The organism is Microcoleus sp. S28C3 (genome assembly GCF_036700785.1).
GTDB lineage: Bacteria > Cyanobacteriota > Cyanobacteriia > Cyanobacteriales > Microcoleaceae > Microcoleus > Microcoleus asticus.
Genome location: NZ_JAUBPO010000006.1, coordinates 1 through 57,671, shown reverse-complemented (window position 1 = coordinate 57,671; position 57,671 = coordinate 1). Strand labels below are relative to the sequence as shown.

Here is a 57,671-nt window from a genome sequence, read left to right as displayed (position 1 = left end):
CGTTGACAAAACTACAGAAGAAGCTTTTTTGGGCTTCGTCGGCGCCGGTCAGCCCTTTGAACTCGTTGCTCAGTCTCCGTTTACTCTCCAAGCTTACGCCCACGCCGATCAAACTCACGTAGTGTGGATGTACTGGCACGACTTAGATAATTGGCCTCACTTCCGCAGGGAAATTTTGGATGCGTTTCGCTACCAACACCAGCGGAAACTTCTCTGGCTGAGCACTTTGGGACAGCGCCGGACGATCGACCGACTGCTGGGATTTCTCACTTTGTTGATCGAAGAGTTCGGCGAACCTTACGTAGGTGACGGCGAACCGGATGTGGTTCGGGGCTACCGGCTGCCTTGGGCCTTGACTCACGCTCAAATTGGCAGCGCGATCGGCTCGACGCGGGTGACAGTGACGCGGCTGATGGGTAAGTTGCGATCGAAAGGTTTGATTAATACTGAGGATGATAATTTAATCTGTTTGCCGGCTAAGTCTAACCCCCAAAAGACAAAAAACCAAAAGCAGGAGTTAGAAGATTCCCTGGAAGATTCTCTGGAAGATTCCCTGGAAGATGAAGATTCTCTGGAAGATTCCCTGGAAGATGAAGATTCTCAGGAAGAATCTGCATAAAATCCTGCGGACGATTGCCAAAACACTGCGCGCAGCTATTAGTTTTTGGCTGTCGGGGTGTCTGTCGCTCGACAGTGTACGAGAAATTGTGTAAACTTTTCCAGTTCTCTCTCTTGTGCAACTGACAATGACCAAAAATTTCTTGATGGTACCCGCCACGTAATTTATCCGTGGAATCAATCCAAAATCTCAAATCTAAAATCCTCAAGCCCCCGAATTTATCCGTGGGGTCAATCCAAAATCCAAAATCTCAAATCTAAAATCGAATGACCGATGACAAGCAAAAATCTTCAATCCCGAACAATCAGCAACGGGTGGTATTCTGCGACTTTGACGGCACGATAACTGTTGAAGAAACTTTTGTGGCAATGCTCAAGCATTTCGCACCGGAACTGTCGTCTCAACTGATGCCTGAAATATACGCTAGAAGGCTGAGTTTGCGATCGGGAGTGCGACAGTTACTAGAGTCTATTCCCTCGGAATGTTACGGGGAAATTGTGGAATTTTCTAGGGGAAGGCTGATGCGGCCGGGATTGTTGGAATTGCTGGATTTTTTGGACGAGAAAAAGGTGGATTTTGCGATCGTGTCCGGCGGTCTTCGCGTCATGGTAGAGACGGTAATGGGCGATTTGGTACACCGGGCGAGCGTTATTTACGCTGTGGATGTGGACGCTAGCGGCCCTCGCTTGCAAGTCAATTCTGAGTTTGAAGGAGATACGGAATTGGTGTCTAAGGTGCGGGTTATGGGCCAGCACCCGGCCCAGGAACAGGTGGCGATAGGAGATTCGCTGACGGATTTTAATATGGCTTTGCAGGCTTCGTCGGTGTTTGCGCGCGATCGGCTTGCCGAGTATCTAGACGAACAGCAAAAGCCTTATACTAAATGGGATAATTTTTTTGACGTGTTGGAAAGTTTGTCCCAGAAATGGAAGTGAAACTAAACTAAGAATTGCGCAAAAAAAATCGCACTATGCGGTATGTGTATTTAGTAAGTTGCTTGTGGCGCACCCTACGTTTAGAGCTATATGTATTGGTAAGCTTTGCACGCATCACCCTACTGTTAGATAGGGCAGGGCAATTCCTATTAACGTAAAAAGTAGATTAAAAGCTGAGGATTTGTAAAGAATGAGTGGCGATTTAAGATCGGATTTAATTGCAGCAGCCAAACATTTTTACGATCGCGGTTGGATGGTTGGGACTGCTGGCAATCTTTCAGCCCGCTTACCAGATGGCACTTTCTGGATTACTGCTAGCGGCCGCGCGAAAGGGCAGTTAACTGAAGAAGATTTTATCCGAATGAACTCAGACGGCGCAATTGTCGAGCAACCTGTTCCCCACAGCCGCCCTTCGGCCGAAACCAGCATTCATTTAGCCGTTTACAATTGTTTTCCAGACGCTAAAGCTTGCTATCACGTTCACTCGATCGAGGCAAATTTAGTTTCTCGGCTAACAGCAGGAGATGCAGTGCCTTTACCCGCGATCGAAATGCTGAAAGGTTTGGGGGTATGGGAGGAAAACCCGCAGGTGGCGATACCCCTATTTGCAAATTATTTGGAAGTCCCTAAAATAGCCAAGGCAATTTGCGAATTCTTTGCCATTTGTGCGCCGTCTGTACCAGCTTTGTTAATTCGCGATCACGGCATCACAGTCTGGGCAGACTCGCCAGCCGCCGCCTACAATTACGTAGAAATTGTAGAATACATTTTTCGCTATACGATCGCAGCCCGCCAATTAAATTTAGATTTGAGATGGGATAGCTGAGATTGAGCGGTGCATGAATTCGGAGGCTTGGGAATTTGAGATTAGGAAACCAGCAAACATCGAAAATAGGCAACAATGATGGCTAAATATACCAGAATTTTATCCATAGATGGAGGGGGAATTAGAGGGATTATACCCGCGCAAGTTTTAGTTAGCATTGAGTCAAAGCTGCAACAAAAAAGCGGCAACCCAGATGCGAGAATAGCTGACTATTTTGATTTAATCGCCGGCACGAGTGCGGGAGGAATTTTAACTTGCATCTATTTGTGTCCCGATGCCAAAAATCCCACCAGGCCTCGGTGGTCGGCTGAAGACGCTCTTAATTTTTCAATTAAGAGCGGCCGCGACGTTTTTAAGAGTTCATTTTGGCAAAAACTCAAATCTATAGACGGTTTGATAGATGAGAAATATCCCAGCGATCGCTTAGAACAATTCTTTTTGGAAAACTTTAGAGATTGCAAACTCAGCGAACTGCTGAAACCTTGTTTAATTTGCAGTTACGACATCGAAAGAAGAAAAGCTCACTTTTTCGATAAAATAGATGCTCTACAATATCCAGCAGAAGACTATTTTATTAGAGATATCGCCAGAGCCACATCGGCAGCTCCCTCTTACTTTGAAGTTACCAAAATCTACTCTTTAACAAACGAGTCCTACGCTTTAATTGACGGGGGAGTTTTCGCAAACAATCCCGCGCTTTGTGCCTATGCTGAAGTTAGAAATAAATTCAGAATTCCTGACGATCGCCCCGACAAAGGGCCGACAGCAAAAGATATGGTAATTTTATCCTTGGGGACGGGAGAAGCTCAGAAAAAATTCCCCTACGAAGATGTAAAAAATTGGGGTCAAGTAGAGTGGGTTGAGCCTTTAATTAATATCATGATGACCGGAGTTGCGGAAACTGTAAATTATCAAATAATTCAAATTTATGATGCGGTTGAAAGACCGAATCAATATTTGAGAATTAGTCCAGATTTGAGCCACGAACAACCGCTGCCGATTGATGATGCCTCGGAAGGGAAGATATCGGAACTGTTGAGAATTGGCAAAGATCAAGCCGAAAAATATAATGAACAGTTGGATAAGTTTATCGACTTGTTGCTTGCCGAGTAGTCATAGGATTTGAGATTTGAGATTTTAGAATTGAATAATTGGAAATGACTGATGATTACCGCATAATCAACCAGTCCCAATGTCAAACCTAAAATCTAAAATGGTATAACCCACCAACGCCAGGGCAGGCAGACTGAAAAAATATGTTGACAAATCGTGCAATAATTGCTGTAGGATTGCCGAAAATCTCTATGTGGCAGTGCTTCGCCCTGTTTGCAATTAATCGCGAGCCATCAGTCATTGGTTAAAAAATGCCAAGAAAAGCGCGATCGACATTTAGATGAAACCTTCAATAGCAGGTGGTTTCAGCGGTTTTTAGTGACGCTGTTCCTGGGTGGCCAAGTGCTGCTGCGGATATTCCAAGGCAAAATTGACCGCCGCCAAATCATGGAACATTTAGTAACAGTAGGCCTAGATTCCTTCCGCTCCGTGCTGCTAATAGCCTTTTTTGGCGGCATGATTTTTACCTTTCAATCCGCCAGAGAATTGGTTCGCTTTGGCGCGGTTGGAGCGGTGGGAGGTGCTTTTGCTCTGGCATTTTGCGGCGAATTAGCACCACTTTTAACGGCGGGCGTGGTGGCGGGACAAGTAGGTTCGGCCTTTGCCGCGGAGATAGGAGAAATGCAGGTGACGGAACAAATAGACGCCCTGTATATGTTGAGAACCAATCCGGTTGATTATTTAGTAGTGCCGAGGGTGATAGCTTGCTGCATCATGCTGCCAGTGTTAACAATTTTTTCGGTAGCGGTGGGAATTTTGGGCGGGCTGTTTGTGGCCGTTAATTTTTACGAGTTGGAACCGTCGGTATTTTTGGAATCGGTGCGGACTTTTTTGGGGCCTTGGGATTTAGTGACTGTGGCGATTAAGAGTTTTATTTTTGGGTTAATAATTGCCCTTGTCGGTTGCGGTTGGGGGTTGACGACGACGGGCGGAGGGAAAGGAGTAGGCCAAGCTGCAACGGCGGCGGTGGTGACTTCGTGGGTGTTTATTTTTGTGGCTGATTTGTTTTTATCGCTGTTGATGTTTCACGAGTTGGGGATTATGAGAAACGGAGGTTAATCGAGAGTTGCACGGGCTAGAGAACAAAAGTTATATCATGCCTTTGTTAATAACTCTTTGATAATACTCGGCGGTTCAAACTGCTCATACACAAACTTTCGCTCCTTTCTAAGAAACTAAGAAATACAGCAAAGACCGATGTTATGAGGTACAGTAGCAGCAATTAGCTTTCCCACTTTCTTAAATGTTAATAATTCATGTTTGTTAACGGCAACTGCAATTATTTGATCGATCGTGAACGTTTAGTTGGAGCGAATCTCCGCAAAAAATATTTGAGTTGTGAAAACCCTTGTTCAAGGGGATTAAAATAGGCGAGAGTATGGAGATAAATAAATAACACTCGCACCTACAGATTCAATCATTCGCACAATTGAGGCTAGTTTAGGGGCGGTAAATTATCCATCACCACTACAGATACTGTCCATAATTGATGACATAAAAACTGCTCAATAAATACGACAAATGCCGCTCGATCAGTTGAATCTTTCACTGTCATTAATCCCAGCAATTTATTAATACTAATTGCGCCAGAGGCTGTAAATTAGTGCCCCTCGATAAAATGGCTTTAGGTTGGATACTCTTCTCCCTAGCTGTGAACGGGCATGAGTTCTGGTCGCACTCAGTAGAATCCCGGTTTCCTCGAAAAATATGCTTGTTTTGTGCCTCCATATCTTTGATCTTGTCCCAATACTCCACTCTTAATTTTTGGACTCTTTCTGTCGCGGCTTGCCTACTGTACCAGGTTTTTTTTACGATGTAGTCCTAATTTCTGCCGCGCAGCGACACATTGCCGTCCGACTCACCCAATTTCCGGTCTTAATAGCAAATAATTCAGATAAATCCACCAAAGTGGTATCAAGATGAGCTGTTAGCAGTGCTTTGACCAATGCTTCCGCATTGGTCAGATGACTGAATTGCGGTTTTCCTCTCTGTTTCGGCTGTAAATTTCCCTCGGTTTGTTGTGGCTCGTGGCTGTTGTTAGACGAGACTTTTAGGCTCCCTAAAATCTGGTGGCTACTTTTCTAATTGACATTTTTTCTGCCAAATGTGCTGTCACTATTTTTTCTCGGAGAGCGAGGGAATATGCTTTGATTAACTTTGACTAACCAAGGATATTTTATTTTTATTTATTGTACCGCATAACAGGGGTTCCCCCTGTATTAGTTTTTGTTATATTTAGATTTGTTAAAGTTCAAAAAATATTGAAAAACCTTAGATTATACTTGTTTGTAGTGCATTTAAAGATTTTTGTAATTTTGTCATAAATATCAGTATACCTACTGAGATATACCTACTGAAATATCCTCGGCTCTTCAATTTATAATCAGTGAAATTACACACATGAACCCTAGCTTTTTCGGTTACAACCTAAGCGAAGCTATTTACGAAAGTGTCAATACTATTATTTATCGCGCCACAAGACACGTTGATAGAACCTCCGCGATTATCAAAACCTTCAAGACCGAGCATCCGACAATCGAAGAAATTTCCCGCTTAAGACACGAACATAAAATCCTCAGACATTTAGACAGTGAAGGAATAGTTAAGCCCATAGCCTTAGAAAACTATCATAACGGCTTAGCGCTGATAGTAGAAAATTTTAGCGGTCAATCTTTAAAAGATTTTCTCAAAAATCAATCCTTGGCTATAAACGCATTTCTCAAAATCGGCATTCAGTTAGCAAACACTCTGGGAGAGATCCATCATAGTAATGTGATCCATAAAGATATTAAACCCCAAAATATCCTAATTAACCCAGAGACAAAGGAAGTAAAAATCATTGATTTTAGCATTGCTTCTCTCTTAGACCGAGAAAATCAAACCGTCACCAATCCCAACTTATTAGAAGGAACTCTAGCTTATATGTCGCCGGAACAAACCGGCAGAATGAACCGATCGGTGGACTACCGCACCGACTTTTACTCCCTTGGTGTTACATTTTATGAAATGCTGACGGGTAAGCTACCTTTTTCGGCAAAAGACCCTCTAGAATTCGTTCACTGCCATATAGCTAAAGCACCAATACCACCGAAAGAACTGAATTCAGAAATCCCGGATGCAGTTTCTGACATCGTAATGAAATTATTATCTAAAACCGCTGAAGATAGATATCAAAGTGCTTTGGGACTAAAAGTTGACTTGGAAACCTGCCAGCAGATGCTTTCTTCAGGAGAGATTTCCCACTTTATTATAGGTAAACTAGATTCCTACAGCCAATTTCTGATTCCGCAAAAACTCTATGGACGGGAAAGAGAAGTTGCTAGTTTACTAGAAGCCTTCACTCGCGTCAGTGCTGGGACAACGGAAATGATGCTAGTTTCCGGTTATTCAGGTATCGGCAAATCTTCCTTGGTTAACGAAGTTGATAAACCTATAGTCGGAGCACGAGGGTATTTTATTTCTGGTAAATTTGACCAGTTTAAACGAAATATTCCTTATGCTTCTTTAATTCAAGCATTTCAAGGATTGATGCGGCAACTGCTCACGGAAAATTCAGAGAAAATAGCAATTTGGAAATCTAAAATTATCGAAGCACTTGGTACCAGTGGCCAGGTTATTATTGATGTTATTCCCGAAGTAGAAAAGATTATTGACCCACAGCCTGCGGTGCCAACCTTGGGGTCAGCGGAATCCCAAAACCGATTTAATCGAGTCTTTCAAAAATTTATACAGGTGTTTAGTAAACCCGAACACCCCCTAGTTGTATTTTTAGATGATTTGCAGTGGGCAGATTCCGCTTCCCTGAAACTCATCCAGCTAATTATGACCGATCCCGATAGTAAATATCTGCTATTAATTGGGGCCTACCGGGATAATGAAGTCAGTCCTACTCATCCCTTAATTTATACCTTAGAGCAAATTCAAAAGAGCAATGCGGTAGTCAATAATATTATCCTCCAAGCTTTAGAAATATCTCATGTCAACCAGTTAGTCAGCGAAACCCTGCGCAGTCAAATTTCCGAAGTTTTGCCCCTGGCTGAGTTAGTGTTTAAGAAAACCCAGGGTAATCCTTTCTTTTTAACTCAACTTCTCAAATCCCTTTATCAAGACAAACTTCTATCCTTTGATTTCGATCGAGTTGGCTGGCAGTGGGATATTCAACAGCTTCAAGGCATTGAGATCAGCAATAATGTAGTCGAATTGATGGTCAGCCAGATTCAAAAGCTATCGTCCCAGACGCAGAAAGTCTTAAAATTAGCTGCTTGTATTGGAGATAAATTCAGTTTAGACGTTTTGGCAATTGCTAATAAAAAATCCCAGTCAGAGACGGCAATAGATTTATGGGAAGCGCTACAAACTGGTTTCGTTTTGCCACTAAATAATTCCTACAAAATCCCTTTACTATTTGACCCGAAAACATCCACAGAAAAGTCAACCGAACAGTTTAATGTCACCTACAAGTTTTTGCACGACCGAGTGCAACAGGCATCTTATTCTCTAATTCCCGACGAGCATAAAAAAGAAACTCACCTAAAAATCGGTCAACTACTGCTACATTCCACAACGCCTGAAGAACAAAAAGAAAATATTTTTATACTGGTTAACCAACTAAATTACGGCACCGATTTACTCACTTTAGAGTGGGAAAAATATGAATTGTCAGAACTCAATCTGATCGCCGGACAGAAAGCTAAAGCAGCAACAGCTTATGAATCCGCTGTCAAATATTTGAATGTGGGTTTGGGACTCCTCGCTGCTGATAGCTGGGAGAGTCAATACGAGCTGACTTTGAACCTCTATTTAGAAGCAGCAGAAGCAGAATTTATCACCACCAACTTTGAGCGATCGCAACAGTTGTCTGCTGTGATTATCAAAAAAGCAAAAACCATCCTAGAAAAAATCAAAGTTTATGAACTAAAAATTCAGTTTGATATGGCTGAAAACCGCACCCAATCAGCTATAGATACTGGCATTAGCGTTCTGGAAATGTTTGGCATTTCTCTGGAGCAAGAACCCCCTCAAACATTAATCATTGAGGATTTAGCCAGTCTGCCACCAATGACAGATGTTGATAAACTTGCGACCATGCGGATATTAACGAGCATCGTCATCGCGGCTTATCTTGGCAATGGAGCTATGCTGCCACTAATTATATATACGATGATCGATTTGTCGATAAAGTATGGCAACTCGCCCGAATCTGCTTACGCCTACGTTTTCTATGGCTCCCTTCTCTGTGGGCCAATGGGGGATATAGATTCTGGATATAAATTTGGTAAATTGTCCATTGTTGTATTGGATAAATTTGAAACTAACTCCCTCAACTGTAAGATTGGGTTAATATTTAATGCTCTTCTCAGATCCTGGAAAGATCGTAGTATGGAAACCCGAGAACCTTTGATTGATGCTATGCAAAGTGGCTTAGAAGTAGGTGATTTAGAATGTGCTTGCCACTGCCTAATCAATTATTGCTACATGACATTTTTAACCGAAAAAGAGCTAGAAAAAGTTGAATTTGAACAGAAAAAATATGTTGCTATTACCATTAAGTATAAGCAAGATTACGATACTTTTGCAATAAAAATTTACCAGCAATTAGTTAAAAATTTACTGGGCAAAGCCTCAGATAAATATCGGTTGATAGGTGACAGTTTTAATGAAAAAGAAATGGTTCCAATTTTCCTAGAATCTAATAATGGGACTCTGCTCTTTTTCTACCATGCCGCCCAAGCGATGCTCCGTTATTGTTTTAAAGATTACGAAGGCACAATAGTCAATGCTAGTTTAGTATCAAAATATGCCAGTTGCGGTGTGGGATTAATTCAGAATGCACTTGGCAACTTCTACCATTCTCTTGGTATGCTAGCAATGTATCCAAAAGCCTCAGCAAAAAACCAAGAAGAATACCTAAGTCAAGTATCAATAAACCAAGCCAAAATGAAAACTTGGGCGTTTCATGCACCGAGTAACTTCCAGCATAAGTATGACTTAGTAGAAGCAGAAAAAGCGCGGATTTTAGGACAACCTTTAGAAGCCAGCGATTATTACGATCGCGCCATAGCAGGAGCCAAAGAACAGGGATATCTGCAAGAAGAAGCCTTAGCCAACGAACTAGCCGCAGAATTTTATTTTTCCCGCTCTAAAGATAAAATTGCTCGAATTTATTTAACCGATGCTTACTACGGATATAGTCGCTGGGGAGCTAAAGCTATAGTCAAAGATTTAGAAGCCAGATATCCTCAAATACTTTCCCGGATAGCCAAGCCAGAAAGTCAACGTAGCCAGGTCACGATGACCACTACCTCGACGAGTGGAGGGAGCGCAGGATCTCTAGATTTAGCTACTGTGATCAAAGCATCTCAAGCTCTTTCTGGTGAAATTGTACTGAGTAAGCTATTGGCGAAATTGATGAAAATTGTAATTGAGAATGCGGGTGCTCAAAGTGGTATTTTCATTTTAGAAAAAGCTGGAAATCTACTAATTGAAGCTTACGGAACCGTAGATAGCGATGTAGAAGTGCTGCAAACAATACCCGTAGTAAAAAGTCAGCAACTACCCATATCTTTGATTAACTATGTTGCCCGAACTCAGGAAAATGTTGTATTAAACGATGCGAGTTGTGAGGGAACCTTCACGGCGGATACTTATATAGTCAACCAAAAACCCAAGTCAGTATTATGTACTCCAATCGTTCATCAAGGAAAACTTACTGGCATTCTTTACTTAGAAAATAATCTCACAACTGGTGCTTTTACTCCAGATCGTTTAGAAGTTTTACAACTTTTATCTTCTCAAGCAGCTATTTCAATTGAAAATGCCCGTCTTTATAACGATTTGGCAGCAGCCAACGCTACTTTAGAAGCGAAGGTGGCAGAAAGAACGCAACAGTTACAAGAAAAAAATATCCATTTACAAAAAGCAGAAGAATTAGCGAAAGCCGCCAACTCTGCCAAAAGTGAGTTTCTTGCTAATATGAGCCACGAACTCCGAACGCCACTTAATGGCATTTTGGGTTACACCCAAATCCTCAAACGACAAAAAAACTTAGCTGACCAGCAAAAAGATGGTCTGAACGTGATTAGTCAGTGTGGCGAACACCTCTTAACCCTAATTAACGATATTTTAGACCTGTCCAAAATCGAAGCCCGAAAAATGGAAATTCACCTGAGTAATTTCCCTTTCTCAGAATTTTTGGAAGGCATTGCTGAAATTTGCAATATTAGGGCAGAACAAAAGGGAATCTCCCTGATTTACGAGCCAATTACCAAACTACCTATTGCCGTTGAGGGTGATGAAAAACGGTTGCGACAAGTTTTAATCAACTTACTCGGCAATGCGATTAAGTTTACCGAAAAAGGCGGAGTGGCATTCAAAGTAGGATATCAGGATGGCAAAATCCGGTTTCAAGTGGAAGATACCGGAGTTGGTATGGCACCAGAGCAATTGCAAGACATATTTTTGCCTTTTCACCAAGTAGGAGAGGCCAACCTTAAGGTTGAAGGAACCGGGTTGGGACTGGCAATTAGCCGCCAATTAGTCCAGATGATGGGCGGTGAAATAAAGGTAAAGAGTACATTAGGACAAGGGAGCATTTTTTGCTTCGATTTAGATTTACCAGAGGTATCGGAATGGGCGACTAATGTAGCCAAAGCGAATGCTCACATAATCGTTGGTTTCAAAGGCGAAAAGCGAAAAATTATCATAGCTGACGACAAGTGGCAGAATCGCTCAATGATGGTGGGAATGCTTGAACCTTTAGGATTTGAAATTCTGGAAGCAACGGAGGGTCAGGACTGTTTAAACAAGGCAAAAGAGTTTAAACCAGACTGTATATTAATGGACTTGATGATGCCAATAATGAGTGGCTTAGAAGCGACCCGCAGGCTTCGCAAATCACTAGGTCAGACTAAGTTAGTGGTGATTGCTACTTCGGCCAGCGTTTTTGATTTCGATCGACAGCAAAGTGTCGATGTAGGTTGCAATGATTTTATCCCGAAACCCATACGAATAGAGGAGCTTTTAGAAAAATTACGAGTTCATTTGGGGTTAGAATGGATTTATGAAGACAATTTGGAAGAAATTAGGAAAGCAGAAGCAGAAAAAAAATCTCTCAGTTCTGAAATTGTAGCTCCCCCCGATGAAGAAATCGCCATTTTATTCAATCTAGCGATGATGGGCGATCTTCGAGCCATTGGAGAGCGAGCTACAAAGCTAGAACAACTCAATGAGCAATGGGGACCCTTTGCTACGCATCTGCGCCAGTTAGTCAAAGGATTTGAAGAACAACAAATCTTGGAGTTTATTAAGCAATATAGGACGGCAAAATAATGAATAACGAAGTTTCCCAACAAAGCACAATTTTAATCGTAGATGATACCCCCACTAATTTAGGTGTCCTGTTCGATTTTTTGGCTGATTATGGCTTCAAAGTATTGGTAGCTAGGGATGGTCAAAGTGCTCTTCAGAAGGTCGAATATGCCGCGCCCGATTTGATCCTGTTGGATGTGCTTATGCCGGGAATAGATGGGTTTGAAACTTGCAGCCGATTGAAAGCTAATGATTTAACGAGAGACATTCCCGTGATTTTTATGACGGCTCTTGCTGATACGGTAGATAAGATTAAAGGTTTGAGTCTTGGTGCGGTGGATTATATCACTAAGCCTCTTCAGCACGAAGAGGTTTTAGCTCGCGTTAATGTCCACATGAAGCTCCGCAACCTGTCGAAGAAACTCCTAGAGAAAAATGTGTGCTTGCAAGCAGAAATCGAACAGCGTGTCAAAGCGGAATCCTCGCTTTTGAACCTGGCATCGGAGTTGGAAAGGCGAGTTGAGGAAAGAACGGCTGAACTTTTCCAATCCAATCAATTGCTCAAACAGGAGATTCAAGAGCGTCTGCAAGCAGAGGCGGGATTGCAACAATCGGAAGCTCAATTACGAACCCAAGCTCAATGCTTAGAAAAAGCTTTTCGCGAATTGCAATTGACCCAGACTAAACTTGTGCAGAGCGAAAAAATGTCTTCTCTAGGTCAGCTTGTTGCAGGTGTAGCTCATGAAATAAATAATCCCGTTAATTTTATTTTTGGGAATCTTTCTTACGCCCATGACTATACCAAAAGTCTGATTGAACTCGTGAATCTTTATCAGCAGGAATTCCCCGTTTCCGGAGCTAAAATTGAAGAGAAAATAGACGAGATGGAACTGGAGTTTTTGGTTGAAGACTTGCCTAAACTGCTGACTTCAATGAAGGTAGGTGTAGACCGGATTCGCGAAATTATTCAGTCGCTGCGAATCTTCTCGCGCTTAGATGAATCTGAGATGAAACCAGTGGATATTCACCAGGGTATTGATAGCACTCTGTTAATTTTGCATAACCGCGTTAAAGGAAGGGGCGATCGACCTCCGATAGAGGTGGTCAGAGAATTCGGCAATCTGCCTCTGGTAGAGTGTTATGCTGGTCAGCTTAACCAGGTGTTTATGAATCTTGTCGCTAATGCTATTGATGCCCTAGATGATTACAATTCGACGCGATCGTTAAGTGAAATGAAAGCCAATCCCTCTAAGATTTTCATTCGCACTGAAGTCACGGACAGCAATCGGGTAGTAATCCAGATTAAGGATAACGGGTCTGGGATGACAGAAGATATCAGCAGACACCTATTTGAGCCATTTTTTACTACTAAACCTCTAGGGAAGGGCATCGGTATTGGGTTGTCAATTTCGCATCAGATTGTAGTGGAGAAACACGGTGGTCAGCTCAATTGTATTTCAGCTCCCAATCAGGGGGCACACTTTATTATTGATATTCCAATTCACCAGAGATTATTTGCTAACAATTTGATTCCGATGTCTGAAACAGCTTTGAGGATTTCTTAGGTGACTTTAACTTAACGGGACTTAAACAAATTTTAAGCCCCAATAAATCCCAAACTGGCTTTATACGCAGTAAATACCTTCATATTTTATGGCAGCCAGTACACAAATCTATAAAATTAGAGCTATTCTCAAAGCTGACAAAGCAGAGCGTAAATGGGCCTAAATGTAGGAAACCGCAATCAGAATCACTCAACACCGCAACCAGGATTTTTTAGAGACCACATAAAATGCAATTGAAGCCAAACATTAAAGCACATTAAATGCAACCCTAACGCTGACCTTAACAAACATGAATCCTCAACATTTAAGAAATTGGGAAAGCTAATTGTTGCTACTCTACCTCATAACAGCGGTTTCTGCTGTTATGAGGTAAGCTGCGGTGTGCATGGAACCCTACATAAATTCAGTTCGCAGTAAAGAATGAAGTCCTAATTCATGGTTCAGGAATATAAGGAGGGCGATACACTCGAATTGCCTGAATTGGAACTTTCCCATCTGTTTCGGGGACGATTTCGAGGATGTGTTTGGAGTTGCTCAAATTCTGAGCTAATGTTGTAGGGTATTCGCGGCTTGAATCTGCAATTTGTGGCGCAAGATATGAATCAACAAACATCGGCCGCACTTGCCAGGAAATCTCAAAGCCTTTAGGCGTCTGTTTTTTAGAGTATTCATAGGCATTTTTCAGCCACCAGTTTCTCGCTTCAATCACGACGCGGCCAGAATTTGAGACAAACATTTCGTCGTTGGTACCGCTGCCGTCGTAACCTGTTTTAGAACCTACAACGTCAAATTTAAACTTGCTGGCGTCGCTGTTAATCTCTGTAATTACGGCTTTCCAATCTTCGACGATTAGCGGTTTTTGACTGGATACTTGGAGAATAGCCGGCCAAGCCACGCCAAGACTAAGGCTAGGTCTGGTGATGCTGTAAAGTTCAGGAAATTCTGAGGGTTTTTTGCCGTCGATCGCAATTCTAGCAGAAATTGCCTTGCCGTTGAAGGTTTTATCGGCGATCGCATCTATTCTATTTCCTTCAAATTCTAAAACCAATTTGCCATCTTTCCACTTAACATCGTTGCCAACTGTATAGGTTTTCACTAAATCCTGCGCCGGTTGAGGAGAATTTGGCTTGTATCGCAGGTGCGGTTTTATCAGAGCAGCTAGGAGAAAATTTCCCCAATCGTTGAGGTGAATTTCATCCCTTAATAGCTGTTGGGGCTGCAAGCGATTATCTTTCAAATACCGCATCCAAGGTTCACGAATTTCGGCGATTTCGCAGCCGTATTTATCGGCTAACTCAGGCAGCCATTGAGTAGAATGAGTCTTGTGCCATTCGTATCTGTTTATTTGTCCTGGATCGTCGCTGTTGCCTGTCGGCATCCAGTCGATGTGGTCTGAATGCAAGAGTATTTCGCTAGCAGTGCGGCTGCGGACATTGGCAATTATGGCTTCGTAATCTTCACCGCCTCCGTAGACGTGAAAGATTAGCAAATCTGGATAAAAAGGATACAAATCGTGTTCGCTGGGACGGATTAAAATCGGGGCATAAAATCCTCCGATCGCCCGATTTTCCACAATCAAATCTGCATTGGGAAATCGCTGTTTCAAATCCTTCGCTACATCTTTCCACCAATCTTGTTCTGTGATGGATTGACCGTAGAATAGAATACGCACTTGGCGGCGGTCTGTTGGAGTGCTTGCCGCAAGTAGCCCCATCGTCCTTTGAATCCTCGCTCCAAAAGTAGCATTATTTTCAAGAGGAGCGGGTGGGGGAAATGGCGTATAAGCAGCTATTTTTTTGATGAGCGGAACTAACAGAAAGCTCAGACACAAAAAAAGCAGCCACAAGTAGCGATAAATCTTTGATTTTCTGCTATTTCCTTGCTGTTTTGCCATTGTTTTATTTTTCCATTCTTTAAATCCCACCCATAACTAAGCTGTTGGGCATCTAAATTATATTTTTGGGCGGGCGTCCCGCCAACCCCACAAAAACTCGATCAAACTTGATTGTAAAATTTAGATAAACCTGGGCTTACTAAGAGTAGCTTTAGGGTGCGCAATGCGCACCTTGCGAGAGCTTTCGGGTACTGGACAATGCGACCTCACGAGTAGCTTCCGGGTACTGGGCTGGCGCACCTCACGAGTAGCTGTAGTTTAGCCTGTATCGAAATATATTACCAAATTGAGCGAGACATAAAGTGATATAATGCCAGCTAATTAATTGCCGGAGATCGATCGCACGTCAAATGGATTACAAAACAGCCCGCAGTTTTCTGATCGACCAAGGAACCGCCCTGGAAACCAAGAAAAATCCCGACGCCTTCCTGATGCGTCTCAAACAAGGTCAGCCTCCCGTACCCGGACAGGTGACATCGATTTTATTAGCTTTAAAAATATTGTTTGAGGGCCTGCAAGAATCTCCAATGCTCGATCGACAATTAATCTCGGCACTGCATTTACTGTCAGTAGAAGGTTTGCAGCAATTTGAAGCAGGACTGCGCAAAGGAGTTTCTTGGCCGCCGTTGCTGAAGGAAGACTTAAATCGAATTGCGATCGCAGTCAAGAATATCTTTTCCGGCGTTTGGCAATAATTTAGCTCGGCAACCACCGCTCCCGATACCCACCGCCAGCAGACTCAACTTTTTATTATACAAATTTTTGTAAAAAAATCTGTAAATCTTGCTACATTTACCCTCGAATTGTGGCATCTTAATAAAAGAATCGATTCTAACAAGCAATTGGAGAAACTACTCATGAACGCAGAAGAAAAAGCTAGACAACTAATTGCACAAGAAAGGCAGCATAACGAACACTTGCAAGACTCTATGCTCAACCGTTCCTCTCACGAGCTAGAAACACCTAGCGAGGGAATTACTGAAGAAAAAGCCAGAGAATTAATGGCTCAAGAACGGCAGCACAGTGAACACCTGCACGACTCTATGTTAAGCCGTTCCTCCCAAAAGGTAGAGGCATCGCTCGCACCCGATGACACTCACAAATAAATTTTGTTAACACAGGACTTACGGACAAAAACCCAAGAAACCGGGTTTTTATACCAGGACAAAGCGCTGTAAAAATGTTTTTGTGTAAACAACCAGGTTTCTGCGTTCGGTTCGACCACAGTACAGCAAAACTATACTCAAATCGAGGAGGATTGTAGGTGCAATCAACACAGCCCCTGCTTGGTTTGCAGTCACTATCACAAACCTCAACGCGCCATATATAGCAAGAGAAAAGCCAAACTTTACTACTCGCGAAAGCTTTCGAGGGATGCCAAAAGAGCTGGCAGTTCCTCCAGCACAGCCGACACCAAAGCCTCATCTTTGTAAACTCGCGATCGGACAGTGCGGATACTTTTAGACGCCGAGGTGATAGAGCCTCGCAGTTCCGAGTTTCCGGTTTCAACCAGCCCTAAATTTTTTGTTCTTCCCGTCCGGCCAAACATAGCAGTATCCTCTGTTTATCCCTAGATATGCGCCCGTAAAATTTTTCAGGGCTTGCTCAATATTTCTATTGTTCCTCAGATGGGTAATAGAGATGAAATCATGAAATAATTATTCACGATCAGTAGGGATCAACTTAAACTGCATAACAACTCTTATTAATTTGTTACACGGGGCGTTTGTCTAAGCCCATCGCCCGCGACGACACAGACACCAGCAAGCAAAAAGGCGATCGCCCCTACAATCGCCGTTGTCACAGCAGGAACTGCTATCTATGATTTTAACTTTTAGTCCAGCAACAGTTATAAGTCAAATCAGGCCGACTGTCCAAAGCTTACCCGACGGAGACTACCGCTACCGAGACTCCTTTGTGATCGATCGACCTTTTCGAGAAATCCAATTTCGCAAACAAGATATATACATCACCGGCAGCGATTCCGACAAACGCACGGGAAAAAGTTACTGCTTCCGGGGAATCCCCCAGCAGAACAACATTATTAACCTCACGGTAGCGATCGAAATTTCCCCGAAAACAGCACAGCAAACCGAGTGGAAATTAGCACCGGGAAACCCGATTAATTTCGACAAGCTTTATCCGCTGCAAGCTGCGCCGGGATTAGAATTGTACAAATGCCTGACAGCCTTTTTACCAGAATTGAAATAGTGATTATTCCTGGAGGCACAAACTATTTTTCTAGGGGGCGCACTGCGCACATTACCCCTAGCAATAGCGGCTAAAACCATTTTTTTGCCCTTAGTCCTGAGTGATATCAAATCTGATAAATTGCACCGGATATCTCTCGGACACGGCAGTGCCGTGTCCCTACCATTGTTTGTGTTAATTTAACCTAAGAACCAGCATTTTCCAATTCTTCGCGCAGCATTTCCTGGTAGACTTTCGGCAAACTAGAACTCATAGAATTGTTCTCAATTCCATATCCCAAACTCGTCCAAGTTCCGGAAAGCATCCGCAATACCTCAGTTAATCTTTCCTGCCGCAGCATTTCTGAAATATCAGCTTTCCAAAACTTGCGATCGCTCAACCAAGCATAAACCACAGCATCCTGATCTTCGGGTTCAAAACTGTAATCTTCCCAGAATAAAAAATTAGCAGGACGGGCCTGATAGCGCTTAGCCTTCTCCTTCCAAGTGGTAGTCAGAAATTGATACCTGCCCGCAGCCGTAGTACACTTGCCCCGATTCGGGCCATTAACAATTTTCACGCACCAGTCAGGATGGCGGCTCAAATCTAATACGTATTTGCCACCGTAAACAACGTGATAAGGCCGAGAAACATTCGACTCGCTAGCAGAAATAGTGCGCATCAGGGCTCGAATGTAAGGATCGCCCGTTTTCATCGCCAGCGGCGGAGATTGTTTCCCCTCACTCGCCGACTGTGACAACTGCTGATTTCCCCGCAAATTGGCAACAAAAAAAACACCGCCACCAATCACAGCGCCGATTAAAAGTAGAAATCCGAGGATTTGAATTTCCGATTGCCTCAGCAAACCCCTTTTTCGACGGCTCAATTTCTCAGCTTCTAGCCAAGTCATTTCTATTTCCGCAATTTCGGCTAATCTTCGAGCTGCCCGCATCCGGCGCACCCGAAAATCGTATTGATATAGCGGCGCCGCTAACAGGGTTAAACTCGATAAAACCCCAGCCAATTTGATGAGCCAGAAATCGAATTCACCGGCGATCGCAACATTTGTTAGAGTAGATATTCCTGTTAGTAATTGAGCCGGATCGAACGATCGCGCTGGCCAATAAAAAATCGCAAGTTGCACCAACAGTGACAGATTGAATGCAAAAAAAATCACTACAACAGCATTCAAGCCTTCTCGCAAGTGCGATCGCATACCAGTGTGTCGGCGCTTGAACTTGCGCGCAACGCGAAAGCGGCTCGGCAGCGTAATTAGTAAGGGATTTAAGATTTTGACGACTAAAAAGTGACAAATAGAAAACAAAGGTAACTGAATCAGCCAAGCCGCCAGCAGTAGAGTCAGAAAGCCGATATCGTCGCTGACAAAAGGAATGCCCCTGCGAAGGACAAAACTAAAACTCTGAGCGAGAGCAAATGCCCTTAACCACGAAATCGGATAGGGGAACCAAGCTGGCCACTTGAGAGTTTTCATGCTGAGAGAGGGAAATTTCAACGGCGAATAGTAAAACTATTAAGATTTTGCCAGATTTGGCGATCGGAAAATTGGTGTAGGGTGCGTCAGCCCCAATCTTTGACCCACATCAAAGTGTTTTTTGTCTGACGCACCGAACCCAAGCGAGTCTAATTCAATCAAATCACAGCAGCAAACAACTCCTCAAAACTCTTTTGCGGAGCCTCCGACTTCGCCACAATTTCCACAACCTTGTTGCGAGAAGTCGGCTCAAACAGCGCCTCCACGCACACTTGGGCTACCTTAGTGCGGGGAATGCTACCGTCTGATAGTTTGTCTGCAGCAGCCATGACGATCGCATCTGAATTATCCTCATTTTTGAGACCGCCCGGACGGACGATCGTATAAGTCAAGCCGCTTTTTTGCAAATACTCCTCGGCTTGCTTTTTCCAAACCAGAATCAGCCAGAACAAATTCAGCGGGTGAAAAAAGTTAGAGACGCACAGAGAAGTCACGAGCACAAAATGCTCAATTCCCTTAGCCTTAGCTGCATCCACCAAATTTTTAGTACCTTCAAAATCCACCTTGTAAGGCGCTGTCGGGTCAAAACCAGGGGCTGCCCCTGTCGCGCACAGCAACACCGTACTATCGCCGATGGCATCGCCCAGGGAAGTCGCATTTAATACATCCCCAGTCACTAACTCAGCCTCCGGTGGTAAAATTTGCCTAGCTGTCTCTAGATTTCGGACTAAAGCGCGCACGGGAATGCCTCGCTTGACCAATTCTGTGACGATTCGGCGGCCAGTCTGACCTGTGGCTCCTGCTACAAATGCTTTCATAAGTCGAGTTATGCTGAACTAGGGTAAGTTTTGTTACTATCAATTTCTCAATTGTAGGGAGGAAACTTCCTTAACACATCCCCAACCAGATTGATTGGCGTGTATAACAGGAGAGCATACAATGAAGCAGGATTCCGCTGAATATCAAACTTTTGAAGCTTCTGACGAAAATTACTACGCAGATGCGAGTTTCCGGCAGCCGGAAAGTGGCAGCGCGGAGGCAGGAGAGGAAGTTGAGCCGATTTGGTTTCACACGCATTTTGAAGACAGCATGGAGATGTACGCGGATGCGGAGACGGTGGCGAAGCATTTGAACAACCACAAGACTTGGTTTTGCCAGTGCGCTTCGCCGATGAAGGCCCAGCCGCTCGGCGAAAACGGCTATGACTTATTAATCGGGCGTTTTGGGGCTTTTGGCTACTGCGTTGAAGCGAGAATTGGTTTAGAGTTGCTGCCTCCTGACGCTGAAGGCTGCTATTTGATTAAGACTATTCCGGTTCCGAATTATACCTCGCCGGGGTATGAGGTGGATTTTCGATCGGCGATGAAGCTAGTGGAGATACCGTCTCATGAGTTTGCCGCCGATTGGCCGAGCTCGGAACGTGCTAAGCTGCCGCCTGCTATTACCAGTGCTGCGTGGGAGCTGGATTTGGCTGTGGGGGTTTGCTTTCCCAAGTTTATTCGATCGATGTCTCAACCTTTAATAGAAAAAACCGGCGATGCGCTTTTGGAAAAAATTATTAAACAAGTTAACCGCCGCTTGACTTATAAAACTCAGCTTGTGTTTCACGAAAGTTTGGGCATCCCTTTTCCGAAAAATCCTCATAAACATTAACAAGACTTACGTTCTAACTCACATTTGTAGGGTGCGCACTGCGCACCTTACTCATAAGTGCGATCGTAATAACTCATACCTTTTGAGATTTTAGACTTCGGCGCGAGCGCTCAGGCAAACTATTTGAGATTAAAGAAGTGGGAATAACTGATTGTGTATGGGTTGGGAACACGGCCCTACAGTTGCTTTTTTGAAACTGATATCATATCAATTGCAGTTGCACGAGCCAGATGGCTGTTGACTGTTGACTAAAATTATGCTTTCGTCGGGACAACTGACTGTTTGGACATTTGAACAATACCGATGCAACCAAAAACGATATCACTTCCTTCGCGTGCTTAGGGCGCACCTTACCCCTGTTTTATTGAACGCAACATTTGCTTGACCAGTTAAGCGAAATAACCAAGTTATTGCTAATACAGTTTAAGGGTAAGGTCGTGATTGCATTTTGACATATGCTCTTTTACGATCAGGTCAATTAGTTTTTATTCTGGGTAAATTTAGCACAGGGTGGAACACAATAGTTTCAAGTCAGAGGACATCAACTTGGACAGCATTGTTATTACAAGATTCTCCTTCTGTCATCATGCTTTCCATCCTTATTACCTGATGATTAAACAGTGTACCCGATGCAGTTCAAAGCTGGCTCGGATCGCCCTCCGAAACCAGCAAGTGTCTCAGATCACAAAAGCGATCGCTCCCGCTCACTACCAAAAAACCTAAAATTATGTCACATTAAGTAAAGGGTTATCAAAGAACTCTTGCCATATCCGTAAAAAGTTATGACAACAAAACTAAGAGCTACAGACACAGAGAAAATGGAGATAGACGGGCAGCAGTTGAAAGCAGACCAAGAACTGATTCTCAATCAAGTAGACAATCCGATCGCTCTGTTCGACTCGTCGGACTGCTTAGTTTTGTTTAACAAAAAATTGGCCGGAACTTGGGGACTGTCCCCAGAATGGCTCGCAACAAAGCCCAAGTGCCCTGTGCTGTTTGCGGAAATTGTCGATCGGGGTTACTTGTCAGTCCAGCAGTGGCAACAGTTTAAGCAAGCACTGGAAAAATCTCAGGATGGAAGTTTATCATATTATTTCGAGCAATCCAATGCGGTTTGTTTGGAGGTGTGCGTCACGATTACCAACAGCGGCGGACGGCTGTTTATCTTTCGAGATGTTACGGTATACCAAAACTCCCAAGCTAGCTTGAACGCAGAAGTCCGGCGGCTGACATTTCTGTTAGGTTTAACTGAACGGCTGCAAAACTCTGACAGTTTGCAAGAAATAGGTCACTTTGCCCTCACCTATCTGGTAGAGGCAATGAATGCATCTTTCGGAGATGTCAAGGTGATTAGCGGCAAGGGAAACGATCGGTTTGCGGCGGCGATTTACAACCAAGTTTCTAGTGAATTTCTGGCTACTTACGGGGAACCAGTCGCCGCAGGAATGCAAGAATTGCTCGACAAAGGTATTCCCTACGGCATAGGTTTGCTGTGGGAAGTAGTGAAAACTGGTAAACCTTTGTTCGTCGAGGATTATGCCCAACATCCCAATGCCGTGCCGGAATTTCGGCATCCGGGAATCGGACAACTGGGCATTTTTCCGATCGCAGCTACCAACGGCACGATTATCGGCGTACTGACGCTGGAGTCGCGCAACGTCAAAAAACTGCAAACCGCCCTCAACCAAGAAGTGCTGGAGGCTGCTTGCCGGACTCTGGGGGCGGCGATCGAGCGGACTCAGACACAAGAAAATCTGCGCCAAGTTAACAAACAATTAGAGTATTCTTCTCAGTTGAAATCCGAGTTTTTAGCCTCGATGTCTCACGAATTGCGGACGCCTCTCAACAGCATTCTCGGCTTTTCTGACTTGCTGCTGCGGCAATTTGCCGGACCCTTGAACGATCGACAAATCAACTATGTAGAACTGATCGAAAAAAGCGGCCAGCACTTGTTGCAGCTAATCAACGATATTCTGGATCTTTCTAAAATAGAAGCCGGGAAAGTAGAACTAAACTTACAGCCGGTTCGCGTTCACGAACTCGCGACCGACTGTTTGAAAATGATGCAGCCTCGGGCAGACAAAAAGCGGATAGCTTTATCTTTAGAACTCGACTATCGCATTACTAAAGTTTGGCTCGACGAACGGCGAATGCGACAAATTGCGATCAATTTACTTTCCAATGCCATTAAATTTACCCCCGAGCAGGGACAAGTTAAACTCATCGGGCGTCTGGCCTATGGCAGCGAAATAAACGACGACTATCGGCCGGATTGTTCTCCTGTAAATGCCAGCACTCCTTATTTGTGTTTTGAGGTGAAAGACTCCGGCATCGGCATTCCTCAAGACCGCTGGCACTTGCTATTTCGACCTTTTCAACAGGTGGATTCTTCGCTGACTAGGCGCCACGAAGGTACAGGTTTGGGTTTGGCTTTGACGAAGCGACTGGCAGAATTGCACGGGGGGACTGTTTCTTTTCAATCAGTTTGCGATCGGGGAAGTGTTTTCCGCGTTTGGCTGCCTTTGACGGAGATGCGTCAAGAGTTAGGAAACTTTGCTTCTTGTGCCTTGGATTCCAAGCCAGTCCCTGCTTCTGGGATTGCTTTACGAATTGGCAGAAAGCGGATTTTGGTTGTCGAAGACCAGCCTTTTAACCAAATGTTAATTTCTGAGGTGATGGAATTGGAGGGGTACGAGGTACAGATACTCGCGGATGGGAAGGCGATGGTCGATCTTCTCGCCGCCTCTACTGCCCCGGAGTTGCTGCCGAATTTGATTTTGATGGACATTCAGTTGCCGGATGTTGACGGTTTTGAGTTGATGCGCCGAGTTAAAGCAGATCCTGTCTGGCAGTCGGTACCGATGATTGCGGTGACGGCGATGGCGATGCCCGGCGACCGCGATCGATGTTTGGAAGCTGGCGCTTCTGCTTATTTGAGCAAGCCGCTGGATTTGAATTTGACGATCGCTACTGTTCGTTCTTTTCTCAGCTAACAATAATTATTTGTAATCCAGCACTGCCATTTATTATAATTGATAAAAAGAAAGGTTAAACTCAATAGTAGATAAATATCTATAGGACTTGCGCACACTTGCCTCAGAAACTTGGTTCCTACGAAAAATATCGAGTTTAGTAACGATAAATATACGAATTAACCAGTTTTCGAGGTAGCCCACGCGCAAGTCCCGAGCTAAATTCAATATATATATATTCCATGTCAAACAAGTCGCCCTGCATCATGTTGGTTGATGACGAGCCAGCTAATCTGATTTTACTGGAAGAGTTATTGCGCCTGGAAGGATACGCCACAGTATCAGCACTATCTGGCGATGAAGCGCTCTCCCTCGCCCGCGCATCTCGACCTGATTTAATTTTACTGGATATTATGATGCCGGAGATGGACGGTTTTGATGTGTGCGATCGCCTGCGAAAGGATACGGCATTGCAAACTGTACCGGTAATTTTTTTGACTGCCCTCGATGACGATACCTCTCGCCTTAGAGGCTTAGAAATGATGGCCGATGATTATTTGACAAAGCCTTTTAACAGTCGCTTGCTGCTGGCGAAAGTTGAAAATATTTTGCAGTTGAGTCGAATGCGAGCGCAAGCTGTATCTTCCCAATTCAACCAGCAAGTCAGAGAGCAAAGCAAGCAGCAAATCGCCGCAGCTTGGGAGGCAAACGAATATCTTTCAGAAAAATTTCAGCTATTTGTGCCGGAGCAAATTCTCGGACGAATTGCGCCGCAAGGAATAGAATCTATTCAGTTGGGCAATGTCACAGAAGAAGAGCTGACTATTTTATTTTGCGACATTCGCGGGTTTACTGCGATCGCAGAATCTCAAGAAGCTCGCGAGACTTTTGAATGGCTGAACGCTTTTTTTACTAAAATGAACGATTGCATAACATCCCACGGCGGGTTTATTGACAAATACCTAGGCGATGCAATCATGGCAGTATTTGACAAGCCGAATTCTCACGCTATGGATGCGATAGAAGCCGCAGTAGCAATGCAAGAAACTTTACGAGAATTTAATGCGAGCCGCCACAAATACAATTTAGAATTTCCCGTCAATATCGGTACTGGAATTAACACAGGTATCGGCATGATCGGCACTTTGGGTTCCGATCGCCGGATGGACTCTACAGTCATCGGCGATGTAGTCAATACAGCTTCTAGGCTAGAAAATTTAACTAAAATATACGGCTGCCAAATTATTGTTAGCGAAAATGCGATCGTTCATGCGAGAGAATTTCTAAATGGTATAAGTCCAAACTCAAACTCAAAAGAAAGTCTATTATTAAAGTGCGATTTGGAAGCGGAAACACAGGAGACTATTATTTCTACTTCTCGGGCGACTGCTGCCGACAGCAATTTGCCAAGGAACAATTATTACTATCGCTGGATAGATCGAGTAACTCCGCGTGGCAAGCAGCAAGCTATAGAAATCTACGAAATCTGGGCCGCCTCCTGTCCCGACTCTGAAGCAAAGCAGCTTACCCAGGTTTTATTTGACAAAGGAATTCAAGGATGGCAATCCGAAAGATTTGTCGCCGCCTTGGAATATTTTCAGCAACTAATCGAACAAAACCCTGCTGATACAGTCGTCAGTTTTTATATAAACCGCTGCCAGGAAAAACTAGGTTTGATATCTACAAGTAGCAGCTCAGAAATGATCTAAATAGAACCTGTTCCTAGTGAGTAATTCAGTCCTCTTTATTAGCGCACATCAAAGCAAAAGCGAAGCTAAAATACTCCCGTTCGTAGTGAAAACTTCAGTCCTCTTTATTAGCGCACACAACCACTAAAGTCCTGCCTACAAACCTATACCAATTCGGAAAAGTACCCGAGCATCTGCAGCAGGGACACGGCAATGCCGTGTCCGGCGCGGGGAGTATGACACGGCAATGCCGTACCCCTACTGTTCGCTTTGAGTTTTGATAATTGGTATAAGATTGAGGATTGTAGCAAGACTTTTTTAAATTGGTATGATGAGAAAACTCTAATTTTAGACTATCAAACAGTCGTCAAAACTTGCTCTCTCAACTTGCCTATCAACTCATTAACCCCCCCCGTATTCAAACGGTAACTCAAAGGATGACCGATTAAATAAGCCGAACTTTCAAACAAAACATCAATTTCCACCAAACCATTTTCTCGCAAAGTTTTGCCAGTCGAAACCAAATCCACAATAGCCTCCGACATACCCGTAATCGGTCCCAACTCCACAGAACCGTAAAGCGGCACAATTTCCACCGGCAAATTCAAATTGTGAAAATATTCTCTGGCACAGTGTACGAACTTAGAAGCAACTCTACCGTGAGGAGGCAAATCCACCGTTCGTCGATAAGAACTAGAACCCTTCACCGCCACAGACAGCCGACACTTGCCAAATTTTAAATCAATTAAATTAGCAACTTTCGGGGTTTTTTCCCGCAAAACATCATAACCAGCAATCCCCAAATCAGCTTGACCGTATTCCACATAAACCGGCACGTCGTGCGTTCTTACTAGCAAAGCTTTAGCAGTTCCGGTAGGGTCATAAATTTGAAGTTGTCGGTTAGAAGAATCGAGAAAAGCACTGAAGTCTAATCCAACCGATTTAAACAGCCGAATGCTATCTCCTAATAGTCCGCCTTTGGGAAGTGCAACAGTAATCATGTCAATTTTTAGAGTGTAAATGGCTCAATTTGGGAAGGGCGCGATCGCGGCACAAGCATAAACAGCTTTTACCAAACTCAGAATAACACATAGAGTTCATAGCGAAAAATAAATTTCGGTATTGCTCGATCCTTTGTTTGGGTATATATTATATTTAGTCAGTTTTTTAAAGAGCGGTCAGCATGGAAAAAAATCAAGAGTTTGACTGTCAAGAATTTGACGGATAATTTCACAGTGTAGACCCGGATTTCCTGAAAATTACAGTAGATGAAATCCTCTCAGGCGGCGGTCTAGAGGACGAGGAAATGGACTGTACAGTAGCCGTACCTACTGCTAACCACGCCAGCATTCCCAGGGTCACAGGCTTGTCATTTTATGTGAAATGCAGCGTGTTCGATGACGCCACCCGATCGAAGTTTGCAGAAAAACGTGGAACGCTGGGAGGCTGTTAATGTAAAATGCTTGCAGAGGCTGGTCGAGAGAACTGGACACTCGCGCGATGCCATTGTGTATCACGCCATTGTGTATTCAACTCTAAAACTTAAAATTTAACGGGCGATCGCAAATAACTGACGGCTAAACTATGACCGAATTGACACTTGTTATTGGCAACAAAAATTATTCCTCTTGGTCGCTGCGTCCTTGGCTGGCGATGAAACAAGCTGGACTGCAATTTGCCGAGGTGAGAATCCCCTTAGGCTGGCCGACAACCCATAAGGAAATTCGGCGCTATTCTCCTTCGGGAAAAGTGCCAGTTTTAATCGACGGTGACCTAAAAGTGTGGGAATCTTTAGCAATTTGCGAATACGTTGCAGAACGCTTTGCTAATGATTTGTGGCCGGTCGATGTAGCGGAACGGGCGATCGCCCGTTCTATCTGCGCCGAAATGCACGCGGGGTTCCAAAATTTGCGCCAAAATATGCCGATGGACTGCCACAACCGCTATCCGGGAGAAGGGATGACTCCCGGTGTAGAAGCAGATATCGATCGCATCTTTGCTATTTGGCGCGAATGCCGCCAAAAATTCGGAACAGGCGGCAATATGCTGTTCGGAAAATTCACAATTGTTGACGCTATGTTTGCCCCCGTTGTCCTGCGTTTTGTCACCTACGAAGTCAAATTAGATTCAGAAGCAAAAGCTTATGCTGATGCAATTTTGGCACTACCTGCCATCCAGGAATGGGTAGCAGCAGCTTGCAGCGAAACGGAAAGTATTGCACACATAAAAATTTAGGAAAAATCAGTTTACTTAACCTAAAATCTCAAATCTCAAATTTGAAATCAGGATGCGGATTCTTTTAGTTGATGATGAAGTTGAGTTAACTGACCCTCTGAGTCGAGTCTTAACCCGCGAAGGTTATACAGTTGATGTGGCATTTGACGGAGCAAGTGGCAGCAATTTAGCCATGCAGGGCAATTACGATTTGCTAATTTTGGATTGGATGCTGCCGACACAAACCGGACTGGCAATTTGCCAGAAGTTGCGATCGCAAGGACGGAGTACGCCAGTGCTATTTCTCACCGCCAAAGATACCGTAGACGATCGCGTACAAGGACTCGACGCCGGTGCAGACGACTATTTAGTTAAACCTTTTGAACTGCGAGAACTCCTAGCCAGAGTCCGCGCATTACTGCGGCGGCCTCCTACTATTGATGCCGAGGTTGCTGTCGGGCGGCTGCAAGTTGCAGATTTACAGCTAGACTACGACAATCAATTAGCTTATCGGGGCGATCGCACAATTGACTTATCAGAAAAAGAATGTCAGTTGTTAGAATACTTAATGCGCCATCCCGGTCAATTGCTAACACATGAACAAATCCACCAGTATTTGTGGAATGAAGCAGAAAAACCCAGCAGCAATGTATTAGCAGCTCAAGTTCGCCTGCTGCGGCGCAAAATAGAAGCCCCGGGCGAATCTGTGCTAATTCACACAGTCTACGGCAGAGGCTATCGTTTTGGAGAAGCCAGCTAATAATAATAGAAATTGTACCCAATTCCTTTTTTTTACCCACTCGCGAAGCCGAAGCTCCTTCTGCCTTCTGCTATATTATTTGTTATCGGGAAAGTATGCACCCTAAACCAGCCTTTACGTATTTTGACAAACCAAAGTAATTACTGTCACCTCAGGGGGACAAAATAGCCTTCCTGGGGAATAAGTTCCCAAACCCCGATTCACGTACAGCAAATTACTTCCCACCTGATGCAAACCGCTAGCCCATTCCCAGTGAGTAACTACTCGATCGCAAGCCGACAGAAAAGGAATGAACTTTCGGATTGGTTGAGGAATCAAAAAGCCAATTTTTCTCACCCAAGCATACAAAGGCCCGATACCGGGAATAACGATTTGACCGCCGTGAGTGTGACCAGACAACTGCAAATCAATCCGCCAATTTTGCAGCTTTTCAGCAGTATCAGGATTGTGAGACAATACAATCCGAGGAATCGCGGGATTTATTGATGCCATTACAGGTTTAGGCGCAAAATCGCCCGACCAAAAATCCGCTAACCCAACTAAAGCTAATTCTGACCCGAAAGGATAGATTGCTTCGTTGTACAAAACCCGAATGCCGACGCTATTTAAAGCATTAGCAACCTCTTTTTTTGCCCCCGGCCAATAGTGGTCGTGATTGCCCAAAACCGCGTAAATTCCCAATCGACTTTGCAAGCTTTTCAATCGGTGAACTAAGGCGTAAATAGGTGCGGGGTCGTAGGTAATAAAGTCACCGGTTAAAAAAATCATGTCTGGTTCAGCTTCATTGGCCGCAGCAATCGCCTCTTCTAGCAACCATTCCGACAGCCGCACCCCGTCATAGTGAAAGTCAGTAAGCTGTACAATTTTAGTACCGGATAGATTTGCTGGGAGATTGGCGATCGGTATTTTTAAATACTCTACTCGCAGTTTCCCAGTTAATAACCTGTGCATAAATCTAAGGTTTATGGATGACAGAGCGCAACCTCTAGCTTAGCAAATAAATAGGCAAGACTGCCATACTAGATATTCTTCCCTTTTCCTTCCGTCATCTGACTAATAAATACTAATTGCTGACTAATAAACACTAATTTCTGACTGATGACTAATGGCTAAAGTCGTGGAGGCAAAACCAAACTTATTCCTTCCAGCAAGTTAAACTTTTATGCCAATTATAATTGAGAATTACTCGCATAATAGCGCCTGCTACTAGAACTTCATTGAATTAGTCTGACCTGCGAGGAAAGAATATATTGCTAATGCACTCTTTTCAATTGAAGCTCCCGAGTATTTATTAGATTAGCTTTTAAATCAATACTTCGGACAGTTTTTAAGCAGCCAGAGTACCATAGGATAGGAGTTCAGGAAAGTTAGGCTGATTTAAAATCAAATTTGGGTCTAAATCTAACTTATTAATAAAAGTAGAAAGCAGATGCTGATTGAGTTGCAGACGTTTATAAGAACCGATCGAAAACACAAATTGCTGACTTGATAAGTAACAATTGTCAGCCCGATTTTTTGCTAAATTAAGTGAAGTTAAACTGGCATTAAAATGACAATCAAGCCGTTGGGGATGAGGAGATTGGCAATCAGATAAACCCATAAATTGTTTGGGATCGCGGAAAATAAATTCAATTTGAAAACGCGCCCGATCTTATTCAATAATTCGTTCAGGAGATAGATTAATATCAGTGCTAAATAATAAAGTATTTTTGATTTTCCCGTTGGCTTGAATCTCAGAAATACAAGCCAAACAAATTTGGCCATTTAAATAACAACTCGCCTTCCACTAATGTATAGAGTGAAAAGCCCGGTTTTATTTTTTGAACAAAATTTAGGCGACTCAAATCCTGGCAGTCAAATTTACCATCATATTTACGAGGTTCGCCCAGTTTTTTTTGTTAACCTGTATAGATAACGGAGGTCAGCATCAACTCTTAATTTGTCAATTAAATCTAAATTTAACTCCCGTACAGTCTCCCAGAATTTAGAACGGTAATAATAGCCATCAGCACTAAATAACGCACAGATTTTGGCAAAAATAACGAGTATTTTTTAAATGTTTGGCATAGCAGTCAACTCTTGTTATATCAGGATTTGAGGTTTCAGTTACCTGTTTTGTGCGCTAATTTTTGACCAACTTTTTCTTTGTATGTGTTCGGGCTTTTTCGGTAGTTCTGTTTGAGGACGGGAGGGAGTTTGTTGCACACTTAAACTAATTAATAAATGAGTATATACTTCGACAATAAAAATTACAGAAATTTCCAGTCACTGTTGGGCTTTGCCAGCTATGCTATTATAAAAATAAGCTTTTTCATCATTTTTTTTCAGTTTTTATTAAAAAAGAACAATCAATGACGACAATAATTGTCTGCTCAGAATTCAAAGCAAGTTGCGTGAAAATATTGATTAAGGTGAGATCTTAGGTTTTAACACACTCATCACGCCCAATAAGAAGTCAAGTAAGGCTCACCAAGAGGAAATAGGAACAATCATCAAAAAACACAGGTCATCGCCACTATCGGCGTTAATTAGAGACTTAAACCCTGTGATAAGGGATGGACTTCTTTCTATACAAACTCTGACGCAAGAACCGTTGGAGAACTTCAAAAATAAGATCACCTCACATACCTGAAACTTCGAGGTTGGGCAAAACTCCGTTGTGGAAATATCAATGCAGGACACCTACTATATTGGCCTCCATTGGCGGAAATAACTGGGTATTCTCAACCAGAAAAGAGGGAGCGAACCCCCTTCGGTTACTAAAGCATAGAGAATTCGAGTGTAGCAGCACCGACTATGGGAAAGTTAAAGGGGATAAAAGTCTCTACGACGGAGACCTAGTTTATTGGAGTTCAAGATTGGGGGAAAATCCTGATTTGCCGAGTTCGGTATCAAAACTCCTGAAATGGCAGAAAGGGAAATGCCCTCATTGCGAACTTATTTTCAGAAACGAAGATGTAATGGAAGTTGACCATATCGTCCCCAGAGCCATTGGAGGTAAGGATGAGTACAAAAATCTTCAACTATTGCATCGGTATTGTCACGATGTTAAAACTAAAACCGACTTGGAATCAATCAGGAAACATAACCTGGAACTCCTATCTTCAGGAAAGAAATCTCAAGCAAGTCGGAAAGAAGGGGAAGCCCTCAAATGACAAGAGTACACCCGAGTAGCTGTGTGCGGTTAAAGTCGCAAGCACGGTTCCGAATCGGAGGGAGAAGATGGTAATACCTTCTCTCGACTCTACCTCATTGGGAAAAAATAATATTCTCCCACAGCCCCACAGTCCCCCTCTCCTCCTCTTCCCCTCCCCCAATCTCCCACCAATTCCTAAAAATTCACAATTTTTTACACAACACTAAAAACCCCAGCAAAATCACGCCCAACAGCCGAAAGCTAACATCACTTTGCCCTCCCCCCATCCAACTTGGCCGAACTCACTCTCCCGTTTACCTCATCCACTAGCCCCTTTGTGCCCGTTCAAGTTACCCGCACAAGCCATCAACTGCCTGCATCCCAGCCCCAAAGCCAAAAGCCCAGATTGTTTGAGAAGTTAATTTTTGTTTTATTTTTATTTTGTTTTTGTACCTCTTTATATTAAAAAAGTATCTTAAAATTAATTAAAAATCTAAAAAGATTATAAAAATAGATTTTTAGTTCAAAAAACCAGTTAAGATTCCCAAAAGTGCAAAATAAACAAATTTACTAGCATTTTCATTTAGACGCCCCCTTTCTTTTCATCGCAAGTTAGCTAATAATGCTTTCAACGAGGTGACTTAGGGCAGGCTCGAAAATTGGCCTACCCCAAAGACGGATACAAGCCCCAAACAAAAGTCGTCGAGAGCGAAAAATTTTAGACATTAGGGAGAAGCCCCAGATTCATCTGTGGAGTCAATCTAAAATCTGAAATCTCAAATCGACTGACAGTAAGGGCATTGCAGTTGGGCTATTGCAACGTCGGCTAGTGCAATTGAGCTATTGCAGTTGGGCGATCGAAAAAAAGCATCAAACCCCAGCCCTCATAGTTTTGATAGAAACCTATAGGAGAACAAAGAGTGAAACTCGCAGTTTACGGAAAAGGTGGAATTGGCAAATCGACAACAAGCTGCAACATCTCCGTTGCCCTAGCCAAGCGCGGCAAAAAAGTTTTGCAAATCGGTTGCGATCCAAAGCACGACAGCACATTTACCCTCACTGGCTTCTTGATCCCGACAATTATTGACACCCTTCAGGAAAAGGACTATCACTACGAAGACGTTTGGCCCGAAGATGTCATTTACAAAGGCTATGGCGGCGTTGACTGCGTAGAAGCAGGCGGCCCTCCCGCAGGAGCTGGCTGCGGCGGCTATGTAGTCGGCGAAACAGTCAAACTGCTCAAAGAACTAAATGCCTTCGACGAATACGACATCATCCTGTTCGACGTGCTCGGCGACGTAGTGTGCGGCGGTTTTGCTGCCCCTTTGAACTACGCCGACTACTGCATGATTGTTACCGACAACGGGTTCGACGCTTTATTTGCAGCCAACCGCATCGCCGCCTCAGTCCGCGAAAAAGCCCGCACTCACCCGTTGCGGCTCGCCGGTTTAATTGGCAACCGCACCTCAAAGCGCGACTTGATCGACAAGTACATTGACTCTGTACCGATGCCGGTGCTGGAAGTGCTGCCCTTGATTGAAGACATTCGCGTTTCTCGCGTTAAAGGCAAAACATTGTTTGAGATGGCCGAGAGCGATCCTTCCCTCAACTACGTGTGCGATTACTACCTCAACATCGCCGACCAGATTTTGGCCATGCCCGAAGGAGTAGTGCCCAACGACACGCCCGATCGCGAATTATTCTCGCTGCTATCAGATTTTTACCTAAATCCAGTGCAACCAGTGGTCAAGAAGGAGGAAGATGAGCTAGACCTGATGATGGTTTAATAGGTCTAGCGATCAGGATGAGGATAAAGAGGTTATGGCTTTTTTTGATACTTTTTCAGTTGCTCTCAAACAGAAGTGGTTGGACTACTACCAGGTTAATCGGGCTTGGCTGCTCCTGCACATGACGGCTGAGAACACGGTCGCCACACCCGACGGCGGGAAAAGGCCTGTTTCTTACCTCATCCTGGGAATTGCGGCTGCCCTGGAGCCGGAACTCCAGCAATTAATGCTGCCCTTCTCAAAACTGAAGGCGGATGCAGACAGCCTGATCGAAGTGTTGGGGCTAAATTTTGACCCGGACATCGCCCTGGGTATGCCCTCAAGTACGGCGCAACAAACGGCCACTCAAACTCCAACAACTGCTGCACCCGCAGCGGCTCAAACTGCAACTGCTGCGCCCGCAGCGGCTCAAACTGCAACTGCTGCGCCCGCAGCGACTCAAACAGCAACTGCTGCACCCGCAGCGGCTCAAACTGCAACTTCTGCACCCGCAGCGGCTCAAACAGCAACTGCTGCGCCCGCAGCGGCTCAAACTGCAACTGCTGCGCCCGCAGCGACTCAAACAGTAACTGCTGCACCCGCAGCGGCTCAAACTGCAACTTCTGCACCCGCTGAAGCCCAATCTAATAAATTAGGCGGTGCGGGCTTAGCAGCAGCCGGAGTAGTCGCTGGAGTCGCCGGAGCGGCCGGTCTGGCTGCTGCTGCGTCAGCACTGAGCTCCGACGATGAATCCTTCGATGAGTTTGAGGAAGAAGCAGTCTCTGACTTCGACCTGGGCGATGACGAGGAAGAAGCAGTCTCCGACTTCGATCTGGGCGATGACGAGGAAGAAGCAGTCTCCGACTTCGACCTGGACGACGATGAGGAAGAAGCAGTCTCCGACTTCGACCTGGACGAAGATGAGGAAGAAGCCTCGGCTTTGGACGGTCTCGACCTCGGCGACGATGAGGAAGACGCGGTATCTGACTTCGATATGGGTGACGATGAGGAAGACGTGGTATCTGACTTCGACCTCGGCGACGACGAGGAAGATGTCGTATCTGACTTCGACCTCGGCGACGACGATGAAGAAGAAGCCTTGGGTTTGGGCGGTCTCGACCTCGGCGATGACGATGAAGAAGAAGCCTCGGCTTTGGACGGTCTCGGCCTCGGCGATGACGATGAAGAAGAAGCCTCGGCTTTGGGCGGTCTGGACCTCGGCGATGACGATGAAGAAGCATCCTCACAATTTGGGACTTTGACCTCTGGGGATCTCGAAGCGGGGATATCCGATCCGTTTGGGGAAGAAGATGAAGATTTTGTCGCGGAAGAAATACCCGATCCGTTTGGGACAGCGACCTCAGATGACCTAGACATGGATCTGGGCGACTTGGACGAAGACGGTATTGACGATTTCTCTGTATCTGATGACGATGACCTCGACGATCTCGGACTTGACGATCTGGGGGAAGCAACTACCGGAGATCCTGACGAAGATGATTTAGATGCTTTAGGTCTCGGCGATTTGGATTCCGACGATGAGGATGAAGAAATTTCGGGCTTTTTGTCGGATTTTAAGTGAGGTTGTTGCGATCGCCCGCGTCTCTCCTAGTCTTAAAGTTTCCCGCTCTATTTGTGAGTTGTGAGTTGCGAGCTGTTAATTTTTTAATTAGCTCAAACTCACAACTGCCAAAAGGCTTTTTGGCTTAGCGAGTTGAAAAACACTAAATCCCTGCTGTGAGGGATTATAGGCCCTCACGCAGAATTTTTTAGCTCAAATTTTGGATGCTGCGACTGCTGCGGAAATATTGAGTGGGCTGCATCTATTTTTCAGGGGAATTACGCAAAAACCAGGTATTTCTATTATTGTTCGCTGCTTCAGCGCGATCGCAAAAAACAGATTTTTTTTCGCTCCTGTGCCTGTTCGCGTTTGAGAGGAAAACAACCTATTTCTCTCGTCCGCGAGAGCAGCGAGGCGATCTCAAAATCCAGGTATTTCCTCGCTTAGCGAGCCTGTCCTGTTCGAGACTAAAAACAATTTAAAGGGAGAACATTTGAAATATGACTGCTATTACTACTAATGAACCGGAAGCTTTAAACTTTGAATGCGAAACAGGCAATTATCACACTTTTTGTCCGATTAGCTGCGTAGCTTGGCTTTATCAAAAAATTGAAGATAGCTTTTTCTTGGTCATCGGTACCAAGACTTGCGGCTATTTCTTGCAAAACGCAATGGGCGTGATGATTTTTGCTGAGCCTCGCTATGCGATGGCTGAGTTGGAAGAGGGCGATATTTCCGCTCAGTTAAACGATTATGATGAGTTGAAGCGGCTGTGCTTGCAAATTAAGCGCGATCGTAACCCCAGTGTAATTGTCTGGATCGGCACTTGCACCACCGAAATCATCAAGATGGATTTGGAAGGGTTAGCGCCGAAACTCGAAGCAGAAATTGGCATTCCCATCGTCACAGCGCGCGCTAACGGTTTGGATTACGCTTTTACTCAAGGGGAAGATACCGTTTTGGCAGCTATGGCTGCTAAATGCCCTGAGAAAGCGCCCGTGATGGAATCTCAGAAACAAGAACGCAATGCTATCTCTCAACTGCTGAATTTCGGTAAGAAAAAAGAGGAAGTTGCAGCAGATGAATCGGAATATGTCAAGCACACACCGCTGGTACTTTTTGGTTCTTTGCCAGATCCGGTTGTTACTCAGCTAACTCTAGAATTGAAGAAGCAAGGAATCAAAGTTTCCGGTTGGCTTCCTTCCAAGCGCTACACTGAATTGCCAGTATTGGAAGAAGGCTATTATGTATCTGGCATGAATCCGTTCTTGTCGCGTACTGCTTCTACGTTGATGCGCCGCCGCAAGTGTAAGCTAATTGGTGCGCCATTCCCGATCGGCCCTGACGGAACTCGCGCTTGGATTGAAAAGATTTGCTCAGTGTTGGGAATTGAACCAAAAGGTTTGGACGAACGGGAAGCGCAAATTTGGGCTGGCTTGGAAGATTACCTGCAAATAATTCGCGGCAAATCTGTCTTCTTTATGGGTGACAATTTGCTGGAGATTTCTTTAGCACGTTTCTTGATTCGCTGCGGCATGACTTGCCCGGAAATCGGCATTCCTTACATGGACAAGCGCTATCAGGCGGCCGAGTTGGCTTTGTTAGAAAAGACTTGTCACGAGATGGGAGTTCCTACTCCTCGGATTGTGGAGAAACCAGACAATTACAATCAGTTGCAGCGGATTTACGAGCAAAATATTGATTTGGTGATTACTGGTATGGCTCACGCTAATCCTTTGGAAGCGCGGGGGATTAATACTAAGTGGTCTGTTGAGTTTACTTTTGCTCAGATTCACGGCTTTGGTAATGCGCGGGATATTCTGGAGTTGGTGACTCGTCCGCTGCGCCGGAATAATTCGCTGAAGGATTTGGGTTGGGGTAATTTGGTGAAGAATGAAGCGAAGGTTTAATCGTTTTTAGTAAGATAGTAGGGTGGGCTTTGCTCACCTTATTTTTTTTGGAACCGCTGATGAAGGCAGATTGACGCAGATGAACGCGGATGAAAGTCAATTTTAAATCTCTGGATTATTACTTGAGCCTGAAATATGCTATCAGTTTTTATCCAGAATCTGAAGGTTATACAGCCATAATAAAAAACCTTCCGGGTTGTATGTCTGTGGGGGAAACTTTGTCGGAAGCGATGGATAATATTCAGGAAGCTAGGGAATTGTGGGTAGAGACTGCTTATGAGTGCGGCGATGAGATTCCTTTACCTGCGGCTGATGTTTAGCATCAAGGACGATCGAGTTTGAGGGAGGGTTAAAGGGCGATCGCTCTTTTCTTTTTTTATGAACCGCTGATACAGGCAGATTAACGCAGATTAACGCGGATGAAGAGTGCGATCGCTTTTTTATTTAATCATCGCGGGTTACAAAATGTTGTGTATGCTCTCAACAACTTGCTCAATAAAATCAACCGCTTCATTAACTAATAGTTCATCAATAGGCCAGCGATCGCCTATTGGGTATGAAGGATCTATATCTGCTTCATGTGCTATCTTATTTCGGCGATCGACAATCCGATTTAATTGCTGTTTTATATCTCTAGCAGGCCTACTCATGTTAGTAGAGACTTCTTCCCACAACTTTTTATCGCAAATCAGCCGAATAGCATCAGCTATAGCCTCTGGTTGTTGAAAACTTTTGTAGCTGTGGCGTTGACGAATTTCATCTTTTAACCAGGAATCAATATTTTGGCCTGCGTTTATACCTGCACGAGCGCTACCCAGTGAAATCTGAAACCGCGAGAATGCTTGCGGCTCAGGACGTTGCCCCCCATGAATTTCTAACATTCCTATCCTGACAACTTCATGGATATAGTAGTCCAAAGCGCTAACCGCTAGAACAAGTGCAGCTCTCAGCATATCGGAAAGATCCAAAACACTGCTAGCTTGAGCTTTTAGAGAATTATGCACAGCAATCAGATCCCGAACGCGAGCCATACTGAGGCGAAATAGATCAATCGCTGACTGCATTGGCAGTTAACCCAATAATTTTATCTGCTAGCTTATCAAAAGTAATTTTGAACTTATCTTGTGCTTTTAGAGTGTTTCTTAAAATTGGACCAGTTTGCCCTATTTGAGCGGGTGTGAGAGCAAAAATAGGTGTTTTATGATGTAGAGACTTAGCAATCAAGGAATTAAAATCAGAAATTTGGGTAAGGCAAAAATCACTTTTAATTCTTTGAGAACCATACATTTCATCGGTTAGCAGCATATTGTTTTTTTGCAAAGATGGCACTAATTTAGTGGAGACAGCTTCTTCAATTGCATCAATCCACTTCTGAAAATCCGCCGCAGCCTCTCCATATCTGATTCTATACTTTTGAACAATAGTCCCAAGCAAGCGCGGTGTAACTTTGGGAAATGGATAGGCGGCATCTTTCAAAAGCCTCATTTCTGAAGCTTTTTGAGCCCAAGCATACCATTTTGGCAAAATTTTTGCCAAAGAATGGATCGCCATTATTGAAAAGAAGTCTGGACTGGTAGGAAGTATAAAAAAATCACTGGTCATCAGCAGGTTCTGATTGATTGAGCTTAAAATTGGACTCATATCAATCAAAATATAATCAGCCTTAAACTTATCTGCTGTTTTCTGCAAAAGGTATGAAATTGAACCAGGTAAGTTTTGCAGTGTTTGAATTGAACCGCCTAGCTCTTGTGCAATGCCTAATGTTACCTCATATTCAGCAAATCCCACATGACCGGGCAATAACAACAAACCATCGCACCCTTCTACTGGCAAACAATCTACAGCCTCAATTAGCTTAGGCCTTGATTCAAATGCAGGTGCTAAGCCTGATTTAATATTCTGTTCTTTTTTATATAACCCCTCTATATCTTCCTTAGTTGAAAATTCCAAAACCATAGCTGTGAGGTTACATTGCGGATCGGCATCCACTATTATTACTTTTTTTCCCTTCGTGGCTAACATCCATCCTAGATTAAATGTAGTGGTTGTTTTGCTAACGCCGCCCTTGTGATTAAATAGAGCTATTTTGTGAACCATGTTTTTTTATACTTTTGGGGAAGTCAGTACCTGAGCTATAACTAAGGCTATGACTATTATACAGTCAGGGATGAAAGGGCGCACTTTTCCCCAACCTTTCCAGAATCTCAGGCCACAGGCCCGTAACACGATCGCAGGTACGATCGCCTATAATCGAAACTAGCCCAACTCTCATCAGTTGAGAAACCGCCATGAGTCAAGACAAGGAAGAAATTAGCTATTCAGAGAAAACAGAACGTCTCAGAGTTATCGGTCAGTTTATCAAAACTGTCACACCGATGATTTGGACGATCGTAATTTTAGTAGTCATCATTCCCCTATGCGGTAACTTTCTAATTTCCCAGTCACTAACAAATACCGGAACCACAGCAGTTGTAGTCTCGCCGCCGCACGATTTTAGCAAAGTCAACCAAGACGTTAAAAACGCCATCCAACAATCCCATACAACAGCCGAAACTTTCGCATCTAAAGAATTGGACAAATGGGAAACAGAAGTAATTGCAAGGGTTGACAACAGTTTCCTCGATTGGTACTTCGATTACTTCAATCAAAAAAAGATGGAGTTTACCGTACCTTTTAATTTCGTGAAATCAGCCGTACTCAACAGGTTTGATATGACAGCAGCTTCTCGTGCTGTTTCCGAAAAATTAACCGAAGACTTTCAAAGAGAATTTGCTAACCGCGTGCTGGTGCCAAAAAACGCTCAACTGCGATTTCAATTAATCACTCAAGATACTGCTAATTTGTACATATCAGAAGTTAGCAAGAATGTGAAAGTTGTTCAAAACAATTATAATATACCGCAAGTACAGTGGGACAAATACCTGAACGATATTGCCACCACAATTAGCGACAAAGGAAACGTCTCGAATTTATCATTAAAAGTATTAGTTGGCGGTAGCGGTTACTTGGTTGCTAAACCCTTAATTTTGGGAGTCGCAGCTAAAGTTGGTAGTAAAGTTACCGCAAAAGTTGCCAGCAAAGCCGCCGCCAAGGTAGCCACAAAAACAGGCGGTACAGTTGCTAGTCAGTTGGGAGTAAGTTTAATCGACCCGATTGTCGGCATCGGAATTATCATTTGGGATTTGTGGGATTACAATCACACAGTCAAAGTAGAAAGACCGATTTTGCGGGAACACATTGTAGAATACTTGAAAGATGTCAAAAAGTCCCTGCTTACAAATCCTGAAAGCGGAATCATGGCAGCCATTTATCAATTAGAAAGCGGTCTTCTCAAGTCACTTTAATCATTTGGCGTTGCTTAACACAGGTATAATTGAAGATTTCACAATTGCCATAAGCTAATTATGGTTGAGTTTGTGACTTCCAAAAAAAATAGGTTCATACCGTTAATTAGCAACGCTCAAAAAAGATAAGATAGAGGAACAACTAGAAGAATTGCAAGATTTAATCACATATAAAAATATCATAAAATGGAAGAAAGTGCAAGCTATAAAACTCAGATTAAAAGGATTTAGTAATCGAAAAATCGAAAAAAGATTAGAAGTTGCAGCAAGTTTTTTTGCACAAAATCACAAAAAATACTTAGCCGGATAATCGTGGAATTAAATTTAAAATATCAAGGTTGAAAAAACTATGTAACGGCTAAACAGTTCTCCGCAACGCCTCCCGTCCCTATCTCAACCCGCAAACCAAAATATATCATAACTCGAAAGATATTTGAGGTTAAATTATGATTTAATATTTAAAGCCTGGTCAAGTTACTATCGAATCTTGAAAGCGGTTAATTAATTAACCTGGCAGAAAGCCAAGGGATAAAAATCGATCGCACAGCGATAAGTTATTCACAAAAAACGCTATTTTTGGCAAAAAAGATGATCGAAGCAGAAGCCAGAAATAGCATGAGGATAACTGGTACTGTATGTCTTAGATGAGTGTCAGTCCGTCGCCCAAATACTCCGAAGGAAATGATCGAGTCGGCAGTTGCGATCGCCCTCTTCGAGTAAAATCAAGTAAATTTGCAAGTATTGGTCGATCGACCCCCGTTGCTAGACTATATTTGGATTCAAGGTTTGCTATACTCCAGAAATAGACACATATTAACCTTTGGAAAATCAATAGGCCGGAGCTATGACATCCTATGCAACCTCTACAGCAAGAGCCGAGATGAGTGAGATCCGGCGCTTGAAAAATATACTGCCCCCAGAACTCCAAAGTTGGGTAACAGTAGAAAAAACAATAGAAGTTAATCCTACCCTGATCCGGAGCGAAGAAATAGGCAAAGACCAGGTAGAAATCCAAATAGACCTGATCCGCTGGGAACAGCTAGCAATGGATCAGCGCAACCTCCTATTTTGGCACGAAGTCGCCAGAATTCAAAACGACACCATCCCCAGAGATGGTTGGGAAATGGCAGCCCTCGCCATTGGTTTAGGCGGCGCCGTCGGTGAACTTTGGGTGCAAGACGGCTTGCTGTTAATACTGGCCCTATCCCTGTGCGGCGTCTCCGGCTGGAGACTTTACCAAAAAAACAACGGAGAGAAAAGTTTAAAAGAAGCAGTAGACGCCGACGAAAAAGCCCTCGCCCTGGCCACCCGCTTCGGCTACACACTCCCAAACGCCTACAAAAGCCTCGGCAGTGCCTTAAAAACCTTAATCGAGCAAACCTCCAAAAAACAGCAGCGGGCTAAATACGAAGCTCGTCTCCAAGCCCTCAAACGCAACGCAGCGAAAGCCAAAGCCAAAGTCAAACCCATCACCCGCGAAACTTCCCAGTCAGAAAACGTCTACAATTCTTAACCTCATCCTCCGACACTTGTTACGGGGGTTTTGCAGTTAACGGTTAACTGTTAACTTCTCTGTTAGCTGTTAACTGTTAACTGCGGTGGCTATCATGTGCAAGACAGGCAAAAAAAATATTAACGACAAGATTAATCGGCCTGAATCCACAAAAATCTTGATTCCGATGTCAAAGTTTGGCAGCGACTGCGTTCAAAAATCTTGGGGCCAAAACAGCGACTGGTAGACTCAAGTCTATTTTTGCCTTGGATATCACGCTCGGCGGGCGAGTTTTAAGGCGTTTTTGTAAAGTTTGTATAAAGCTAGCTTAAGAAGGAGCTGCTAGGACAGAATAAGCTAAAGACATCAGCTTGAAATTTGAAACCAGGACTTCATGGTCAGCCAAACCCCAGAGGCAGATTTTCGGGTTACGTACTTGGACGAGACTCCCTCAGTTCACATACCCGTGCGCTTGAGCGTACTTGAAGCGGTAAACTTCAAGACAACCTGCCAGCAACTTTTCTCTGGAAACACCGTTCCCAGCAAAATCGTCCTAGACTTCAGTCAGACCACATTCATCGACAGTAGCGGAATCGGTGCTTTAGTCAGCAATTTGAAATTTGCCAAACAGCGCGGCAGCGACTTGGTGCTCCGAAGCCTCAAGCCGCAGGTGATGGCAGTATTTGCTCTCACCAGCCTAGATCAAGTGCTGACGATCGAGCAGCCCTCTGCAACCTCAACTCCCACAGAGACCAATCCCTCGGACAATCACCTACCGATGACCCACCCCTCAGTGCAATCGTGGGTGAAGCGGCTGATAGATGTCGTTGGGGCAATAGTTGGTTTGATGATTACAGGAATTTTACTCGTACCCATAGCCGCAGCCATCACGATCAACGATCCAGGCCCGATATTTTTTGCTCAAACCCGCTGCGGCTGGATGGGCAGGCAATTTCGGATTTGGAAATTTCGATCGATGTGTACCAACGCCGAAGCGATGAAAGACCAAATCAAAAACCAAGCTTCTGGCGCATTTTTCAAAAATGACAACGACCCGCGGATTACCAAAGTCGGGCGCATCTTGCGCAAGACCAGTCTCGACGAACTGCCGCAGTTTTGGAACGTGCTCAAAGGCGAAATGAGTCTAGTCGGCACTAGACCGCCTACCCCAGACGAAGTTGAGCGCTACGAAGTCCCTCAGTGGCAGCGTTTGGATGTCAAACCCGGGATGACCGGGGAATGGCAAGTCAACGGTCGCTCTCAAGTCCGCGATTTTGAAGATGTCATCCGTTTAGACTTAAAATACCAACAAAACTGGAGCCTGGTGTATGACCTCAAACTAATTGTTAAAACTGTAACAGTCCTGTTTAACAAAAATAGCGGCGCTGTCTAGGAACCCTCAACAACCCACCCCTGAACTTTCAGGTGCTGTTGGGGACGGGCGGCGGGAACTCGAACTTGATACTTAGTCAAGCAGACGATCGCTAGCGATAGCTACGTTAGCATTAAGTGTTAAAATTCACACGCCCAGAAAATGCGCAGCTAGTTGCCAGCTCTGCAATCAGAGCATTAATAATTAGCAATTTGCGACTTCGAGGTTCTACTCGAATGATCCCAGCATGATTTTCGAGCACGAGAAGAACTCACCTGTGTTTAGAAAAGTACCGACTGCTAACACGGTTCAAGCTCAAATCACTGCCTCGCAAGCTGACTCGGGAATTTTCCCTATTTAAACGCCCTACCGAGGCGGGTTACAGTATCGGAAGTCTCTCATTTGCTGTGCGAGTAAATGGTGCGAAAGGAATGCTCACCTTGAGGCAAAACGGGCTTCTTCAACTCAAGCTTGACTTAACTAATATGTTGCCAAGACCTTGCCCTCCTTTTGCTCTCCCTCCGGCGCTGAGTACAGCGGTGGTGGGGGCCGACCAGGGGGAAGAAAGATGAAAGACAAGCAACCAAAGGCCGAGTCGCACCTTCAGGTTGAAACAGACCTGAAGGCTTTAACATCCGTTTTGGAATGGTTGGAGAATATCGTTTTGCCCATGATACCAGCGGATTTCTGGTGGCAGTGCCGGCTGATAATCAACGAAGGCTTTACAAACGCTGTCCGCCACGCTCACCAGAACTTGCCCCCCGCGACGCCCATAGACATTGAGGTAAAAGTGTTTGCCGATTACTTAGAAATTAGGATTTGGGACAGGGGTCAACCCTTCAACTTAGAAGCAAAGCTGCACTCGATCATGCAAGAGCAGCGCGATCCCTTGGACAGAGAAGGAGAAAGGGGACTGGTGTTCATGTACAAGCTCACAGACGAGCTTCGGTATATCCGTACCGACGATCGCCGCAACTGCCTGGTAATGCGCAAAAATATTACTTGATGGCGCGATACCCGCCCGGTCAGGGCGGCTTCTTTCGCTCAGGTGGAAGAGATCCTAACGTCGCCCCCTGTTGTGCTACCGGGAACCCAACCACATCCTCTGCAATTCACCGGGTGCAGGCTCGATGCACGCGACAGCAGGACAATTTGCTTCAAACTAAATATTATGCGTATTCTAATTTATTCCTATAACTACTATCCAGAGCCGATCGGCATTGCCCCCCTGATGACAGAACTAGCGCAAGGCCTAGTCAAGCGCGGGCACCAAGTCCGAGTCGTCACAGGAATGCCCAACTATCCCCAGCGCCGGATTTATCCGCAATATGAGGGCAAATTTTACCTCACCGAACAACACAACGGCGTCACAATTCAGCGCAGCTATCTGCGCGTCAACGGCCCCCACCCCACCCTCCTAGACAGACTTTTACTAGACGGCAGTTTTGTCGTCTCCAGCGCCGTCCAAGCCTTCAGAGGCTGGCGTCCCGACGTGATTTTCTCGACCATGCCTCCTTTACCGATTTGCGTCCCAGTCGCCTTTTACGGCTGGATTCGCGCTTGCCCGATCGTTCTCAACGTTCAGGATATCGTCTCAGAAGCAGCCGTGCGCGTCGGCTTGGTCAAAAAAAACGGACTGCTAGTTCGCATTGCTGACGCTTTGGAAAAATTGGCCTACAGCACAGCCAGCCAAGTCAGCGTCATCGACAGCGGTTTTGTCAAAAAATTGCATTCTCAGGGAGTACCCCCCGAAAAAATAGTTTGCGTTCCCAATTGGGTTGATGTCAATTTCATTCGCCCCTTACCCAAGGAAAGTAACTCATTTCGAGAAACTCACAAACTCAAGGGCAAATTTGTCGTTCTGTATGCTGGCAATATTGCCCTAACTCAAGGCTTGCAAACAGTTGTCCAAGCAGCGGCTCGTTTGAAACACATAACCGAAATCGCTTTTGTAATTGTGGGGGAATCAACAGCCTTGGCGCGCTTGCAAAAAGATTGCGAAACTTACAAAGCTAATAATGTAATGTTGCTGCCATTTGAACCGCGAGAAAAATTGCCCGAATTATTAGCTGCTGCTGATGTTAGTTTAGTCGTACAAAAGCGCCGCGTTACTAACTTCAATATGCCTTCGAAAATCCAAGTAATTCTCGCCAGCGGCAGGGCAATTTTGGCCTCGGTTCCTGAAACTGGTACGGCCCAGAAAGCAGTGCAGCAAAGCGGTGGCGGGGTGGTGGTAGCGCCGGAAGATTCCCAGGCTTTGGCAGATGCAGTTGAAGATTTGTACTTAAATCCCGATCGGGTGGATGCGTTGGGCGAGCAAGGCAGAAATTATGCCGTGGAGAATTACGGATTTGAGGAAGCTTTGAATCATTATGAAGCTTTATTTGCGGCCGTTGCAGCGAGTCATGGTGAGAAAATATTGGCACCGCTGCCAAAATAAGATCGGCGCTTGAAACCGCGCGTGCTGTACAGTGCCAAAAGATGTTCAGAGCAGTACAGAAATAACGCTCGTTAAGATAAATGCCTCAAAAATAAAATAGTGAGCGTCGATCGATATAATTCCCCAATCTACCAAAACCGGAACTGTCGCCGCAGCCATCGAGGCAGCCATTACTGCACCAATTAAAAGTAAAATAGCGATAACAGAAAAAGATTTTTGACTGCCAACAACAGCCATTTCGATTAAGCTTTTTAGCGGAAATCCCCTTTTCAACAAAATGGCAATCAAAATTACCATCGAAGCCAGAAGTGGAGCAACTAAAAAAAACCTTTGATGGCACTGACTAAAAGTAGAACAAATGAAATAATTACAGAAAACAGCCAATCCATCAGACATATCAAAAAAATAAAATGTCTCTAACAGATAGACTAGGGCGTGTTTTCTTTCCCCGGAGCTCCCTTAGCAGCCTTTAATAAGACGGGGATAAGAGAATTGTTTCGTCCCCCGATGTTTTGGGGGATACGAGGGGGATCGAGACTTGGATATAACCCAGACAATGAGAAGAAAACGCTAAAATAAAATAAACTATACAATTTTGGAGTTAATATTTGACACTTGCACCCGCGCGCGAAAATGTCCTAGCTTGGCTCTGTGACCGCGTTCCCGCTGCCCGCATCAAACACATCCTCGGAGTCGAACAGGTAGCAGGTGACTTGGCTCGCCATTACGGCCTCGACGAAGCAAAAGCCCGATCGGCCGGTTTGTTGCACGATTTGGCAAAATACTTCAAACCTCAACTGCTGCTGGAAATGGCAAGGGCGGAAGGTTTAGAGTTAGACTCAGTGTTGGAAGCACACCCGCATTTGCTGCACGCAGACGCAAGCGCGATCGTCGCCAGAGACGAATTCGGGGTGGTCGATCGAGAAATATTGGACGCAATCGCCAATCACACCCTCGGCAGACCAAACATGAGCCAGCTCAGTTGTACCGTATTCATAGCAGACACTATAGAGCCGAGCCGCGGCAACACAGCCCAACTAGAAGCACTGCGCGAGGCAAGCTTGCAAAATCTTTATGCAGCCGTGTGGCAAACTAGCGATTATTCTCTTAAATATTTGCTAGAAACTCGCTGCTACATCCACCCCCGCACCGTACTTACGCGCAATTGGGCGCTGCAAATGGCTCGATCGCCGGAAACAGGAAATTCGACGGAGAAGTCGATCGAACAAATCACAAGTTAAAAGTAAAATTTATCAGCAATCCTGTCCTTACTTTTGGCTTCAACCTAACTCCTATTTCCCGTCTCAAACTGCCAACAACCCATCCCTCATAGCGCACCCATTCTTCCTTACCGTATCAATTAGGAACTTAAACCCTTAATGTCAGATCTAACTCAACTCGAATACTCCAGGGCTCAGTCTACAGCAACGGACAACACCTCCCCAGACGAAGCTCGCGGCCTGATCATGACCGTTGCCCAAGCAGCCGATGACCGCAAAGCAGTAGACATTGTATTGCTCCGGGTGTCAGAAGTATGCTACTTGGCAGACTACTTTGCGATCGTCACCGGATTTTCCAACGTCCAGGTACGAGCCATCTCCCAAGCGATAGCAGACCAAGTGGAAGAAGAGTGGCAACGCTTGCCACTGCGTACACAAGGCCTATCAGACGCTAGTTGGGTCGTCATGGACTACGGCGACGCGATAATTCACATTTTGAAGCCTCAAGAGCGGGAGTTCTACAATTTAGAAGCGTTCTGGGGACACGCCGAACGCATTGACTTTTCCCCCGCGCCGTGAGGATGGCTAATGTGAAAAACGTTTCTGCTTCTATTTGTCCCGTTCCGCAAGAACAGCGACCGATCAATGAATACCAAGAACTTAAAGAATCCTGGTTTTTTAGCTGGGTAACACTCAATTGGCCCGGATACCTGGCAAAACTAGCTTGGGTCTGGGCTTGGAGTTGCTTGGTATCGGTGCCGATAGCTGCTTCTAGCTTTGCTCCTGTCAAGTATCCAGCTCAGTTTGTCCTCAGCGGTGCCGCAGGTGCCGGTTTTATTCTAGGATTAGCTTTGCTGCGGCTCTACTTGGGTTGGTTCTACGTGCGATCGCGCCTTTCAAATCCCACGGTCGTCTACGAAGAGTCTGGCTGGTACGATTGTCAATCTTGGCCTAAAACTCCCGAAGTTTTGCTTCAAGACCAGTTGATTGTCAACTACCAACTAGAACCAATTCTCAGGCGTCTGCGGCAGACATTTTATGGTTTGACAGTATTGCTGGTTGCCGGGGGACTAACTTGGAGTTGTTTGTAATCGGGAATGGAAGGGAGTTTTGAGTTTTGAGATTGCCGCGCACAGCCAACAGGGCACACGGAGTGCATGAGTGAGAAACGATCGCAGAAAGATTAACTTTATAACTCTTAACTGGCAGCTCGCAACTCATAACTTCCTGAACCCCAATCTAAAATCTAAAATCTAAAATCTAAAATTGATATGACAAGGGGAAAACGAACCCAAGCTCCCGAACTTGAAGTCACACTGCTGCGCGAAGGTATTGTGGAATCGAGGCACCGCGCCCAGGCCGCTGTCTGCGACAACCGCGGTCGCGTTCTGTCTGTTGCTGGTAACTCGGAAACAGCCTCATTTGTCCGTTCTTCACTCAAGCCTTTTCAAGCTTTGGCGGTGACGGCGACTGGCACTTTAGAACGCTACGAATTGACCGATCGAGATTTAGCGATTATTTGCAGTTCCCATCAAGGTACGATCGAGCAATCGCGCCAGGTATTTAACGTCCTGTGGCGCTGCGACATTGACCCCTCTAAACTTCAATGCCCCATTCCCGAAGGGAAAAAGAGCGCCCTGCAATACAACTGCTCCGGCAAACACGCCGGAATGCTGGCTGTCTGTCAGCAACTGCACTGGCCTATGGAAACTTATTTGCGCCGCAAACATCCCGTCCAGCAGCTTATTTTGGGCAAAGTGGCTGACTTGCTGGCAATGCCTGCCGAAGAGTTTATCAGCGCTCGCGACGACTGCGGCGCTCCTACCTATCTGTTGCAGTTGGGGCAAATGGCGTCTTTGTACGCTCAGTTAGCCTCCGGCAACAATGTGGATATGGAGCGGATTGTCCGCGCTATGACTCACCACCCGATGATGGTTGCGGGTGAGGGCAAATTTGACACGGAACTGATGCGCTTGACTCAAGGGGAATTGGTCAGCAAGTCCGGCGCCGAAGGGGTGCAGTGCATTGGCCGCGTTGGCGAAGGCATGGGCTTGGCAATTAAGGTGACGGATGGGGGAAAGCGCGCTCAATTTGCTGTGGCGATTCACTTGCTCAAGCAGTTGGGGTGGATTACTCCGACGATCGCCGAAACTCTTTCGGAGACTTACCTCACTCTCAGCGACTTCAAGCGCTTGGAGGTAATCGGGGAAGTTTCGATGCTTTAGTGCGATCGAGACTCTGAGCCGATTTCAGCAACCCCTCCCACAATCTCAAAAGTTTTTTTGATTGTGGGGTTGCTATTTTCAGAAAGATATGTTTATATTAGAAAGACAGACAAAGCGACGCGGGATAGAGCAGCCTGGTAGCTCGTCGGGCTCATAACCCGAAGGTCAGTGGTTCAAATCCACTTCCCGCCACCAAATTCAAGCGAACCCTGTAATCGTTAAGGTTTCAGGGTTTTGTTTTTGGAAACCACTAGATAGAGACAAAGCGACGCGGGATAGAGCAGCCTGGTAGCTCGTCGGGCTCATAACCCGAAGGTCAGTGGTTCAAATCCACTTCCCGCCACCAAATTAAATAAGACAAGCCCCGGCCGCCTAAAAGTTGCTGGGGTTTGTTTTATATCGTCCCTGACCTCTATCTCTAAGAAAAATTAGGACACAGCAGTGCTGTGTCCCTACTGGATATTTGTGTTTTACCGAAAAGGAAAATATCGGACCGATCCTCAACTTCCAGACTTAACCCCATACTTTTCGACGATCGATCGTTTGTGCAAGCTTTATTTGTCAAAAATCTGCAATCCGATATCCATATTTTTCAAATCAGGATTTTAAATTGCTAAATTGGCTGAGCTTCCAGCCAATCAAAAATCAGATTTAACTGTTCCAGTGTAACTAACCCGTACTGCCACAGAACCATCGGCAGTTGGCTGGCGTCTTGTTCACCGTGTCGGAGAGCAACGGCGATCGCAGAATTCGATATCGCCAACTCCCCCCGCAAATAATCGAGCAGTAGAGCCTTTCCCATCACCTTCACCGCCAGTTTTATACGATATTGTAAAGATATGTAGCTTAGCCGGCTGAATCAGAAGTTTAATAGTCCTAATTTTCTGTTGAGAATCGGCGATGTGGTGTGATGGAAACGGCACAAAACTTGTGATAAAACTCATAAAAAAAGGCGATCGCAGTCACAATAATTCCGACCATCAAAAATTGGGTTCCGCGATCGCTTGCTTCAAATGAATTAATTTAAAATTGCTAAAGTCCTAGCTGAAGCTGAACTCCCGCTTCTGTGCCACTGTCGGTTTGTTTGGGAGGTAAAGGATTTCCTTGACGCTGGGCGTCCGAAGGAGTAGTGATAAATTCTAATGGGCCATCGATTTTGAGGCGAAATGTGTCGCCCAAGCTGCTTTCCCTTCTAGCAGAATTAGCCGCCGTTTCTGGTTCACCAATCAAGTTTTGGTAGTCCGAGTCTACGGTTCTGTCCTCCACAGTCCTGAGGGAGTCGCCGGATAAAGTCGTTTCCGAATTTTGGGGCGCTGGTTGCAGTCTTTGTTGGGCGAGAACCGCCGGGGTCAAACCGATAAAAATTGAACTCAGTCCAAGAGCAGTGCCAAGAGTAGCAATAACTGCGTTCATCATCCATGCCTCCGCTAGTTGCATCCTACTATGCTTATTGTACTCAGCCGGAATTAAGTTGCACTCTATCAAAAGTAGCTGCTTGTGGAGATATCAATTAAAGTTCCGGCAAAACTTATAACTTTGGATAGCGTTATCGGAAACATACAACTGACGCAGCAACCGGGTTGAAACGCCAAAATACGTCATTTCAGGAATGAGTCAACCAAAAACTCGGTTTGTTTGATTAGCGCACGTCGGGAGTAGAAAAATAGTTAGTGCTGGAGGCACGGACTGGTATCCACCAGTTTTTTTGTCATGAAAATAGTTCGTTGCTGCAGGCCGAAACGCTAAAAAAACCCCGTTTCAGATACCAGTTTAAAAAAGAATGCAAAAGCGGGCAAATTCTAAACCCTTACAGAATCAGTCTTTCCCAATTGTTTAATTCTTTCATCTCAAATCTATAATAGTATGAGCGTGTAGGGTTATCCCATGATTAATAGTGCATTCCTCTCGATCGCCCCTGTTGTTAAAGGGGACGATCGCGCTAAGATGGTGGTGGCAGTCGTTAAAAATTCAATTACCAGCGACAAATTCCGAACTCTTAACAGCACTTTCCCTACTAAAACCATCTCAACTTCAAAATTTTCCCTCGTCAGGCTTTACTTTTCTGAAATGTTGTGGGTTCGTAATATTTCTGCTTCATCATGCCAATCAGATATTTGACCGACCAAATTTTAAAAATGTCAGGCAAAGTGCCAATTCGCATCGTCCTTGTTGTGCCTTTTGCCCTTCAGACTTTCGCTGCTGTAGGGTTGACGGGGTGGCTGTCGCTGCGGAACGGGCGCATAGCAGTCAACGATGTTGCCACACAATTGCGGACAGAAGTCACATCGCGTATCCAGCAACATATTAATAATTATATTGAAACGCCACACCAAATCAATCAGCTCAATCTCGATGCCATCCGTCTCGGCATGGTGAACGAGCAGGATAGTGATAGTTGGCAACGCTACTTCTACAAACAAATCAAAATTTTTGATAAAATTAGCTACATTCAATTCGCATCCGAAAAAAAAGATTTTATTGGAGTTGAACGCCTCGACGACGGCAAGTTGCAAGTTCAGATTTCTAATCAATCTACTGGCTATAATTTGCATAGCTACGTGCTGTCGGAGTTCGACGAACCAACCAAGCTATTAAAAACTACTCTCAACTACGACCCCCGCGTCCGACCTTGGTACATAGCTCCGGTGCGCGCAGGCAAACCGACTTGGAGTAAAATTTATAATTATTTTGACGCTCCCAAACTAGCGATTACGGCTGCTCAACCAGTTTATGGCGAGGATGGGAAACTGATAGGAATTCTGGGTTCTGACTTGGCACTTTCCAAGCTCAATCAATTCTTGGAAACTCTAAAAATTGGCAAATCAGGACAGACTTTTATTGTAGAAAGATCTGGGCAATTGGTGGCAAATTCTACTCTGGAACCGCCATTTATTGTTAGTAATGGTGTTGCGAAACGGATTGTGGCAGCCAGTAGCAAGAATGTTCTAATTCGATCGACCGCCCGCTATTTGACAGAACACTTCGGGGATTTGCACAAAATTGACAGATCTCGCCAGTTAGATTTTACGATCGACGGTCAACGGCAATTTCTACAGGTGACGCCGCTTTTAGACAGCAGGGGCCTCGACTGGTTGATTGTGGTGGCGGTTCCCGAAGCCGATTTTATGGAAAGGATTAATGCCAACACTCGCTACACAGTGTTGCTGTGTTTCGGTGCTTTGGTGGTGGCAACGGCGATTGGCGCTCTGACTTCTAGGTGGATTGTTGTACCGATTCAGCGTCTGAGCAAGGCTGCGGAGGCTTTGTCGCGGGGAGAATGGGACGGGATGGCGGTAGATTTCCGCTTGATGGCGTCTGTAGAGCGGGAGGATGAGGTGGGTGTCCTGGCTCGCTCTTTTAATATGATGGCCGCTCAATTGGAAGAGTCGTTTACTACTCTCGAAGATCGGGTAGAATCTGCGATCGCCGACAAAAATGAATTAATTCTTTCTTTGCAAAAATCGCAGCAAAAACTGGCTCTCCATCTTCACCAAACTCCTTTGGGGGCGATTGAATGGAATCTAAACTTTGAAGTAGCGGAATGGAATTTGTCAGCGGAAAGAATTTTTGGATACAACCGCTTGGAAGCAATGGGACGCCACGGAGTCGATCTAATAGTTCCTGAAAGTGCTAAGGAGTATGTCAGGCAACTATCTATCACTTTGCTAACTAATCAAGGAGGAATTAGTAGCATTAACGAGAACATGACAAAGGACGGCAAAATTATTCTTTGCGAGTGGTACAATACGACTTTGGTTGATGCTGACGGCTGCATTATCGGAGTGGCATCGCTGATTCAGGATGTGACTGAATTTCACAGTGCTGTGGGGCAGTTGCGGGCCAGCGAGGAGCGGTTTCGTCAGTTGGCAGAAAATATTCATGAGGTATTTTGGATTAGAGAACCCAATCAAAAGCAGCTAGTTTATGTGAGCCCTGCTTGCGAGAAAATATGGAATTTGAGCTGTCAGAGTTTGCAGTCAGAACCGGAGGCTTTTTGGGATGCTATTCACCCGGAGGATCTCGATCGCGTCAAGGCTGCTTTTGAGAAACAGGTGCTGGGCGATTATGATGAGGAGTATCGGGTAGTGCGATCCCCTACGGGGGCTACGCCAACGGACGGTTCAGTTTGCTGGGTGCGCGATCGGGCTTTTCCAGTCCGCAGCCAAACCGGAGAAATTTACCGCATCGTCGGTATTGCTGAAGATATTACTCAGCGCAAATTAGCAGAAGAATTCCAAAAAGTAGCGGAAATAGCTCAAGCCGCAAGCCAAGCCAAAAGCGCCTTTTTAGCGAATATGAGCCACGAATTGCGAACTCCCCTCAATGCGATTATTGGTTACAGCGATATGCTCAAAGAAGACGCCGAGGATTTAGGCTGCGAAGATTTTATCCCCGACTTGCACAAAATTCAAATGGCGGGCAAACACTTGCTGTCTTTGATTAGCGACATTCTAGATATTTCTAAAATTGAAGCAGGGCGGATGGAACTTTACTTAGAAACTTTCAACCCGGTTAATTTAATTGACGAGGTAGTTTCTACTGTCAAACCCTTGGTATATAAAAATTATAATAAGTTTGAAGTTGATTGTGGTAGCGATTTGGGAGTGATGTATGCTGACATTACCAAAACTCGTCAAATATTGCTCAACCTGCTGAGCAATGCAGCTAAATTTACGGAAAACGGCACTATTACCCTCTGCATTGAAAGAGTTAAACATGAAAGCTTAACAACTCAAGAAATAGCAGAACCTTCCGACTTAATAATTTTTCGCGTAGCTGATACTGGCATTGGGATTTCCTCCGAACAATTACAGCATTTATTTCAAGCTTTTATGCAGGGCGACGCCTCAACTACGCGCAAGTACGGCGGCACGGGTTTGGGATTGACTATTAGCCGTCACTTTTGCGTGATGATGGGTGGCGATATGCAGGTTGAAAGCGAGTTAGGTTGCGGTTCGGTTTTTACAGTGTGCTTGCCGGCGCGGGTTGAATTATTAGTAAGCAGTTAGTCTTGCTGTCCGGGATGCAATTCTTACAGAATAAACCCGCTTTGTTGACAAAAAACCTACGCTTTCAGATAAGTTCGGGGCAATAAACTACGGTCATGATACCGTGCACCATAAGTCCTAATCCTAGTTAATTTTCCGTTTCTGCCGCCCCAAAAATTGAGCGGTTAATACCCCGCCGACAAAGCCAAAGAAATGCGCTTGCCAGGAAACTCCCGGCTGCGAGGGCAAAACTCCCCAAATTAAACTGCCGTAGAAAAAACCGACAACTAAAGATATCAAAATAGAGGTAAAGCTGCGTTCAAAATAGCCACGCAGCAGCAAGAAGCCGAAATAACCAAAGATTAATCCGCTGGCACCAATGTGAACGGAATAGGGGGCGCCGGTCAGCCAAACTCCGAATCCGCTGACTAGCACCGTGACGGCACTCACGATAAAAAAGTCGCTAATTTCTCGCAGCATTATCAACCAACCAAATGTCACAAAAGGGAGGGTATTGGCTGCTAAGTGAGCAAAACTGCCGTGCAGAAAAGGCATAAACAGGATGCCTTGAAGTCCGTCGATGCTGCGGGGGCGGACTCCGTAGGCATTCAGCCTGCCTCGGAACACGAATACATCGACAATTTCGATAATCCAGAGGAGGGAGACGAAGCCGCCGAGAATGGCGGCGTGGCTTTGCAATTCGCGGGTGATAGCTTTGCTTTCTGGGTTGCTCATGGGTTGTCAGGGCGGTGATACCGATTATTTCTCATTGTAGGAGTTTCTGAGCGATCGCAAGCAAAGATAGTTGGGGCGGGGTTTCAGGGTTGTTTGCAGCAGAGCTTATTTAGAAATATGATAAGTTTTATTAAAAGTTCCGCATTTTCACGTATAGGATAATTCACCTCGATGCGTCACAATTGTAATTGAACTACAAAAGGAGAGTCAACCGAAGGTTGAAGCTAAAAAGTAGAAGACAGAATTTTTACCCTATCAATCAATTGTTGGGCTTGAAATGAGGACACTTTTTAGAGTGCACACCGTCTTTAAAAAAAAATCAGGAACTACTTTTCTCGCCCTAAGTCATTAATTTAAGAAGTTCAATCCGGTAAAGCAAAACGAGATGCTGTAGATACTGATTGTAGATAATATAGCACAAGCTCTACAAAGAGTTCTTGGCACCTCGTTATCAAAGAGGAACAGAGCAAAATGAACGTATTTGAGCATACAGTCTCCTACCGAACTCTACCAAATTGGGTAAGGTTTAGCAAACAAGAAACCGCAGTTAATGTCGCTACAAATTCTCAACCTTACGGTCAAAAGCCACACTTTGACCCCTTGCATCCGCTAAAAGAATGGCTTGATAACACTGCAATTAAAAGTCAAAAGTTGGCTCGGTTGCTCTGTAAATTTATTCCTAGCCAGTGTCCGTTTGAGCGAGAATTCAAACTTGGCGCTCGCACTTTATTATCCATTCCGCCGCTGTGCAAGTTAAATCCGCTTTACGAGCAAATCGTTGGGCTGCGCTTTCGTGCTTTGTGTTATTTGGCTGACGAGTGTGGCGAGGATGTGACTCCTTATTGTTAATTCTGCAAAAACTTAAATTTTTAACTGTCTTTTCACCCTCCCTTCTCCTTGTTGGGGAGGGTTTTTGTTTTGTGCGGGCTTTCAAGGATCTAAAGTGCGATCGATTTCTTGCTCGCCCAGTAAATCCGCTTTCAATCAATTCTTTTATTCCGTGATGGATAGTTATCTCAAGGGTGGTTGTTTGCGAGAGTTTTGTGGTTCGCCTCTTGCCTAACTTTATTGGGTAATCTCCCAAAATATGTACGGTTTTGCCCCCTCCACAGCGCTATGAGCTAGATACCATTAGACAAGTGTCAAGGACATCACCAATTTATGTAGGTTGAGCAGTGGAGTGAGGCAAACCGCAATTAAAGTTCAGGTTTATTCTCCACATTTTTCCCAAACTTGATAGATTAGTAATTGAGGCAAATATTTAAACTAATTCAAAAATACAACTAACACTAAAATTGAAATTTACGAACTCGGCAATTAGCGCTAAAAATTATCAAATATTTTAAAGATATAACTAATACCAAGTGTTGAAAAAAGTGTTAAAAAAAACGTTGTTTGCAGTAATTATTGCGGTTTTATCTTTTATGGTTGCACTCATCCTATCAGCTCAAAGTTCTGAGGCTGTCAATGAACTATATGTATTTGGGGACAGTCTTTCGGATATGGGAATGGTATTTCGAGCGAGCGGGGGTCAATATCCGCCTCGTTCGACTTACTTTCAAGGGCGTTACTCGAATGGTAAAGTTTGGGTAGAGTATCTTGCCGATCGCCTAAAGTTGCCGCCTGAACGAGTCACTAATTTAGCCTATGGAGGTGCAACAACGGGGAGCGATCGCAATAGCCTTGTCCCTGGTTTGTTAGCGCAAGTTCAGTCATGGACTAACTCCCAAAAACAGGCAAATCCTCATGCGCTGTATGTACTGTGGGCGGGTGCAAATGATTATTTGCAGGGGGTAAATAATGCGAAGCTTCCCGTTGAAAATGTGGCAAAGGCGATCGCTTCTCTTGCTGGTGTGGGTGCCAAAAATATCTTGGTGGCAAATTTACCAGATTTGGGGCAGTTACCGGCGACGCGAAAAGGCGCTAATTCTACAAGGCTCACTGCATTGACACAAGCACACAATCAAGGTTTGAGGCGAACGGTTAAGGTATTAAGTCAACAGCATTCTGACTTAAAGATTGCGACTCTGGATGCTAATGCGCTTTATCGGGAAGCGATCGCTTCTCCGGCTAAATATGGCTTGACTAATGTGACGAGTGCGTGTTTATCGGGTGGAGGTGTTTGTGGTAGTCCCGATCGATTTTTGTTTTGGGACGGCATTCATCCGACGACGGCCGCACACAAAATTTTGGGGGAAGCAGCGTCCGCGATTGTGCAGGAAAGCGGGATGATTAAATCTGAATTGGGGATGCTTCGCTAAACCATTTTAAGGCCCGACGGGCGATCGCCACAAGACCGGGATGCTGCCTTGGAGTAGAGGTTGACATAATTTTTTGCATGAGAGCAATATTGGCTAATCTGATGTTGTAGAAATTTTCCTCGTGGGCGATCGCACTTGGTTTGACAAGGGCGATCGCTGCTGCCTCATGTTAAACTGAATCTAGCGGTTGTCTTAAGCAAGGAAAAAATAGCCGTGATACCTCTGCAAGAACAAATTGTTGACAAACTGAAAAATTTCTCTGAAATCGAACTGCAAGAAATCCTCAACTTTGCTGACTTCCTGTTATGGCAGCGGAGAAAGCAGGAAGTAGCTTCGCCGCCAGATGAAACTGGCAACAGCTAACCAGCAAATATGGATAAAGAGTGCGAGGTTCATTATGTTGGTGGAGTCTTAGTCGTCAAAGCATCATTAATAAAAAATCAAGAACTGATTAATTGGGATACAATTATTCCCGATATGCGCGAAGATGGAAAATATCTAATTGAAAAGACATGACTCAAAATAATTTACTGTCTCGCATCTCAATCGACTCGAATATCTGCTTTGGCAAACCGTGTATTCGCGGTCATCGAATCTGGGTTTCTCTGATTCTTGACTTTCTAGCTAGCGGCATGACTTTGGAAGAATTGCTTGAGGAATATCCGGGAATTGAACGAGAAGACATTTTGGCTTGTATTGCTTATGGGGCTGAGTTGGCAAGAGATTATTATGTCGAAATTCCTCTGGGTAAAAAAAAGTTGTTTTAAAGTGAAGTTAAAACTTGATGAAAATTTGGGCAGCATCCGCGTTGTTTCGATGTTACGTTTGGCTGGCCATGATGTTGCGACTGTACGGGAACAAAATTTGAGTTCCACACCGGATGAATTATTAATTGATATATGTCGGAGGGAAGATAAGACCTCTTGCGAAATTCTCAGGCGATCGCTAATTTATCTTCAAAGAAAGTTCATAATTATAAATACCAGCAATCAA

The 57,671-nt window shown here is 44.7% G+C and carries 51 protein-coding genes and 2 tRNA genes (1 of these 53 running past the window's edge); 40 read left to right on the top strand and 13 right to left on the bottom strand.

Annotation, left to right across the window (positions count from 1 at the left end; translation table 11 throughout):
• From QUA13_RS03530 to QUA13_RS03500, 7 genes are all read left to right on the top strand, one after another.
• A protein-coding gene (locus QUA13_RS03530) for a Crp/Fnr family transcriptional regulator (protein WP_445242673.1) crosses the window boundary here: on the top strand, nucleotides 1-619 show its 3' portion. It extends 215 nt beyond the left edge of the window; the window shows 619 of its 834 coding nt (coding positions 216-834); its start codon lies beyond the left edge, outside the window; the stop codon is at nucleotides 617-619.
• Nucleotides 620-885: 266 nt separating this feature from the next.
• Nucleotides 886-1,554 (top strand): HAD-IB family phosphatase, encoded by a 669-nt coding sequence (locus QUA13_RS03525; protein ID WP_333196661.1) that lies wholly within the window; start codon nucleotides 886-888, stop codon nucleotides 1,552-1,554.
• A 190-nt stretch (nucleotides 1,555-1,744) separates the two neighbouring features.
• Nucleotides 1,745-2,380 carry a methylthioribulose 1-phosphate dehydratase gene (mtnB, locus tag QUA13_RS03520; RefSeq protein ID WP_333196659.1) on the top strand — a complete coding sequence of 212 codons (636 nt, stop codon included), beginning with the start codon at nucleotides 1,745-1,747 and terminating at the stop codon, nucleotides 2,378-2,380.
• A 75-nt stretch (nucleotides 2,381-2,455) separates the two neighbouring features.
• Nucleotides 2,456-3,493, top strand: coding sequence for a patatin-like phospholipase family protein (locus QUA13_RS03515; protein WP_333196658.1), 1,038 nt, complete (start codon nucleotides 2,456-2,458; stop codon nucleotides 3,491-3,493).
• Nucleotides 3,494-3,733: 240 nt separating this feature from the next.
• A complete protein-coding gene (locus tag QUA13_RS03510) occupies nucleotides 3,734-4,552 on the top strand; it encodes an MlaE family lipid ABC transporter permease subunit (protein WP_333196656.1) in 819 nt (272 codons plus the stop codon).
• Between the two features lie 1,341 nt (nucleotides 4,553-5,893).
• Nucleotides 5,894-11,821, top strand: a complete 5,928-nt coding sequence (locus QUA13_RS03505; RefSeq protein ID WP_333196654.1) for an AAA family ATPase — start codon at nucleotides 5,894-5,896, stop codon at nucleotides 11,819-11,821.
• Nucleotides 11,821-13,365 carry a response regulator gene (locus tag QUA13_RS03500; protein ID WP_333196652.1) on the top strand — a complete coding sequence of 515 codons (1,545 nt, stop codon included), beginning with the start codon at nucleotides 11,821-11,823 and terminating at the stop codon, nucleotides 13,363-13,365. The genes QUA13_RS03505 and QUA13_RS03500 overlap by 1 nt, the downstream gene beginning before the upstream one ends.
• A 433-nt stretch (nucleotides 13,366-13,798) precedes the next feature.
• Here QUA13_RS03500 and QUA13_RS03495 read toward each other — a convergent pair whose 3' ends face one another.
• A complete protein-coding gene (locus tag QUA13_RS03495; protein WP_333196650.1) occupies nucleotides 13,799-15,259 on the bottom strand; it encodes an SGNH/GDSL hydrolase family protein in 1,461 nt (486 codons plus the stop codon).
• A 350-nt stretch (nucleotides 15,260-15,609) separates the two neighbouring features.
• Between QUA13_RS03495 and QUA13_RS03490 the strand changes: the two genes are divergently transcribed.
• The gene (locus QUA13_RS03490; RefSeq protein WP_172184826.1) at nucleotides 15,610-15,954 is read left to right on the top strand and encodes a Dethiobiotin synthetase; all 345 of its coding nucleotides are present in this window, start codon (nucleotides 15,610-15,612) and stop codon (nucleotides 15,952-15,954) included.
• A gap of 162 nt (nucleotides 15,955-16,116) precedes the next feature.
• Nucleotides 16,117-16,365: a hypothetical protein gene (locus tag QUA13_RS03485; RefSeq protein WP_333196648.1), complete on the top strand. Its 249-nt coding sequence runs from the start codon at nucleotides 16,117-16,119 to the stop codon at nucleotides 16,363-16,365.
• 245 nt (nucleotides 16,366-16,610) lie between these two features.
• Here QUA13_RS03485 and QUA13_RS03480 read toward each other — a convergent pair whose 3' ends face one another.
• Nucleotides 16,611-16,808, bottom strand: a complete 198-nt coding sequence (locus tag QUA13_RS03480) for a hypothetical protein (RefSeq protein WP_333196647.1) — start codon at nucleotides 16,806-16,808, stop codon at nucleotides 16,611-16,613.
• 272 nt (nucleotides 16,809-17,080) lie between these two features.
• Here QUA13_RS03480 and QUA13_RS03475 point away from each other — a divergent pair, with 272 nt between their 5' ends.
• Nucleotides 17,081-17,470, top strand: a complete 390-nt coding sequence (locus tag QUA13_RS03475) for a hypothetical protein (RefSeq protein ID WP_333196646.1) — start codon at nucleotides 17,081-17,083, stop codon at nucleotides 17,468-17,470.
• A gap of 184 nt (nucleotides 17,471-17,654) precedes the next feature.
• On the opposite strand, the gene QUA13_RS03470 is transcribed toward QUA13_RS03475, so the two are convergent.
• Together QUA13_RS03470 and QUA13_RS03465 are read right to left on the bottom strand one after the other, a co-directional pair.
• Entirely contained in the window at nucleotides 17,655-18,962 is a 1,308-nt protein-coding gene (locus QUA13_RS03470) for a glycoside hydrolase family protein (protein WP_333196644.1), read from the bottom strand.
• A gap of 137 nt (nucleotides 18,963-19,099) precedes the next feature.
• Nucleotides 19,100-19,759, bottom strand: a complete 660-nt coding sequence (locus QUA13_RS03465; protein ID WP_333189632.1) for an NAD(P)H-binding protein — start codon at nucleotides 19,757-19,759, stop codon at nucleotides 19,100-19,102.
• A 121-nt stretch (nucleotides 19,760-19,880) separates the two neighbouring features.
• Here QUA13_RS03465 and QUA13_RS03460 point away from each other — a divergent pair, with 121 nt between their 5' ends.
• The 3 genes from QUA13_RS03460 (at nucleotide 19,881) to QUA13_RS03450 (ending at nucleotide 25,275) form a co-directional block, all read left to right on the top strand.
• Complete coding sequence (locus QUA13_RS03460; protein ID WP_333196642.1) at nucleotides 19,881-20,594, top strand: DUF1997 domain-containing protein; 714 nt, start codon at nucleotides 19,881-19,883, stop codon at nucleotides 20,592-20,594.
• Between the two features lie 782 nt (nucleotides 20,595-21,376).
• Nucleotides 21,377-23,587 (top strand): ATP-binding protein, encoded by a 2,211-nt coding sequence (locus tag QUA13_RS03455; RefSeq protein WP_333196641.1) that lies wholly within the window; start codon nucleotides 21,377-21,379, stop codon nucleotides 23,585-23,587.
• 221 nt (nucleotides 23,588-23,808) lie between these two features.
• The gene (locus tag QUA13_RS03450) at nucleotides 23,809-25,275 is read left to right on the top strand and encodes a response regulator (protein ID WP_333196639.1); all 1,467 of its coding nucleotides are present in this window, start codon (nucleotides 23,809-23,811) and stop codon (nucleotides 25,273-25,275) included.
• Nucleotides 25,276-25,610: 335 nt separating this feature from the next.
• On the opposite strand, the gene hisG is transcribed toward QUA13_RS03450, so the two are convergent.
• Entirely contained in the window at nucleotides 25,611-26,255 is a 645-nt protein-coding gene (gene hisG / locus QUA13_RS03445; protein ID WP_172193312.1) for an ATP phosphoribosyltransferase, read from the bottom strand.
• Nucleotides 26,256-26,560: 305 nt separating this feature from the next.
• Between hisG and QUA13_RS03440 the strand changes: the two genes are divergently transcribed.
• From QUA13_RS03440 to rppA, 3 genes are all read left to right on the top strand, one after another.
• A complete protein-coding gene (locus QUA13_RS03440) occupies nucleotides 26,561-26,707 on the top strand; it encodes a hypothetical protein (RefSeq protein ID WP_333196636.1) in 147 nt (48 codons plus the stop codon).
• A gap of 131 nt (nucleotides 26,708-26,838) precedes the next feature.
• Complete coding sequence (locus QUA13_RS03435) at nucleotides 26,839-27,489, top strand: glutathione S-transferase family protein (RefSeq protein WP_333196635.1); 651 nt, start codon at nucleotides 26,839-26,841, stop codon at nucleotides 27,487-27,489.
• A 52-nt stretch (nucleotides 27,490-27,541) separates the two neighbouring features.
• A complete protein-coding gene (gene rppA / locus QUA13_RS03430; RefSeq protein ID WP_333190880.1) occupies nucleotides 27,542-28,228 on the top strand; it encodes a two-component system response regulator RppA in 687 nt (228 codons plus the stop codon).
• A 114-nt stretch (nucleotides 28,229-28,342) separates the two neighbouring features.
• Here rppA and QUA13_RS03425 read toward each other — a convergent pair whose 3' ends face one another.
• Nucleotides 28,343-29,179, bottom strand: a complete 837-nt coding sequence (locus tag QUA13_RS03425; protein ID WP_333196634.1) for a metallophosphoesterase — start codon at nucleotides 29,177-29,179, stop codon at nucleotides 28,343-28,345.
• 376 nt (nucleotides 29,180-29,555) lie between these two features.
• Nucleotides 29,556-29,828 carry a hypothetical protein gene (locus QUA13_RS03420; RefSeq protein ID WP_333196631.1) on the bottom strand — a complete coding sequence of 91 codons (273 nt, stop codon included), beginning with the start codon at nucleotides 29,826-29,828 and terminating at the stop codon, nucleotides 29,556-29,558.
• Nucleotides 29,829-31,188: 1,360 nt separating this feature from the next.
• Between QUA13_RS03420 and QUA13_RS03415 the strand changes: the two genes are divergently transcribed.
• From QUA13_RS03415 to QUA13_RS03395, 5 genes are all read left to right on the top strand, one after another.
• Entirely contained in the window at nucleotides 31,189-31,383 is a 195-nt protein-coding gene (locus QUA13_RS03415) for an HNH endonuclease signature motif containing protein (protein WP_333196630.1), read from the top strand.
• Nucleotides 31,384-32,284: 901 nt separating this feature from the next.
• Nucleotides 32,285-33,151: a ferredoxin:protochlorophyllide reductase (ATP-dependent) iron-sulfur ATP-binding protein gene (gene bchL, locus QUA13_RS03410; RefSeq protein ID WP_172189973.1), complete on the top strand. Its 867-nt coding sequence runs from the start codon at nucleotides 32,285-32,287 to the stop codon at nucleotides 33,149-33,151.
• A gap of 34 nt (nucleotides 33,152-33,185) precedes the next feature.
• On the top strand, nucleotides 33,186-34,712 hold the full coding sequence (locus tag QUA13_RS03405; protein WP_333196629.1) for a DUF5331 domain-containing protein: 1,527 nt from the start codon (nucleotides 33,186-33,188) through the stop codon (nucleotides 34,710-34,712).
• A gap of 479 nt (nucleotides 34,713-35,191) precedes the next feature.
• Nucleotides 35,192-36,601, top strand: coding sequence for a ferredoxin:protochlorophyllide reductase (ATP-dependent) subunit N (locus tag QUA13_RS03400; protein ID WP_199292772.1), 1,410 nt, complete (start codon nucleotides 35,192-35,194; stop codon nucleotides 36,599-36,601).
• An 89-nt stretch (nucleotides 36,602-36,690) separates the two neighbouring features.
• Nucleotides 36,691-36,921, top strand: a complete 231-nt coding sequence (locus QUA13_RS03395) for a type II toxin-antitoxin system HicB family antitoxin (protein WP_333196628.1) — start codon at nucleotides 36,691-36,693, stop codon at nucleotides 36,919-36,921.
• A gap of 138 nt (nucleotides 36,922-37,059) precedes the next feature.
• Here QUA13_RS03395 and QUA13_RS03390 read toward each other — a convergent pair whose 3' ends face one another.
• Complete coding sequence (locus QUA13_RS03390; protein WP_333196626.1) at nucleotides 37,060-37,665, bottom strand: HEPN domain-containing protein; 606 nt, start codon at nucleotides 37,663-37,665, stop codon at nucleotides 37,060-37,062.
• Complete coding sequence (locus tag QUA13_RS03385; RefSeq protein ID WP_333196624.1) at nucleotides 37,649-38,698, bottom strand: AAA family ATPase; 1,050 nt, start codon at nucleotides 38,696-38,698, stop codon at nucleotides 37,649-37,651. Before QUA13_RS03385 ends, QUA13_RS03390 begins: the two co-directional genes overlap by 17 nt.
• A 191-nt stretch (nucleotides 38,699-38,889) precedes the next feature.
• Here QUA13_RS03385 and QUA13_RS03380 point away from each other — a divergent pair, with 191 nt between their 5' ends.
• From QUA13_RS03380 to QUA13_RS03360, 5 genes are all read left to right on the top strand, one after another.
• Nucleotides 38,890-39,945 carry a hypothetical protein gene (locus QUA13_RS03380; protein WP_333196621.1) on the top strand — a complete coding sequence of 352 codons (1,056 nt, stop codon included), beginning with the start codon at nucleotides 38,890-38,892 and terminating at the stop codon, nucleotides 39,943-39,945.
• An 844-nt stretch (nucleotides 39,946-40,789) separates the two neighbouring features.
• Nucleotides 40,790-41,458: a DUF3318 domain-containing protein gene (locus tag QUA13_RS03375; RefSeq protein WP_172189967.1), complete on the top strand. Its 669-nt coding sequence runs from the start codon at nucleotides 40,790-40,792 to the stop codon at nucleotides 41,456-41,458.
• 373 nt (nucleotides 41,459-41,831) lie between these two features.
• Nucleotides 41,832-42,830: a sugar transferase gene (locus QUA13_RS03370; RefSeq protein WP_333196620.1), complete on the top strand. Its 999-nt coding sequence runs from the start codon at nucleotides 41,832-41,834 to the stop codon at nucleotides 42,828-42,830.
• 547 nt (nucleotides 42,831-43,377) lie between these two features.
• Nucleotides 43,378-43,815, top strand: coding sequence for an ATP-binding protein (locus QUA13_RS03365; protein WP_333190870.1), 438 nt, complete (start codon nucleotides 43,378-43,380; stop codon nucleotides 43,813-43,815).
• Nucleotides 43,816-43,980: 165 nt separating this feature from the next.
• On the top strand, nucleotides 43,981-45,249 hold the full coding sequence (locus QUA13_RS03360; protein ID WP_333196618.1) for a WcaI family glycosyltransferase: 1,269 nt from the start codon (nucleotides 43,981-43,983) through the stop codon (nucleotides 45,247-45,249).
• A 45-nt stretch (nucleotides 45,250-45,294) separates the two neighbouring features.
• Here the strand turns inward: QUA13_RS03360 and QUA13_RS03355 are convergent, their stop codons facing one another.
• A complete protein-coding gene (locus tag QUA13_RS03355; RefSeq protein ID WP_333196616.1) occupies nucleotides 45,295-45,645 on the bottom strand; it encodes a hypothetical protein in 351 nt (116 codons plus the stop codon).
• A gap of 212 nt (nucleotides 45,646-45,857) precedes the next feature.
• On the opposite strand from QUA13_RS03355, the gene yqeK reads away from it, so the two are divergent.
• From yqeK to QUA13_RS03325, 6 genes are all read left to right on the top strand, one after another.
• A complete protein-coding gene (yqeK, locus tag QUA13_RS03350) occupies nucleotides 45,858-46,490 on the top strand; it encodes a bis(5'-nucleosyl)-tetraphosphatase (symmetrical) YqeK (protein WP_333196615.1) in 633 nt (210 codons plus the stop codon).
• Nucleotides 46,491-46,628: 138 nt separating this feature from the next.
• Entirely contained in the window at nucleotides 46,629-47,048 is a 420-nt protein-coding gene (gene rsfS, locus QUA13_RS03345; RefSeq protein ID WP_333196613.1) for a ribosome silencing factor, read from the top strand.
• Nucleotides 47,049-47,050: 2 nt separating this feature from the next.
• Nucleotides 47,051-47,560 carry a CGLD27 family protein gene (locus QUA13_RS03340; protein ID WP_172189954.1) on the top strand — a complete coding sequence of 170 codons (510 nt, stop codon included), beginning with the start codon at nucleotides 47,051-47,053 and terminating at the stop codon, nucleotides 47,558-47,560.
• 180 nt (nucleotides 47,561-47,740) lie between these two features.
• Nucleotides 47,741-48,694, top strand: a complete 954-nt coding sequence (locus QUA13_RS03335; protein ID WP_172189952.1) for an asparaginase — start codon at nucleotides 47,741-47,743, stop codon at nucleotides 48,692-48,694.
• A 118-nt stretch (nucleotides 48,695-48,812) separates the two neighbouring features.
• Nucleotides 48,813-48,889 (top strand) — tRNA-Met (locus tag QUA13_RS03330).
• A 74-nt stretch (nucleotides 48,890-48,963) separates the two neighbouring features.
• Nucleotides 48,964-49,040, top strand: a tRNA-Met gene (locus QUA13_RS03325).
• A 267-nt stretch (nucleotides 49,041-49,307) separates the two neighbouring features.
• Here QUA13_RS03325 and QUA13_RS03320 read toward each other — a convergent pair.
• Entirely contained in the window at nucleotides 49,308-49,496 is a 189-nt protein-coding gene (locus tag QUA13_RS03320; protein WP_333190865.1) for a DUF2949 domain-containing protein, read from the bottom strand.
• Between the two features lie 230 nt (nucleotides 49,497-49,726).
• Entirely contained in the window at nucleotides 49,727-50,110 is a 384-nt protein-coding gene (locus QUA13_RS03315; RefSeq protein ID WP_333196611.1) for a hypothetical protein, read from the bottom strand.
• A 468-nt stretch (nucleotides 50,111-50,578) separates the two neighbouring features.
• Between QUA13_RS03315 and QUA13_RS03310 the strand changes: the two genes are divergently transcribed.
• On the top strand, nucleotides 50,579-50,812 hold the full coding sequence (locus QUA13_RS03310) for a hypothetical protein (RefSeq protein WP_333196610.1): 234 nt from the start codon (nucleotides 50,579-50,581) through the stop codon (nucleotides 50,810-50,812).
• A 17-nt stretch (nucleotides 50,813-50,829) separates the two neighbouring features.
• Nucleotides 50,830-53,703, top strand: a complete 2,874-nt coding sequence (locus QUA13_RS03305; RefSeq protein ID WP_333196607.1) for a PAS domain S-box protein — start codon at nucleotides 50,830-50,832, stop codon at nucleotides 53,701-53,703.
• Nucleotides 53,704-53,826: 123 nt separating this feature from the next.
• Here QUA13_RS03305 and QUA13_RS03300 read toward each other — a convergent pair whose 3' ends face one another.
• Complete coding sequence (locus tag QUA13_RS03300) at nucleotides 53,827-54,417, bottom strand: rhomboid family intramembrane serine protease (RefSeq protein ID WP_333196605.1); 591 nt, start codon at nucleotides 54,415-54,417, stop codon at nucleotides 53,827-53,829.
• 471 nt (nucleotides 54,418-54,888) lie between these two features.
• Here QUA13_RS03300 and QUA13_RS03295 point away from each other — a divergent pair, with 471 nt between their 5' ends.
• The 6 genes from QUA13_RS03295 to QUA13_RS03270 all read left to right on the top strand — a co-directional run.
• On the top strand, nucleotides 54,889-55,266 hold the full coding sequence (locus tag QUA13_RS03295) for a Mo-dependent nitrogenase C-terminal domain-containing protein (RefSeq protein ID WP_333190862.1): 378 nt from the start codon (nucleotides 54,889-54,891) through the stop codon (nucleotides 55,264-55,266).
• Nucleotides 55,267-55,793: 527 nt separating this feature from the next.
• Complete coding sequence (locus QUA13_RS03290) at nucleotides 55,794-56,678, top strand: SGNH/GDSL hydrolase family protein (RefSeq protein ID WP_333196603.1); 885 nt, start codon at nucleotides 55,794-55,796, stop codon at nucleotides 56,676-56,678.
• Between the two features lie 213 nt (nucleotides 56,679-56,891).
• The gene (locus QUA13_RS03285) at nucleotides 56,892-57,041 is read left to right on the top strand and encodes a hypothetical protein (protein ID WP_333196600.1); all 150 of its coding nucleotides are present in this window, start codon (nucleotides 56,892-56,894) and stop codon (nucleotides 57,039-57,041) included.
• 9 nt (nucleotides 57,042-57,050) lie between these two features.
• Entirely contained in the window at nucleotides 57,051-57,194 is a 144-nt protein-coding gene (locus QUA13_RS03280) for a hypothetical protein (RefSeq protein WP_333196599.1), read from the top strand.
• Complete coding sequence (locus tag QUA13_RS03275; protein WP_333196597.1) at nucleotides 57,191-57,445, top strand: DUF433 domain-containing protein; 255 nt, start codon at nucleotides 57,191-57,193, stop codon at nucleotides 57,443-57,445. The genes QUA13_RS03280 and QUA13_RS03275 overlap by 4 nt, the downstream gene beginning before the upstream one ends.
• Nucleotide 57,446: 1 nt before the next feature.
• Nucleotides 57,447-57,671, top strand: a 225-nt coding sequence (locus QUA13_RS03270) for a DUF5615 family PIN-like protein (RefSeq protein ID WP_333196594.1), incomplete at its 3' end; no start/stop codon positions are given.

Excerpts from the sequence above, each read along its gene's own strand:
- QUA13_RS03475 (WP_333196646.1), top strand. The coding sequence starts at position 17,081 with ATGATTTTAACTTTTAGTCCAGCAACAGTTATAAGTCAAATCAGGCCG.
- QUA13_RS03505 (WP_333196654.1), top strand. The coding sequence starts at position 5,894 with ATGAACCCTAGCTTTTTCGGTTACAACCTAAGCGAAGCTATTTACGAA.
- QUA13_RS03455 (WP_333196641.1), top strand. The coding sequence starts at position 21,377 with ATGACAACAAAACTAAGAGCTACAGACACAGAGAAAATGGAGATAGAC.
- QUA13_RS03380 (WP_333196621.1), top strand. The coding sequence starts at position 38,890 with ATGAGTCAAGACAAGGAAGAAATTAGCTATTCAGAGAAAACAGAACGT.
- hisG (WP_172193312.1), bottom strand. The coding sequence starts at position 26,255 with ATGATTACTGTTGCACTTCCCAAAGGCGGACTATTAGGAGATAGCATT.
- QUA13_RS03310 (WP_333196610.1), top strand. The coding sequence starts at position 50,579 with ATGATTAATAGTGCATTCCTCTCGATCGCCCCTGTTGTTAAAGGGGAC.
- QUA13_RS03390 (WP_333196626.1), bottom strand. The coding sequence starts at position 37,665 with ATGCAGTCAGCGATTGATCTATTTCGCCTCAGTATGGCTCGCGTTCGG.
- QUA13_RS03420 (WP_333196631.1), bottom strand. The coding sequence starts at position 29,828 with ATGGGTTTATCTGATTGCCAATCTCCTCATCCCCAACGGCTTGATTGT.
- QUA13_RS03320 (WP_333190865.1), bottom strand. The coding sequence starts at position 49,496 with ATGGGAAAGGCTCTACTGCTCGATTATTTGCGGGGGGAGTTGGCGATA.
- QUA13_RS03525 (WP_333196661.1), top strand. The coding sequence starts at position 886 with ATGACCGATGACAAGCAAAAATCTTCAATCCCGAACAATCAGCAACGG.
- QUA13_RS03375 (WP_172189967.1), top strand. The coding sequence starts at position 40,790 with ATGACATCCTATGCAACCTCTACAGCAAGAGCCGAGATGAGTGAGATC.
- QUA13_RS03395 (WP_333196628.1), top strand. The coding sequence starts at position 36,691 with ATGAAAGTCAATTTTAAATCTCTGGATTATTACTTGAGCCTGAAATAT.
- QUA13_RS03465 (WP_333189632.1), bottom strand. The coding sequence starts at position 19,759 with ATGAAAGCATTTGTAGCAGGAGCCACAGGTCAGACTGGCCGCCGAATC.
- QUA13_RS03340 (WP_172189954.1), top strand. The coding sequence starts at position 47,051 with ATGGCTAATGTGAAAAACGTTTCTGCTTCTATTTGTCCCGTTCCGCAA.
- QUA13_RS03360 (WP_333196618.1), top strand. The coding sequence starts at position 43,981 with ATGCGTATTCTAATTTATTCCTATAACTACTATCCAGAGCCGATCGGC.
- QUA13_RS03515 (WP_333196658.1), top strand. The coding sequence starts at position 2,456 with ATGATGGCTAAATATACCAGAATTTTATCCATAGATGGAGGGGGAATT.
- QUA13_RS03365 (WP_333190870.1), top strand. The coding sequence starts at position 43,378 with ATGAAAGACAAGCAACCAAAGGCCGAGTCGCACCTTCAGGTTGAAACA.
- QUA13_RS03415 (WP_333196630.1), top strand. The coding sequence starts at position 31,189 with ATGGAAGTTGACCATATCGTCCCCAGAGCCATTGGAGGTAAGGATGAG.
- QUA13_RS03490 (WP_172184826.1), top strand. The coding sequence starts at position 15,610 with ATGGATTACAAAACAGCCCGCAGTTTTCTGATCGACCAAGGAACCGCC.
- QUA13_RS03425 (WP_333196634.1), bottom strand. The coding sequence starts at position 29,179 with ATGCACAGGTTATTAACTGGGAAACTGCGAGTAGAGTATTTAAAAATA.
- QUA13_RS03370 (WP_333196620.1), top strand. The coding sequence starts at position 41,832 with ATGGTCAGCCAAACCCCAGAGGCAGATTTTCGGGTTACGTACTTGGAC.
- QUA13_RS03405 (WP_333196629.1), top strand. The coding sequence starts at position 33,186 with ATGGCTTTTTTTGATACTTTTTCAGTTGCTCTCAAACAGAAGTGGTTG.
- QUA13_RS03480 (WP_333196647.1), bottom strand. The coding sequence starts at position 16,808 with ATGTTTGGCCGGACGGGAAGAACAAAAAATTTAGGGCTGGTTGAAACC.
- QUA13_RS03335 (WP_172189952.1), top strand. The coding sequence starts at position 47,741 with ATGACAAGGGGAAAACGAACCCAAGCTCCCGAACTTGAAGTCACACTG.
- rppA (WP_333190880.1), top strand. The coding sequence starts at position 27,542 with ATGCGGATTCTTTTAGTTGATGATGAAGTTGAGTTAACTGACCCTCTG.
- QUA13_RS03400 (WP_199292772.1), top strand. The coding sequence starts at position 35,192 with ATGACTGCTATTACTACTAATGAACCGGAAGCTTTAAACTTTGAATGC.
- QUA13_RS03485 (WP_333196648.1), top strand. The coding sequence starts at position 16,117 with ATGAACGCAGAAGAAAAAGCTAGACAACTAATTGCACAAGAAAGGCAG.
- QUA13_RS03300 (WP_333196605.1), bottom strand. The coding sequence starts at position 54,417 with ATGAGCAACCCAGAAAGCAAAGCTATCACCCGCGAATTGCAAAGCCAC.
- mtnB (WP_333196659.1), top strand. The coding sequence starts at position 1,745 with ATGAGTGGCGATTTAAGATCGGATTTAATTGCAGCAGCCAAACATTTT.
- QUA13_RS03305 (WP_333196607.1), top strand. The coding sequence starts at position 50,830 with ATGTCAGGCAAAGTGCCAATTCGCATCGTCCTTGTTGTGCCTTTTGCC.
- QUA13_RS03500 (WP_333196652.1), top strand. The coding sequence starts at position 11,821 with ATGAATAACGAAGTTTCCCAACAAAGCACAATTTTAATCGTAGATGAT.
- QUA13_RS03435 (WP_333196635.1), top strand. The coding sequence starts at position 26,839 with ATGACCGAATTGACACTTGTTATTGGCAACAAAAATTATTCCTCTTGG.
- QUA13_RS03295 (WP_333190862.1), top strand. The coding sequence starts at position 54,889 with ATGAACGTATTTGAGCATACAGTCTCCTACCGAACTCTACCAAATTGG.
- QUA13_RS03460 (WP_333196642.1), top strand. The coding sequence starts at position 19,881 with ATGAAGCAGGATTCCGCTGAATATCAAACTTTTGAAGCTTCTGACGAA.
- QUA13_RS03495 (WP_333196650.1), bottom strand. The coding sequence starts at position 15,259 with ATGGCAAAACAGCAAGGAAATAGCAGAAAATCAAAGATTTATCGCTAC.
- QUA13_RS03440 (WP_333196636.1), top strand. The coding sequence starts at position 26,561 with ATGGACTGTACAGTAGCCGTACCTACTGCTAACCACGCCAGCATTCCC.
- QUA13_RS03275 (WP_333196597.1), top strand. The coding sequence starts at position 57,191 with ATGACTCAAAATAATTTACTGTCTCGCATCTCAATCGACTCGAATATC.
- QUA13_RS03315 (WP_333196611.1), bottom strand. The coding sequence starts at position 50,110 with ATGATGAACGCAGTTATTGCTACTCTTGGCACTGCTCTTGGACTGAGT.
- QUA13_RS03450 (WP_333196639.1), top strand. The coding sequence starts at position 23,809 with ATGTCAAACAAGTCGCCCTGCATCATGTTGGTTGATGACGAGCCAGCT.
- rsfS (WP_333196613.1), top strand. The coding sequence starts at position 46,629 with ATGTCAGATCTAACTCAACTCGAATACTCCAGGGCTCAGTCTACAGCA.
- QUA13_RS03355 (WP_333196616.1), bottom strand. The coding sequence starts at position 45,645 with ATGTCTGATGGATTGGCTGTTTTCTGTAATTATTTCATTTGTTCTACT.
- QUA13_RS03280 (WP_333196599.1), top strand. The coding sequence starts at position 57,051 with ATGGATAAAGAGTGCGAGGTTCATTATGTTGGTGGAGTCTTAGTCGTC.
- QUA13_RS03385 (WP_333196624.1), bottom strand. The coding sequence starts at position 38,698 with ATGGTTCACAAAATAGCTCTATTTAATCACAAGGGCGGCGTTAGCAAA.